The following is a 57,671-nucleotide window of genomic DNA, read 5'->3' on the forward strand; positions in this document are numbered from 1 at the left end:
CCGAAAGCGATGTTCCCGGCAACCGTCATATTCGGGTAGAGCGCATAGGACTGGAAGACCATTGCAATATCGCGCTGCGACGGATGCAGCCCTGCAATAGACTTGCCGTTGATTGAGATGTCCCCGGAAGTGATGGGCTCAAGCCCAGCAATCGTGTTGAGCAGCGTGGACTTGCCGCAGCCGGACGGACCAACGAGAACCAGAAAACCGCCTTCGTCGATCTCGATATTGATATCCTTCAAAACCGAAACATTGCCGTAGGACTTGTAGAGGTCGGATATTTTCAGAAAAGACATTTGCAACTTATCCCTTAACGGCACCGGACATCAGGCCTCGTACAAAATAGCGGCCGGAAACAATGTAGACGATCAGCGTCGGCAGAGCAGCGAGGATGGCTGCTGCAAAATGGACGTTGTACTCCTTGACGCCGGTGGAGGAGGAAACCAGATTGTTGAGTGCTACCGTCATCGGCGTAGAATTCGCACCCGAGAAGGAAGCACCAAACAGGAAGTCATTCCAGATATTGGTGAACTGCCAGATCACGGAAACGACAATGATCGGTCCTGAGGATGGCAGCAAAATCCGCCAGAATATCTGGAAAAAGCTTGCCCCGTCGATCTGGGCTGCGCGAACCAGTTCGGTTGGAAAAGCCTCGTAGTAGTTGCGGAAATAAAGCGTCGTGAACCCGATACCATACACCACGTGCACGAGGATCAGCCCCCAGATCGTACCGGCAATTCCCAGGAAACCAAGAACGCGCGCCATAGGAATGAGCACGATCTGAAATGGGATAAAGCACGACAACAACAGCAGGCCGAAGAAGATATTTGAACCGCGAAACTGCCATTTGGTCAGTACGTAGCCGTTCAACGCGCCAACAATGGTCGAAATAGCAACCGCCGGCACGACCATAAGGATCGAGTTGATGAAGAACGGCTTCAACCCGGTAGGCTGCACCCCGATCTGGGCAGTGGACCAGGCCGATAGCCATGGCTCGATGGTCCACTGTTGCGGCAGGTTCAACATTCCCCCTTGACGGATTTCCTCGAGGGGTTTGAACGAGTTAACCAGCATCACATAGAGCGGCAGCAAATAGTAGAAAGCGAAGATCATCAGCGCGGTATAGAACAGCGCCCGTGTCAGCTTTCCACTGCTGATGGCATTGTCTTGCGATTGGGCGCTCATGACCGCGACCCTCCGCGAATCTCCGAGTAAAGGTAAGGGATGATGATCGAGAAGATCATGACCAGCATGATAATAGCGGACGATGCGCCGATACCCATCTGGTTCCGCGTGAAGGTGTAGGAATACATGAAAGTCGCTGGCAGTTCCGTGGCCTGTCCCGGTCCACCCCCGGTCAACGCGATAACAAGGTCATATGCCTTGATCGCAAGATGAGCGAGAACCACGAAAGCGGATAGAAACACCGGACGCATCAATGGAATGATGATGCGGCGATAGATTGTTCCGGTTGACGCACCGTCGATCTGGGCTGCCTTGATGATTTCGTTGTCTACCCCGCGCAAGCCGGCGAGAAACATCGCCATCACAAATCCGGAGGACTGCCACACCGCAGCAATCACCAGACAGTAGATTGCCATGGTGTTGCTCTTGATCCAGTTGAAGGAGAAACTCTCCCAACCCCATAAATGCATTGTGTTTTCCAGCCCAATGCCGGGGTCGAGAAACCACTTCCATGCCGTTCCGGTAACGATGAAGGACAGGGCCATCGGGTAGAGGTAGATCGGCCTAAGGATGCCTTCGCCGCGAATCTTCTGGTCAAGAAGGATCGCTAGAAATAATCCGATCACCGAACAGATAATGATGTAGAGCGAGGCAAAAATCGCAAGATTGGTGATCGCACGCCACCAATGGGGCAAAGCCCATAATTTGGTATAATTCGCAAGTCCGACGAAACCAAAGGACGGCAGCATTCGGCTATTGGTGAGGGAAAGGATGCCGGTATAGATTATGAAACCGTAGACGAACACGAGCACTATCAAAAAACTCGGTCCCAGAACCAGCTTTGGCACCAGTTCCTGTAATCGGCTGTTACGCTGCATATTTGCGCCACCCTGTTTACGTCGCCCGGTTAGCCCACATCAGCAGGCTGTCCGTCTGGACGTCTGTTTGATCAGCATTCCAACGCGTCTGCATTATGCGCAACAGAATGCACCCGATAAGCTCAGTCTGCCCGCCGTCTCCGATGGAAACATGCAGACGTCCATCATGCAATTATTGTTTTGATTTCCGGTTCTTGCTGCCACCGCTTCCAACATATGGAGCACAGAGATAAGAGCGTCCGGGAACACTCCCGGACGCCCTCGCTGTTATTTCGCAGCTTCAACTGCCGATACGAGTTCCTTGACAGCGTCTTCCGATGAGAGCTGGCCGTTGAACTGACGTGTCACGACGTCATATATGGCATTCTTGACCGCAGCCGGGTTGGCGTAGCCGTGTGCCATGGAACCCAGCATCGTACCCTTTTCGCTCGCTTCCCTCTCGTCAGCGATGGCCTTCTTGCCGCACGCATCGAAGTCGGTATCAGGCACATCGGTACGGGCTGGGGCAGAGCCCTTCACCACGTTAAAGGCCGATTGGAATGTCGGGCTTTCGATCGCAGATGCCATTTCCAGCTGCGCCGGGACCTTGTCATCCGATATCTTGAACATTGCAAACATATCGGAATTGAAGGTGATCGCGCCCTGCGTGCCTGGATAGCGGATGCAGACGAAGTCTTCACCCGGCTTCTTGCCAGCCTTGACAAACTCGCCCTTTGCCCAGTCACCCATGAACTGAAGACCGGCCTTGCCTTCAATAACCATAGCGGAAGCAAGGTTCCAGTCGCGGCCAGAGAAGTTGTCGTCAACATAGGAACGAAGCTTCGTCATACGGTCGAAAGCCTGCTTCATCGTATCGCTGCCGAGCGTTTCGGGATCAAGATCGACGAAAGCTTTCTTGTAGAAGTCCGTACCGAAGGAAAGTACAACGGCATCGAAAATCGTCGCGTCCTGCCACGGCTGACCACCGTGAGCGACAGGCGTGATCCCCTGTTCCTTGAACTTGTCAAGCAGGGCGATCAGTTCGTCCCAGTTTGCAGGCTCCTTGCCGCCAGCCTTGTCGAGCGCGGCCTTGTTGATCCACATCCAGTTGGTTGAGTGGACGTTGACAGGCGCCGCGATCCAGTGGCCATCATACTTTGCGAATTCCTGCAGAGGAGCCGGAATAACTTTTTCCCACCCCTCCTTGGTGGCGATCTCGTCAAGATTGCCAAGAGCACCCTGCTCTGCCCAGTCGCGAATATCGAATCCGAGCATCTGCACAGCCGTCGGCGCATTGCCTGCCGTGACGCGTGCGCGCAATACCGTCATAGCTTCCGTGCCGCCGCCGCCAGCCACAGGCATATCGGTCCAGCTGATGCCCTTCTTTTCAAGATCCTTCTTGAGAACGTCGAGCGCGGCGGCTTCACCGCCGGCGGTCCACCAGTGCAGAACTTCAACATTCTGCTTATCCTGAGCGTTGGCAATCGGCGACATTCCAGCGAGCAAAGCGCAGGCGGCCGTCCCCATCGCAGCGAGCTTCAAAAGTTTATGCATATCTACCTCCCGTAGAAACCAACAAAACTAAACTAAGGGATATCCGGGCAGGCTCTCGCTTCTGCGCGGCGATCCATTGCGTCATTCCCATCCAGGCCTCCTCGGCACGGATCCGAAACCGGATGCTTCGCATATCCGGTTCCTCGCTTTTCACTGCTGCAACAAGATGCGAAAGCTGCCGCTTTCGCCTGCGCCCAGCCACCCTCACGACGTACTAACCGAGATCCTCCATCTTACTCTTACGCCGCTTCGCCCGAATTGACAACGTTGTCTTTATGGGACGCGAAGGTATCCCCAAGACAAGCTGTGAAGCACAGGATAGGCCCAAACCCCATCGGCGTGTCAATATGCTCGAAAGATAAAACGCGAGAAATTCAATCGATTAAACCATGGGTAGCATTCCGGCCTTGGAAACTCCTTAGAAATTCAAGGATTAACTGCTTGAGACACTACAACTTTTCAAGGCGGATTCGGCTATGAAATAACAGCGCGGAAATTTCTCACGCCATACTGGACAAGACCGCGAGGAGATCATAATTTCAGGCCGCTCGCACAATGGTGTGCGGGCTTGTTCTCGGGGCGGGGTGAAACTCCCCACCGGCGGTATGAAGCGAAAGTTTCGAGCCCGCGAGCGCCTGAACACATGCCGATTCGGTTATGGTTCAGGGTCAGCAGATCCGGTGAGATGCCGGAGCCGACGGTTAAAGTCCGGATGGAAGAGAGCGATTGAGCGTCAGGATCGTGTCATTCCGGCACCATCCATGCGTTCTTTTGTGCGCCCTGATTCTAGTTTCGTGAGGAACCTATGAACCAGAGCTATCCGAACAAGACATCATTCAAAATTGCATTTATTCAAGCCCGTTGGCACGCGGATATTGTCGATGAGGCCCGCAAGAGCTTTATTGCCGAACTCTCGGCAAAAGCTGGCGCCAATGTGGAAGTCGAAATTTTCGACGTTCCCGGCGCTTATGAAATCCCCCTTCATGCCAAAACCCTGGCCAAGACTGGAAAATACGCCGCTATCGTCGGTGCGGCTTTCGTGGTGGACGGCGGCATTTACCGGCATGATTTCGTGGCAACTGCCGTCATTAACGGCATGATGCAAGTTGGCCTGGAGACCGAAGTTCCAGTGCTCAGCGTGGTTCTGACGCCGCATCATTTCCATGAAAGCAAGGAGCACCACGATTTCTTCCATGCCCACTTCAAGATCAAGGGCGTGGAAGCAGCGAATGCTGCTTTGCAGCTTGTGAGTGAGCGTAGCCGTATTGCTGCGTTAGCGTAACGTGCACTGACCGGCCTTTAAGAAAAGGCCGGTCCTTCTCCAATGATGCGCTCACGATGCGCATAAAGGTCGAAGTCGTCACCCCGCACCAGTGCAACAAGCGTCAGGTTCGCTTCATCAGCCGTCCGAATGGCCAAAGCGGTTGGCGCAGAAATCGCAGCCAGAACAGGCGCGCCGAACATAACGGCTTTCTGCACCATTTCGACGGAAACGCGACTGGTAATTACAACGATACCGTCTTCTGGCGCGCACCCGATAAGCGAAACGGCCCCCACAAGTTTGTCCAATGCGTTGTGGCGCCCGACATCCTCGCGAACGGCGATAAGCCCATTGCCAGGAACATAAAAGCCCGCCGCATGAACGGCATGGGTCTGAGAGTTCAATCGCTGCTCGTCTGCCAGAGATCCGACAGCTTGCGAAATATCGTGGGGAGAAAATGTTCGACCGCTTTGCTCCAAGGCCTGTAGGGACCGCAACGCATGGTCAATCGAGTCTATCCCGCAAAGACCACAGCCAACGGGGCCAGCCATGAACCTGCGTCGCGCGGCAAGCCTCTGTTCAGGCCGTTCAGACAATTTAACCTGTATGTCGATGCCCTTCTCAAATTCCACGACCTCGACGGTTTCAATCTCGGAAATATCGTCCACAATATTTTCGGTAAGGGTGAAACCGATCGCGAAGTCCCCAAGATTATCGGGAGTAGCCATCATCACGGCCTGGGTAGAACCGTTATAGCTCACCGCCACGGGTACTTCCTCCGGCACCACTCGCTCACCCTCATGGAAGCCCGACGCACGGTGCGCGATACGTGGAGTACTCCGGCTAACTTTGTGGATCGTCATCTCAACCGCTCTCCCGTCACCGCACCGATTTTTCCCGGCAGTTTCATGTGGCATGAAAACAACTTTAATGTAAGTTGCCACCGGACAAGCCGTCGCAAGTTGGGCGGCAAGCGAGGAAAACATGGATATTCGCCAGATAGACGACAATTATTCGGTTTCAGGACAAATCGAACCCGACGATGTACGCGACATCGCTGCAGAGGGATTTCGCACGATCATCTGCAACCGGCCCGATGGCGAGGGAGGCCCCCAGCAGCCCGAATTCAGCGAAATTGCACGCGTGGCAGAAAAAGCCGGACTTGCAACCTATTATATTCCGGTCGTCGGCGGTCAGTTGACGCAAGAAGATGTGGATGCGATGGCAGCAGCACTGGACGAAGCCGAAGGGCCCATTCTTGGCTACTGCCGATCAGGTGCACGCTCTACGAATATTTACGGGATAGTGCAGAGCCAAAAGCGCGGATAAAGAACGAGCGCAGGCTATGTGGGCGGTGGAGCCGCAAAGGCATTTCGAGGGTCTTTGCAAACATGGCGATCACCGTCCCGAAAGCCGCGCGCGACCCGAATGGACGGCGCGCGATGTGTGGGCGCAGTACTGGCGATAATAGCTCATGCCGGTACGTGTGACAGTCGCGACAACGCCGCCGAGAACCAAAAGCCAACCAATTGCCTGCGGCCAGTTGAAGCTTTCAATTCCGCCGCTCAGCGCGACAATGAAGATACCGGCCCAGAGCAACGCTGCCGTCCGGCGCCAGAATACAGGGTTAAGCTCGTCAAACACGGCCTTCCAAAGCGAGTGAACAAGGCAGGCGAAGAAAAGGGCAGCGGCCAGACCGATATTGAGCAACTCGACCGGAAGCCATTGTTGCGAAGTGAGCATCGTTTCCATCATCCACTTGACTAAATTCGTATCCAAGAAATCCGCCAGAGCGTTTCTTGCGATCCGAGTACTATTACTGTTCGTCCTATTCAGCTTTCGCTTTGTGGCCGCAACGTGTTACAAGCATGGAAAGCTCCCCCGGATAAATTCACTTATTATTGCGTTCACGCGAAATATCGTGTTGAAAACATTGCCATATTCTGGGTGCTATGCCGGATCAAGCACTACGCAACCCCTTCCATTGCTTGAAGAATTTGCGGTTCCGAGCCGTCGGCGCTTCGCTGCAATGTTCCGTTCACAATCGCATCAGATAACAGCTTTGTAACAATTCGGCACAGCAAGGCAGCCTTTAGAAATAGCGAAACCTCGCGGTTATTCACAAGGATCGGGCTTATTAGCTGGCTTTTACTTGCCCCACAGCCGTTTTGTTGAGGCAGCGCGGCGGGTCGATTGGAGCGGGCTCATTAGCCGGTCGGCCGAAAAGAAAGCCTTGAACCTGTTCGCAACCCTCTTCGATCACCATGCGGTGCTGGTCAAAGGTTTCGATCCCCTCGGCCACGACCGGCAGATCGAGACTGCGACCCAACCCGACGATGGCTCGTACAATTGCTCTGGCGCTGACATCCGTTTCCATACTGGTGATGAAGCTGCGATCAATCTTGATCTTGTCGAATGGAAAACTTTGAAGATTGCTGAGCGATGAATAGCCGGTTCCGAAATCGTCCATAACAATACGAACTCCCGACTTCTTCATTCGACGCAGCAGTTCAAGGGTCGTTAGTCGATCCTTCATCAAAGCGGATTCGGTTACCTCCAGTTCCAGTCTCGTCGGATCAAGGCCGGTCTCTGCAATAATCGAATTGACGGTATCCGGCAGGCTGACGAGCCGGAACTGGACGGGAGACAGATTTACAGCGATGGACAGATGGCTTTCCCATTCGGCGGCCGTGCGGCAAGCCTCACGCAGAACCCATTCGCCCAGCGCCACGATTGTTCCCGTTTCCTCGGCAATAGGGATGAACACGTCCGGTGGTATCTGCCCGCGTTCCGGATGATTCCAGCGGACCAATGCCTCATAACCCGTACAACGCCCGTCAGACGTCGCAAACAAAGGTTGATAGGCGATACCGATTTGTCCCCGCACCATCGCGTGACGCAAATCCGCTTCCAGCTGGCGCCGCTCTCTTATCTCCTGATCCATTTCCGGGGAATAGAATGCAACTAATCCGCGCCCTTCCGTCTTCGCCCGATAGAGCGCGATATCTGCCGCATGCCGGATGGCTTCCGCATCCTTGCCGTCATTCGGGTATAGGGCAACGCCAATACTGACGCCGACAGCGGTCGGATCGAGCACGGTATTCAGCTCCAAGCGGAAGGCTTCCAGTATCTTCTCGCTCAGCTTCCGGGCACCTCTAGGCTGCGGCACGCCCACTTGCAGAATAATAAACTCGTCACCGCCGATGCGTGCGGCAGTGTCTATGCCGTTTACGCAGCGCTTCAGAATGCTGGAAACCGTCTTCAATACCCGGTCGCCTTCGGCGTGACCGAAAATGTCGTTCACAGCCTTGAACCGGTCCAGATCGAGTGCCAGCACGGCGAAAGGTTCGCGGCTGGGACGCGCAACGGCATTCGCCAACCTTTCCTCAAAAAACATGCGGTTGGGCAGATCGGTGAGCGCGTCATGACGCGCCATGTGCTCAATCTGGCGTTGAGCTGCGCGTTTTTCGGTAAGATCGCGTACGGCGAGCACCTCGCAAGGACGTCCCTGATATTCGATGGCATGGACCGCAAGCTCAAAAATGCGTTCATCATTGGGAAACCTTGGAGCCGCCTCGATAGCCTCAGCACGGCGAGCACAGACCGGCAGCCCGTCGGCCGCCAATAACAAAGTATCGGGTTCGATACTCATCAGCGACTTTTCGCTTCTCCGCATGAGCTCGGAGAACCGGGCATTCATCTCGACTATTCCGCCATCCCGTATAACGGCCAAACCGTCTAATGTGGCGTTTGCAAACCCCTTCAAGTCCGTCATGTAACGGTCTATAAACACGGCAGAAATTGTCGCCAGCGCCACGCTACACACCACTGCCGCGATGGCAACAACGAGCCAGAGGCGTCCGATCCCAAGCGGATCGGCCGCGGGAAGAGTGGGGTTTGGGACCAGTTCAGTCGAGGCAACGGCGGTGAAATGGAGTGTGCAAACAGCGAGTATGCCTCCTACGGTCGGAAGCAGAATACGTGGCCAGCCGGAAGCATTCGTCACAAACCAGAAAGCGGCCAGCAAAATCAGGACCGAGATTGCGCCGCCCACGAAGATCGGTGGAAGATCATAATGTATGTCAGCCGCTGCTTTGATCGCACTCATGCCTGTGAAATGCATTGCGGCTATCGATAGCGTCGCCGAAATGGCCGCCATCAGAGCATATTTCAGCGCAGCACCCTTAAGTAGATGCAGGCTCAACCAAAAACCGAGAACAGCCGTCGCTGCCGAAAGAACGGTGGCCGTAAAATCAAACTCGATTGCTACGGTGCCGCTGTAAGCGAGCATCGCCACGAAGTGGGTTGCCCACACGCCAACTCCACCAGCAAAAGCACTGATTGCGAGCCAGTTGTCACGGCGGCTCTTGGTGCATTCGCGCGCGCGAGCCAGCAACAGGAAAAATGCAAACATGCTTGCAAATGAAATGGATGCAGCCAGAACCACAAAAGGCTGATCGTGCTGTACAGTCACGCATTCCAGAACTTTGAACATGCAGGCCCCCTGCCCCGCCTAAGGTGCAGTTCTTGTTAAATACAACCAGAAGCACTATCCCGACTGTGCTTGGTTCCCCGAATAAAAGTATCGATAACTATTTAAGCAATCCTGAATTATCGATTTTGTCACCTGTTGTTGCTGTTAATGGCAGGAGATTAAACACGCTTACCGAAGCGCCTACCGACACGCGCAAGCAATATCACCGGTAAAATTCCGACCGTCACGATGGCGAGGGCGGCAAGGGAGGCTTCTTCGTATGTTCCGCGTGCGGCCTCGCCATAAAGATGCGTTGCGAAAGTCTCGACGTTGAGGGGGCGCAGCAGAAGTGTTGCAGGCAGTTCTTTCACACAGTCTACGAATACGAGGAGACCCGCCGCCACGATGGCTGTTTTCGATAGTGGCAAATGAACTGCGCAAAACGTTTCGGTAACGCCACGTCCGAGCGTGCGCGAAGCATGATCCAGTGACACGGGTATGCGCTCCAGCCCGGAATCGATACCACCTGCGGAGATGGCCAGAAATCGCACAACATAGGCATAGATGACCGCCGCGCCTGTCCCGATCAGCACCAGCCCTGCCGAATAACCGAAGACATGCGATGTGAACAGATTGATAAGATGATCGAAGCTACCGGCCACCACCAATATGCCGATGGCGATAACGGTCCCCGGAGCCGCATATCCCATCGTGGACACGCGATACGACCAGCGTGAAACGCCCCCCGGGAAAAGCCGGACAGCATATGCAACAAATATTCCGCATATCAGCACCAACGCTGTAGCCACTGACGCGAGCACAACGGTATTGAAAGCTTCGCCAACCAACCGCGGAGAGATACCGGCAAAACGGGCGCGCTTCACCGCTTCCACGACCAGATAAATTGCCGGCAGAACAAATCCAATGACGACTGGAAGGGAGCAGAGACAGAACAACCAGACGCCCCGCCCGTTCCTGACGCTCAATGGTTCGAAGCCACGCGAATGACGGATGTTGGAAGCAAAACGCTGCTTGCGTCGCCCCCAGCGTTCAATCGAAACAAGAGCAACCACCAGAAACAGGAGAGCGAGGGCCAATTGCGCAGCGCCTGGCAAATCCGAGCGCGTAATCCATGTGGTGTAAATCGAAACAGTCAATGTGCGCACGCCCAGGAATTCGGCGGCGCCTACGTCATTCAGCGTTTCCATTAAAGCGAGACTGACCCCAACCGCTACGGCAGGCCGTGCGAGCGGCAATGCAACGCGCCAAAAAATGCCCTTGCGGCTGACGCCCAAAGTTCTTGCCGCTTCGATAAGGCTGGCGGACTGAGTTAGAAACATTGCCCGTGTGGGGATATAAACATAGGGGTAGAGAACAAAGCCGAGAAGAATAATACATCCGGCCATTGAACGAATATCGGGCAAGCGGAACTGGCGCGGACTATCATATCCCAGCATGAATCGCACTGCGCCCTGCACCGGACCAATAGGGTGCAGGATATCGAGATAGGCATAGGCAACGATGTAGGTCGGTACGGCCAAGGGCAGCAAAAGCGCCCATTCAAGCAGGCCCCGCCCGCGAAAATCATATGCCGTCACCAGCCATGCGGTTGACGTTCCTATGAAAGCGGCAATGATGCCGACACCAGTGAGCAGAATTACCGTTTCGAGAAAAGCTGTCGGTAGATTGGTGGCCAGAAGGTGCGCCCAGAGGCCCGCAGATCCTTGTATGGCTTCAAATGCAAGGGCAAGAACTGGAAGTAAAACCAGAATTGCGACCAATGCCGAGAGCCTTAGCCAGTTGCGTCCCGCTTTTGCGGGTCGCAAAACTCGTTTCCGGGTGGCTGCAAAAGCTTCCATTGGTCTCTCTATAGAGCATTTCCTATTAGATCGAATCTTCGGAAATGCTCTATCCATTTGTTTCATGCACGTCTTTGCCCTGAACTGGCATCCGCTCGCGGGAGACACGCTCTAGTACAACGCCGGCGCATGAAATGCACCGGCGCTGGTCTGGTTAGTTCATTCGGCTTTTAGTTATCAAAACCGACTTTGTCGACCAGTTCGCTTGCCTGCTTGCGATGGCTCACAATTTCCGAAAGCGGAACACTGTCGATCTTCAGTTCACCAAACGATTCCACGATTGGATCAAGCGGAGCGCCCGGCTTTACCGGATACTCGAAATTGGCCTTGGCGTAGAGCTGCTGGGCTTCGTCGGACACCAGATATTCGAGCAGCTTGACTGCTGCGTCCTTGTGCGGTGCATTCTTTGCAACGGCTGCGCCACTGATGTTGACCTGGGTTCCGCCATCCTTGAATGTCGGCAGCAGAACCTTGATGCCTTCGCCCCAGGTCTTCTGCTCGTCACCGCCCTTACCCGAACGCATCAGGCCGACATAATAGGAATTGGCAACGGCTATATCGCAAATGCCGCCTACGATATCCTTGGCACCATCACGATCGCCACCGGCAGCCTTGCGCGCAAGATTATCCTTGAGCCCCTTCAACCATTCTTCGGTCTTTTCCGGACCGTAATGCGCGATATAGTCCGCGAAGAGTGCTGTATTGTAAGGGTGCTGGCCCGCACGGATGCAGATTTTGCCCTTCCACTTCGGATCGGACAGGTCCTCATAGTTGATCTTGTCGAGCTCAAGGTCCTTCGCGGCATAGACGATGCGAGCGCGCATGGACAGTGCGAACCAGTTATCCTTGGCATCACGAAGCTGTTCGGGAACAGCTTCTTTCAGCACCTTGGAATCAACAGGCTGGGTGAGTCCCTTGTCGACGAGATCGACCAGGTTCCCGGCGTCGACCGTCATAAGAATGTCGGCGGGCGAATTGGCGCCCTCAGAAGCTACGCGTTCTGCCAGACCGTCCTTCAGGAAAACCGTATTGACGGTAATTCCAGTAGACGATTTGAAAGCATCGAGCAGGGGCTGAATGAGGCCCGGTTCACGCGTCGTGTAAATGTTCACTTCATCTGCGTGGGCAGCTCCTGCAAAGAACGTTACTGCGGCGAGAGCAAGGCCAGAACGCGCGAACTTGGACATTTTACCTCCAGATGGACCTGTTTCATATTAAATTATGAGTTACGCAATCAAGTTATACGGTGCAGCGCACCGACGGTCAATTGCTGCAACACTTCGACAGCGGATATTTTCAGTCACTTGGGGAAAATCAGCGCCTTATCCCAATGCGGGCGTAGCACTATATCGTTGGAAGAAGCCGGAAGCCGCAGTTCGGTGCGTACACGCAGGCGCGGAGCCGCATCTGTTACCCGCACGAGCAGTTCTTCGATTTCACCGAGAAACGTGCGGGATTCAATATGACCACGCAATGAAGCTTCGTCAGTCTCACTATCGGTCACGATCGTAAAGTCACGCGGACGCAGATAAACAAACGCTTCAACGTCGGGTCCAAACTGTGCACTTATGGCAATTTTCCCAAAGGGAGTTACCAGCCCATTACCCTCGACTTTTCCGGGTATCACATTGAAGTCACAGAAAAAATCTGCTGCATACCGGTTCACGGGCCGGTCATGAAGCTCGCGGGCCGGGCCATTCTGAACTACTTCCCCAGATCGCATCAATACCACACGATCGCCGGTCGACAGCGCCTCTTCGGCTTCGTGCGTTACGATAACCGCCGTTGTGCCGAGCTCTCTCAGCAAAGCCACTGTCTCGCGGCGAACCCGGGCGCGCAGTCCTCTATCAAGGTTCGAAAACGGCTCGTCCATCAGCAGAAGCTGTGGTTTCGGAGCAAGGGCCCGGATAAGTGCCACACGTTGCTGCTCGCCACCTGACAGCATGTGCGGATAGCGATCCGCCATGTGCGAGAGCGACACCAATTCGAGAAGCTCCTGTGTCCGCGCATCCGCCTCGTGGCGGGGCATTCTTCGCAATCCGAACAGGATGTTTTCTCTTACCGTCAGGTGCGGAAACAAAGCATAATCCTGGAAGACGACACCCACGTTCCGTTTTTCAGGCTCGATAAAGACGGATGGGCCGACCAGCGTCCGCCCCCCCATGGCGAGTGTTCCACTGTCTGGAACATCAATGCCCGCGATAACGCGCAGCAGGGAAGTCTTGCCGCAGCCGGAATGGCCGACTAGGCAAATTATCTCGCCCTCGTGAACATCGAGAGAGACATTATTGAGCGCACGCACAGCGCCAAACTGGCGGGTAATACCGGACAGAGTCAGTGCTGGGCCGGATTGCCCGAATACCGGTCTTTTATCATGCGGGTTGCGTGCTGCGTCCATAAGCAAGATCGCGTGTCCAGATTGCAGTTCAGGCGGATATAGAGACACATTCTCCAGAAAGCTACAAAAACAGGATGGATTATCTCAGGAATATCGCAACTAAGTATTGTGTAATAGGTTATCCGGTTGATCGTGAACAAAAAGCGAGCCATGTTCACTGTGCTTCCATATGCTCAAATCACCCAATCGCATTGCAGGAGAATACCGAAATGGGGCCGGTCACGGATAAGGTGGCGACAGCTGACAGCTTGCCGCAGGAAACCAAAATTGCCATTATCGGCGGCGGCGTCATCGGTGTTTCCACTGCCCTTTTTCTGGCCGAACGCGGCATTCCTGTCACTCTCCTTGAAAAGGGGGAGATCGCGGGGGAACAATCCAGCCGCAATTGGGGGTGGTGCCGCCGTACCGGGCGCGACAGCCGGGAAATGCCCCTCATCGTCGAAAGCATGCGGCTATGGGAAGGCATGAATGAGCGGACGGGGCGCGAAACCGGTTTCCGTGTGACCGGGATTGCCTACACAGCTGAAAAAGAAGAGCAAATGGCTCTTTATGCGGAGTGGATCAGGATAGCTCGGGAACACGGCATTGAGACGGAACTTCTCAATGCAAATCAGGTCAAAGCATTGGCACCCGGCATCAATCGTCGGCTCGCAGGCGGCATGATAACGCCGCTCGACGGACGGGCCGAACCGCAAAAGGCGGTTCCGGCTTTTGCCGCGAAAGCGCAAGAGAACGGTGCCGTCATTCTACAAAACTGTGCCGTGCGCGGTATTGAGACAACCAATGGCCGGGTCACGGCAGTCCTTACCGAAAAAGGCCGTCTGCGCTGCGAGGCAGTGGTCGTCGCGGGCGGAGCCTGGTCAAGACTTGTCGTTTCGAGCTTCAAGGCCCACCTGCCGCAGTTGAAGGTGCGTTCTTCCGTATTCCGCACGGCTCCCATTGATGCCGGTGTCGAACCTGCAATTGCGTTTTCGGACTTTGCCCTGCGCAAGAGGCTTGATGGCGGATACACGGTTGCAAGCCTCGGTGGCTCTATCGCGGATATCGTGCCCGACAGTTTCCGGTTCTTTCGGGATTTCATACCCTCGCTTTCAACCGAGTGGCGGTCGTTGCGCTTCCGGTTCGGCGAGCGCTTCTTCGAAGAAGCTTTCCAATGGAAACTCCGGCCTGCCGACCAGATATCCATTTTTGAAAAAATTCGCACGCTCGACCCTGCTCCACACAAGGCCGCCAACGCGCAGGTGCTGACGAAGCTCAAACAGGCAATCCCCTCTTTCGCCGCAGCGACGATAGCGCAGGAATGGGCAGGCCTCATCGACACGATGCCGGACGTCATCCCGGTCATTTCACCACTCCCGGGCATTGAAGGCTTGATCGTGGCAACAGGCTTTTCAGGGCATGGCTTCGGGATTGGTCCCGGCGCAGGCAAGCTCGTGGCCGCGATGGTCACAGGTGAAACGCCGGTCGTCGATCCTTCGGCGTTTCACATTTCCCGGTTTTCCGATGGTTCCAAGATCCGCATCGAAAACTGGGATAGCGATTATTGGATGATCCCGCAGGCGAAACGAGCACCCCCACCGCCAAGTGGCTTGGGTTTATCGGAGTAGTTATCTCCTCCCACGTGAACCATCAAGGCTCGACCCTTGATTTCATCCAGCGACTTGAGACGCGGGGCCGTCACGTTTTGGGTCACGTTACCCTGTGCGTCCGCTTTGAGCAGAGGCAAGTCACCTAGATGCCCCTCACCTTCCGGCCCCATGTGGTGCTTGGAATGCGACGGATCGTAATGCCCGCCGGCAGATTGCGCCGGGACAGTTTTTCCATCCTGTTCAGCCGGTGCGCAGCTGCCTTTCTCATGCACATGAAAGCCGTGCTCACCAGCAGGAAGGCCTCTCAAATTGGTCTTGAATAACAATCCCGCATCCGTCTGCGAGATGGTGACGGTGCCAATTTCCTTTCCCTGGCCTGTTGGCAGAGCTTCATAGAGTTTGACACTCATATCCGCGGCAATGGCTGGAACTGTCAGAAGCATCATTGCTGAAGCAATCAAAAACGGCTGCATTGTTTCCTCCTGATCGCGATCCTTCGTGATGAGAGGACAACGCACACCGCTCGAAATTGTTCGAAAATAAAATGCCGGAGCGACCGCGTGACAAACACTGTCACGCGGTCAGAGGCGGATTATACCGTTATGAATTGAGCCATCATGCCCACATCTTCATGTTCCAGCACATGGCAATGAAACATGAATGGATGGCTTTCCGCCGCTTCACGGTCGAAATGAACCAATATTTCAGCCTTCCCATCAATCAAAGCCGTATCCTTCCAGCCCGCTTGATGTGCGGGGGGCGCTTTGCCATTCTGGGAAAGAATGCGAAACGACGCCCCATGGATATGGAATGGATGCGGCATCTCCTTCGTTGTAAGTTCCCAGATTTCCCGGGACCCAAGCTTGGCCTCTACATCGATACGACCCATGTCGAACGGTTTGCCTGCGATAACCATCGTTACACCTGATGACAAAGCGTCAAGCGCCGGACCTGCATGGGCAGAACTTCTGGCCCCGTGCATCTCATGATCCATAGCGCCAGACTGCATGGAGCTCATGTCCATACTGCCCATGTTATGCCCGGCATGAGGATCGGTGGACGGTTTTGCCATCATCAGCTTCATATTTTCCGTCATTCGCTCGTCGAAGAAGAACGAGCGGCGTTTTACGGAAAGGTTTTCGTCCGGGACGCCTGGCCCATCCAGACGATCTGGAAAGGACTTGATTTTCGCTTGCAAGGCGCTGTCCACCTCAAACCGCATCAAATGCAGATCGTCGCCACCGCTGTCATTTTCGTAGGTCAGCAAATCGACTGCCCTGCCTTGGGAAAAATCCACCAGAACCTCGTAGCGCTCACCGGGGCTGATGGACAACCTTTGGACCGGTTCCGGCTTTCCGATGAAACCGCCATCAGAGGCGATGACAAACAAGGGGCGATTATCACCGAGACGAACATGAAAATTTCGCGCATTGGCACCGTTCAGGATGCGCAAACGGACAATGGACTGAGGGACCCGCGCTTCCGGTGAAACTATACCGTTCACGATAAGCTTGTCGCCACGGAAACCATGCATCAAGTCCATAATGTCAGGCTGATAAACCCTGTCCCCCTCGATCACCCGACGATCCTGAAGCACCAGCGGAATATCATCTATACCGTAGTCTTCGGGTAGCCCGCGTGCAGCATCCTTGCCATCAGTCACGACCATGAGGCCAGCAATGCCGAGATGTGCCTGACGGGCGGTATTTCCATGCAGATGCGGATGGAACCAGTTGAACGAGGCTGGCTGATTGACCGTGATTTTCGGTTTCCATTCCGCGCCCGGCGCAATCACATTATGGGGTCCGCCGTCGAGTATGGAGGGGACGAAAAGCCCGTGCCAATGAAGCGTAGTCTCCTCATCCATGCCGTTTTCTACGGAAAGGGTGACTGTTTCACCATTCTTCAAGCGCACGAGCGGACCAAGATAGGCACCGTTGACGCCAGCCGATGCTGCTTCGCTTCCTTCTTCAAAACTGTGCCGCCCTGCCCGCACCTTGAGTTTGACGACACCCGACGCAGCCGGTTCGATCAGAGGCGGTAAGGGCAAAGGCCGTACAGCAGTCACGGTCGACGAGGCCCCCGCGCCGTGGCCCATATGCTGATGAGCGTCTTGAGCAAAGCTGTCAAATGGGCGGATGGCCGTGGCAAAGGCCGCCCCGGTCGCCAGAGCGAACAGGCGGCGGCGTGTAATTCCAGTCATGGTAAGTCTCCAGACAATAATCGTGATAGCCGCCAAACTTCGGCGGCGATTTCCAAGATCAAGCCTGAAGCGATATGGGTGGTCGCAGATCGCTGTTCGGGGATTTGCCGTTCAGCGCTGCAACGAGCGGCGGCAAACCAAAATCCTGTACAGAAACATCCGGGCGCAAATCCGTTGCCAATTGAACAACACAGCCGCACGTCATCATCACACAAGCATTCGGTGTTTTGCTGCCGTGATCCTTCGGCGCAGTTTTGCCCGCATCCGCCGAGACCGATGTGTCGTCCATCTGATGCGAAATGTTCACATGACAATCAGAAACCGTCTGCACAGACGGCGCCTCATGCGCCATGGCGTAACAAAGTTGCGCGGAAACAAGAAACAGGATTGCAAGCAACGTCACGAGCCCACGGGAAGGCAAGCGCAGGACCGCATGGTCCCGGGGTGAACCCCTCAAGCCGATATCGTACTTTGCTCGATACATGTTTACTTTCGTACAGATGACACGGGAAATTTAATCAGCCCTTGCGGCAAATGAAAGACCAGAACGCACGCTGACAGGAATTTTATCCACTTTCGCTTTTGTTTCCAAAACAGCCCATCCGAAATTACAAAATTGCTTAAAAGCCCTTTTCCGCTTGCGATTCTATATTCGCCGGCTTTAAAGAAGCCACATCTTGGGCTCCTTCCCCTAAATAGACGGCCCGCAATATTGGAACTGAAACAATGACAGTCGCTGTAGCGGTTGCTCCGCAGAAAAACTCCGCGCGCCGAGTTCTGGCCGCAAGCATGATCGGCACCACGATCGAATTTTTTGACTTCTATATTTACGCGACCGCCGCGGTGATCGTGTTCCCCCATCTGTTCTTCCCGGCAAGCGACGGCAACTCCGCGCTTCTCCAGTCTTTGGCAACCTTTGCGATTGCATTCTTTGCACGCCCCATCGGCGGAGCATTGTTCGGCCACTTCGGAGATAAGGTCGGACGCAAGGCTACGCTGGTCGCAGCGCTCATGACCATGGGTATTTCCACGGTCGCCATCGGTTTCCTGCCAACCTACGACTCCATCGGCGTCTGGGCAGCTCTTCTGCTGGCTCTGTGCCGTCTGGGCCAGGGGCTTGGTCTCGGTGGCGAGTGGGGCGGCGCGGTGCTGCTTGCAACTGAAAACGCGCCCGAAGGCAAGCGGACATGGTACGGCATGTTCCCGCAGCTCGGCGCACCCGTTGGCTTCATTCTGGCGACGGGCATCTTCCTCGTTCTGGCCGAGGCTCTCACCGAAGAACAATTTTTTGCTTTCGGCTGGCGCATTCCTTTCATAGCCAGCGCTCTTCTGGTCGGTGTGGGTTTGTTCATCCGTCTGAAGATCGCCGAAACGCCTGAATTCCAGAAAGCAATCGACAAGGCTGAACGCGTCGAAGTACCGGTCGCAACCTTGTTCAAGCAGCACAAGATGAGCCTTCTCCTAGGCACCATCGGTGCGGTTGCAACCTTCGTCCTGTTCTATCTGATGACGGTCTTTTCGCTGGGTTGGGGCACGCGCGCCCTTGGCTATAGCCGCGAGGAATTCCTTATTCTTCAGATGATCGGCGTGGTCTTCTTCGGCTTGATGATCCCTGTGGCTGCGCTGCTGTCCGACCGTTTCGGCATGCGCCCGGTCATGATTATCGTCACCGTCCTGATCGGCCTCTACGGCTTCATCATGGCGCCCCTGTTTATGGCGGGCACCGCTGGCGTCCTCGCGTTCCTCATCATCGGCTTCGGTCTGATGGGTCTTACCTATGGCCCGATCGGTGCCGCGCTCGCCGAACCATTCCCAACCTCTGTCCGTTACACCGGCGCCTCGCTGACCTTCAATCTGGCAGGCATTCTGGGTGCCTCGGTCGCACCCTATATCGCGACCTGGCTCGCAACGCACTATAGCTTCGACTATGTCGGTTATTACATGGTCGCAGCCGCCGTGGTTTCGCTGATTGGCTTTACCTTCATTTCGTTCAAGCGCGGCGAATAATAAACCGTACAAAGCAAAAAGCCCGCGTGGAGCGATCCGCGCGGGCTTTTCATTGTGAGGCGCGAGGGCCCTATTCCGTGTCGGCAGCTTCCAATGCGATAGCCACCGACTGGATGATCGATGCAAAGCGGACAGCCGTCTGGATCGCTTCCGACGACATATTTGCCTTGCGCAGAACATCCTCATGCGCATCGATGCACATGCCGCAGCCATTGATGGCAGATACCGCCAGCGACCAGAGCTCGAAGTCAACCTTGTCGACACCCGGATTACCGATCACATTCATGCGCAGCTTTGCCGGCATGGTACGGTAGTCTTTATTGGTCGCGAGATGTACGAAGCGGTAATAGACATTGTTCATGCCCATGATCGAGGCAGCCGACTTCGCGGCCTGAATGACGGAAGCATCAACTTTGGCGGTGGCTTCGCCCACAAGCGCCTTACGCACATCGACGTTGCGAGAGGCAATGCCGCACGCAACGAACAGGCCGTATTTCTGCTGTGGCGTCAGTGTTTCATCGCTTGCCATGGACGAAAGATTGAGACGGACGTCCTTGGCGAAATCCGGGATTTTCGACTTCAGGTCATCAATGGACATGGAACCCTCTTTATCTGCCATTCGGGATATCAGAGCATTTCCAGCAAAAATGCGGTGCGGTTTTGCATGGGAGAATGCGTAAAAACAAAGAAATAGAGCAGTTCCGATGTCCATGTTGGGCTGGAACTGCTTCAGATAAAAGAAAGGCGGGCCTTGACCCGCCTTTCCGCACTCGATCAGGACCTATCAAGCTGCCTTGAGCGTTTCGCCACCGACTTCGCGGTTGCACGGGCAAAGTTCATCGGTCTGCAGCGCATCGAGAACACGCAGCGTATCCTTCGGAGCACGGCCAACATTGAGGTTGGTTGCGTAAACGTGCTGGATTGTGTTGTCCGGATCGACAACAAAGGTATAGCGATACGCGACGCCATCCGGCGAGCGAACACCCAGGCCATCGACCAGCGAGCCGTTGGTGTCGGCAAACGACCAGATCGGCAGCTTGTCGAGATCCTTGTGATCACGACGCCATGCGAGCTTCACGAATTCATTGTCGGTCGAACCGCCCAGAACGACTGCGTCACGGTCTTCGAAATCAGATGCAAGACGCGCAAATTCAGCGATTTCCGTCGGGCAAACGAAGGTGAAATCCTTCGGGTAAAAGAAGATAACCTTCCACTTGCCAGCGAAGCTTGCTTCGGTGATTTCTTCAAACGCCGAAACGCCGTTTTCTTCGTGATGGTTGAAGCCGGGCTTTACGCCGGTGACCTTGAAGGAGGGGAGCTTGTCGCCGATACCGAGCATCTTATACCTGCCTTTAAAATTCGATGGTTATGCGGAATTTTCTGAATTTTCAGAATTTTCCGTTCTGCGAGTCATATATAGGGCTTCTTGCCAAATCGGTCAAAGCGATTATATCGATAAATTCCATCGATTATAACGATGGAACAAGGACTTAAGATTCGATGCTCAACATCAGTGTCCGTCAACTCCACTATTTCATGGCACTCGTCAAAGCGGGCTCCTTTTCACGAGCCGCCGAAGTCGTGGGCGTAACCCAATCAACCTTGAGTGCCGCCATTCAGGCCCTCGAGGCCGAACTTGGCGTAACGCTGATCGATCGCTCGGGCCGACGAATGCAGCTTTTGCCCGCCGGCGAAGATTTTCTGGAGCGAGCCCGCACTATCGTAGCTCTCATCGAAGAACTACCTGAACATGCGCGGCAGGCAGAACGCCCGCTGACGACCAGATTGCGGATGGGTGTCATTCCGTCGATAGCGCCTTTTTTGTTACCCAAAATTCTACCTGCGACCTCCAGGGCTTTTCCCGAACTGCAGCTCACCATTCGCGAAGGCCTCACGCGCTCCCTGCTGGACAGCTTGCGTTCGGGATCCCTCGATGTTGCGCTCGTCGCCCATCCATACGATCTCGATGAATTTGAAGTATCAGAGCTTGGTCACGATATCTTCTATCTGGCGGTGCGGCGCGATCATGCCCTGGCCAATCGCGACCGGGTCGATGCTGACGATTTGCAGGACCAGCCATTTCTCCTGCTGGAAACAGGGCATTGTCTTCGCGAACACGTCATGGCCGCCATAGGTTCCACACCGGCGCAAGCAAGCGGCGATGTTCATGCCACATCGATCACGACACTGGTGCAGCTTGTCGATTTCGGAATGGGCGTCACCCTTCTGCCGGAGGTGGCGGTCAAAGCGGGTGTCACGCGAGGAACGGAACTAAGCGTCGTTCCTTACGAGGGCAAGAACAATTACCGATCGCTGGTTCTGGTCTGGCGCTCCAATGCTGCCCGCCGCAACGAGTTCGAGCTTTTCGCGGATCATCTGCGCCGCAAATGCATGAAGCTGATCTAGAGAACTCCCCAGGCCCGAAACCGCCCGCGTCCGGTGATCTCTCTCAGATTGAGTTCCGAGATCATTTTCAGCGCACCTTGCTGTGTAACCTGCAGTTCCTTTTCCACCATCTGGCTGGAAATGACCGGGCTGCGCAGCACCATTTCCATCAGTTCCGGCAAGCGCGAATTGGACCGGCGCCCTTTGAGCTTACGCTGCATTTGTTCACGCGCCAGAAGCAACCGGTCATGCTCCTTCATGGAGAGGTCGGCAGCTTCTTCAATGCTTTCAAAAAACGTTCTGAGCCTGATCACACGGTTGGACGAGCGACGTTCATCGGGCCGTTTCGCACGCAGGCCGAGACTGATTGCCGGCAGATGGCCCGTTGCAAGACCGCTCTGGCGGAGGAGTGCGGCCGTCAGAAGCCGGCCTATCCACGATGACCGCTGCACAACCTCCAGCGAAAACCAGGCGTCATGGATCAATGCGGCTCGCATCAGCGGTGGCAGATGCCTCGTGCCCGCAAGACAATCGCGCCATTCCTGCAAACGCGCATCTTCATCCCAGTCATCGTCATAAAGCAGCCTGTCACGCGGAATCGTTTCCGGCTTGGGCCTGACGGGAGCCATGCCTTCCAGAAGAGCACCCGTCCGCGCAAGCAGACTGTCAATGTCATTGAGCAACGGATCGAAATCATCATCCGTAGCTTCGCGCGGTTCAACTTCCGAAGGGGCGAGATCGATGGATCGGCCAAGCAATTGCTGGATACCAGCGGGTCCGAGGGCCCAGTCTGCTGATTTTCCGGCAATCTGCCTGCGCATGCGCAAAACCGCATGCGCTATCGTCAAGGCATGGCTTGGCATCCGGTTGTCCATCAAGGCATCATGCAAGACCAGGTCTTCCATATGCACCAGTTCGCCCTCAAGCCACATCGAAGCGACGGCATCGTGCATATGCAACCGTTCGATCATGCCATCGTGAATAGGTGAGCGCGAAAGCCGCTCGTCGAGTCGAACCAAGGCCGCCGTAGCATTGCTCACGGGCACAAAAAACTCTTCGAACGGTAAATCATCGATCTCGTAGGCCATGTCCCGCATATCGCAGCCGATTGCGGTAAAAGGCAAACGAAATTACCGTATTACCCTAGGACCTCCGCAACCTTGACGGTGCGACCTTCCTTGACCGAACGAAGAGCAGCTTCAGCCAATGCCAAGGCCTGCAACCCGTCCTCCGCTGAAGGATAGGGTGCTTTTCCTGTATCAAGTGCGTCGATAAACGAAGCGATTTCCGCTGCATAAGCAGCCGTGTAGCGCGTCATGAAAAAATCGTGCAGAGGCGGACGGTTATAGCCCTCTCTGGAAGCTATTTCTATCGAAACGGGGCGTTGGTTTTCCGCAGAAACCGCCCCGAGTGATCCATGGACTTCAATGCGCTGGTCATAGCCATAGGAAGCGCGTCGCGAATTGGAAATGACGCACTGTCGACCGGAGGCGGTCGTCAGGATAACGCTCGCACTATCGTAATCACCGAGTTCCCCGATTTTTGGATCGACAAGAACCGAGGCCGAGGCCGATACGCTCTCGATTTCCTCCCCAAGCAGAAAACGCGCCATATCGAAATCGTGGATCGTCATGTCGCGAAAAATGCCGCCGGATACCTTGATATATTCCGCCAGTGGCGCGCCGGGATCGCGGCTGGTGATCGTCACCATTTCGACATTACCGATGCGTCCGTCTTCAATGGCTTTGCGTACTGCCGCAAAATGCGGATCGAATCGGCGATTGAAACCAAGCATCACCTTCGCGCCGCTTTCGCGAATAACTGCGAGGCAGGCGCGGACGCGCGCAATATCGAGATCAATGGGCTTTTCACAGAAAACGGCCTTGCCGACGCGCGAAAACCGTTCAATAAGATCGGCGTGGGTATTGGTCGGCGTGCATATCAGCACAGCGTCAATGTCGGCTGCCTTTTCGATAGCGTCGATACTGCGAACTTCGGCCCCGGCAGGGTCGGCAATTGCGCGTGCTGCCGCTTCATTGGCATCCGCAACGGCAACCAGTTTGGCCCGCCTGTCCGCAGCGATAGCGCCCGCATGCACCTTGCCGATACGGCCCGCACCGAGTAGCGCCAGACGTGTCACCATTGCCTCATCCTCCCCAGGAAACAGCCATCTTCATTCACCCGAAGATACACTGTAGAATATTTATTCTATTTTGCTAGAATGTGACATAAAGATTGTCAAGAGACCATATTGAAAGGCCAAGGATGGATTCCCCTGCCCCGTCACCGATGAGCGTTCCGGCAAATATCAAGGAATTCGAAGCGAAGCTGTTGGAGGTCTCCGACCGCTTGCCAAAGAGGCTCAAGCAGTGCGCCGATTTCGTTGCCGCCAATCAGGATCGTATCGCCGTGTCGACTGTTGCAGAGATGGCCGAAGGGGCGGGCGTGCAGAGTTCCGCCTTCATGCGGTTCTGCCAGATCATGGGCTTCTCCGGCTTTTCCGAAATGCAGAAGCTGTTCCGGGATTCCTATGCGGGTGGCTGGCCTGATTACTCGACCCGGTTGCAGCATTTGCGAGAAACCGCGACGGGTAGCGCCCCTGCCCTTCTTGCGGAGTTCGCCGAGGCCGGGCGCACCTCCCTCGAAGGTTTGCTGAAAACCATTGATCCACAAGCACTCGAAAAGGCTGTTCAGCTTTTGGCGAGCGCACACACAATCCATATTGTCGGAATCCGTCGCGCCTTTCCGGTCGCGAGCTATCTGGCTTACGCGCTGGAGAAAATGCACGTTCCGGCCATGCTGCACAGCGCCGTGGGCAAACTGGAAAACCTGCACGCTATTCGCGAAGGCGATGTGCTTCTGGCGATTACATTTTCCCCCTACTCGCCGGAAACGGTCGCCATGGCTGAAACCGTCGCCGCGCGGGGTATTGACGTCGTCGGCATCACGGACACCTTTGTCAGCCCCATGAGCAAATCCGCCAAGCAGACATTGCTGGTTTCCGAAGTAGATTTCGGTGCATTTCGTTCGCTCTCTGCAACGCTTTGCCTGGCTATCGCACTTGCCGTCGCCGTAGGGACACTAAGGCGAAGCGACTGACCTTCCCTGCACATTCCATTTTTCAGTTGAAATAGAATAATAAATCCATTTTAATCAAAAATGGAATAACTGCTATGTGTCATGATTCGTGCACAGCCATGCAGCAATAAGAAAATACCGAGGGAGGATGGAGTGAAGCGGCTCGACTTGATCACGATTGGCCGATCTTCGGTGGACCTGTATGGTGCGCAAGTGGGCGGCCTTCTGGAAGACATGGCCTCCTTCAACAAGTATGTCGGCGGCTCCCCCACCAATATTGCAACCGGAACTGCGCGGCTTGGCCTCAAATCGGCGTTGATCACGCGTGTCGGCGATGAGCATATGGGGCGTTTTCTACTGCGGGAACTGGAGCGGGAGGGCGTGGACACTCGGGGCATCGTTACCGACCCAGAGCGCCTGACCGCCCTGGTTATTCTCGGCATTCGCGACCAGCAGCATTTTCCCCTGATCTTCTATCGCGAAAATTGTGCCGACATGGCTTTGTGCGAGGACGATATCGATCCAGATTTCATCGTCGAAGCTGGCTGTGTATTGGCAACCGGCACACATTTATCCCATCCGAAGACGGAAGCGGCGGTCCTGAAGGCAATTCGCCTCGCCCGGGGCAATGGCAGTCGCACGGCGCTCGATATCGACTATCGCCCCAATCTCTGGGGACTTTCCGGCCACGGTGACGGCGAAAACCGTTTCATCGAATCCGCAGCCGTCACAGCCAAGCTGCAATCGACGCTTCATCTGTTTGATCTTGTCGTTGGAACAGAAGAGGAGTTCCATATCGCAGGGGGTTCGACTGATACGCTACAGGCACTGAAGGCGGTGCGTGATGTAACGAACGCAGCACTGGTCTGCAAACGCGGTCCGATGGGAGCCGTGGTTTTCGAAGGCGCGATTCCCGACAGTCTCGACGAGGGGCAGAGCGGCGAAGGTTTTCCGATTGATGTCTTCAATGTGCTGGGCGCGGGTGACGGGTTCATGTCCGGCCTTTTGCGTGGCTGGCTGAAGGACGAGGACTGGCCTACCAGCCTCAAATTCGCCAATGCCTGCGGCGCCTTTGCAGTTTCGCGGCACGGATGCACGCCAGCCTATCCGAGCTGGGAAGAGCTTCAGTATTTTTTCCGCACTGGCATTCGCAACAAGGCTTTGCGCAAGGATGCGGCCCTGGAGCAGATACATTGGTCCACCAACCGGAGCGGCGATTGGCCTCACATGCGCGTCTTCGCGTTCGACCACCGGATCCAGCTTGAAGAGATGGCCGCCGAAGCGGGTGTTTCAAACGAAAAGATCGGAGAATTCAAACAGCTGTGCTTGGATGCCGCCTTGCAGGTGGCTGACGGGGCCAAGGGCTACGGCATATTGTGCGATGGGCGGCTGGGCCGCGATGCTCTTTACAGGGCAGCAGGCACGGGCTTGTGGATCGGGCGCCCGACTGAATGGCCCGGTTCGCGTCCACTTAAACTGGAGCCGGAACTCGGACCGGACTGCGGCGGACTTGTGGAGTGGCCTGTCGAGAATGTCGTAAAATTGCTATGCTTCTATCATCCGGATGACACGGCTGAGTTCAAGGCGCAGCAGGAAGAAACTGTTTCACGTCTTTTCGCAGCCGCCCGGCGTAACCGTCTGGAATCCCTGCTCGAAATCATCCCGTCAAAAGCAGGAGCAGTCGATGACGATACGACAGCTCGTGTGATCGAGCGGTTCTACGAAATCGGGGTTTATCCCGACTGGTGGAAGCTCGAGCCTATGAAAACCAAAGCAGCCTGGGCCAATGCCTGTAACGCAATCACACGCAACGACTCCCACACACGCGGCATCGTCGTCCTGGGACTGGATGCACCCGCCGAAGAACTGGAAGCCAGCCTTGCTATCGCTGCCGACTTCGACCTTGTCAAAGGTTTTGCGGTGGGGCGCACCATCTTTGGTGACGCGGCACGCAAATGGCTGAATGGTTCGATCGGCGACGATGAAGCAATTGCCGACATGGCTACGCGCTATCGCAGCCTTTGCAACGTTTGGGACAGCGTGCGCAAATATTGAGTTCGTTCTGCCGGGAGGACGCTGGAGGAGCTATGAAAACTATTCGATTGACCGCCGCACAAGCACTGGTACGCTATCTCGCAAACCAACTGACGCCGGAAGGGGAAACTTTTATCGCGGGTGTCTGGGCTATTTTCGGCCATGGGAATGTGGCCGGGCTTGGAGAAGCGCTCCATGGCATTCGCGAAGAATTACCCACGTGGCGAGGCCACAATGAACAGACCATGGCCCATGCAGCCATTGCCTATACCAAGCAGCTTGGCCGCAAACGCGCTTGCGCTGTCACCTCCTCCATCGGCCCCGGAGCGACGAATATGGTCACGGCAGCTGCCCTTGCCCATGTAAATCGCCTGCCCGTCCTTCTCATTCCCGGTGATGTCTTTGCCAATCACGGCCCTGATCCCGTCTTGCAGCAGATCGAAGATTTCAACGACGGCACCATGACCGTGAATGACTGTTTTCGTCCGATCAGCCGCTATTTCGACAGGATCACCCGGCCGGAACAGCTTCTCACAGCCCTGCCTCGTGCCTTCCGCACAATGACCGATCCTGCCGATTGCGGGCCGGTGACGCTCGCCTTTTGTCAGGATGTACAGACGGAGGCCTATGACTGGCCGGAAGAATTCTTTGAACAAAAAGTCTGGCACTGGCGTCGTCCGCCACCGGACGAAAACGAACTGAACAGCGCAGCCACAGCGATCCAGGGAGCGCTTAAACCTGTTATCGTCGCAGGCGGTGGTGTGCATTATTCAGGCGCCCACGAAGCGTTGCGCAATTTTGCCGAAGCGCACGGCGTTCCGGTCATCGAAACGCAGGCTGGCAAATCGGCCCTGCCATGGGATCACCCACTCAATTTCGGTCCCGTGGGTGTAACCGGGGCAGACAGCGCCAATGCGATCGCCGCGGAAGCCGATCTCGTGATCGGTGTCGGCACGCGCTTTCAGGACTTCACAACCGGATCATGGGCGCTGTTCAAGCAACCCGGTCGCAAGCTCCTCTCGCTCAATGTCCAGTCCTATGACGGCTCCAAGCACGGTTCCATTCCATTGGTTGCCGACGCAAGGATCGGCCTTGAAACGCTCTCGAAAGCAATCGGCAGCTATAAGCGCCAACCCGTCAATATCGCATTGAAAGAGAAATGGTTTGCCGCAGCAGACAGTTTCACTGCTGCCCCCAGCGACGGCAACGCCTTGCCGACGGATATGCAAGTGATTGGCGCGGTACAGCGTCAGGCACGGGAAAACACTGTCGTCATGTGCGCGGCAGGCACGATGCCCGGAGAGCTCCATCAACTCTGGAAAGCTGGTCGCCCCATGTCCTATCATATGGAATATGGCTTCTCCTGCATGGGTTATGAAATTGCTGGCGGCCTTGGCATCAAGATGGCCGAACCGGACCGCGACGTCATCGTGATGGTTGGCGACGGCTCCTACATGATGGCCAATTCCGAACTCGCCACCGCCGTCATGATGGGGCAGAAGATCACTGTCGTGATCACAGACAATCGCGGTTTCGGCTGCATCAACCGGCTTCAGATGGCGACCGGCGGCGCCGAGTTCAACAACCTGCTCGACCATGCCGCCCATGTGAATCCATCGAAGATCGATTTCGCCGCCCACGCCGGAGCGATGGGCGCGGATACGAAGAAAGCAGGATCGATCCGCGAGCTGGAACATGCCCTTGCCGAAGCCCGCAACAGTCCCCGCACGACAGTCGTCATTATCGATACCGACCCCTACCCGACGCCTGAAACCGGTGGATGGTGGTGGGATGTGGCCGTGCCGGAAGTCTCGGAGCGCGAACAGGTGCGCGCTGCCCGTAAAGATTATGAAGCCAAGCTCAAAGAAAGAAACTGACCGATGATCCTCTATGGCACCAATCCAATTGCCTGGTCGAACGACGATGATCGCAGCCTCGGCGCGCACATCACCTTGGATCAATGCCTTGATGAAACCGCCGAAATCGGCTTCGACGGGATCGAGAAAGGTCATAAGTTTCCGCAGGAAGCCGACGCTCTTAAAGCCGTGCTCGAGCCGCGCAGGCTTCGCTACGTATCGGGCTGGCATTCACTCAATCTGTTAGTGAATTCCGTCGAAGAAGAAAAGAAGGCCATGCAGCCTGCGCTCGATCTTCTGAAGGCGATGGGGTCGAAGGTCATCATCGTTTGCGAAACCTCGAACGCCATTCATGGTGACAACGACAAGCCTCTATCCGAGCGTCCGGTGCTGGAAGAAGCGCGCTGGGAAGAATTTGGGGCGGGCGTCGAAGCACTGGCAGAATTTGCCGCGGCCCAAGGTATCGCGCTTGTCTACCATCATCACATGGGAACCGTGGTGCAGAGTGAAGACGAGATTGATCTTCTGATGCAGCATACCGGGCCGCACACGAAGCTTCTTCTCGATACCGGCCATTGCCTGTTCGGCGGTGGTGATCCGGAGCGGGTTGCCAAAAAGCATATGGGCCGCGTCGGTCATATTCACGCCAAGAACGTTCGCCCAGCGATAGCTACCGAGGTACGGGACCAGAGCTTGTCTTTTCTGGAGGGAGTTCGTCGCGGTGTATTCACTGTTCCCGGTGATGCAGAGGGCGGCGTCGACTTCACGCCTGTGCTGAAAGTCGCGGCTGACAAAGCCTATCAGGGCTGGCTGGTGATCGAAGCCGAACAGGACCCGGAAGTTCGCAGTCCGTACCAGTATCAGTCACTCGGGTTGAAATCACTGAAATCATTCGCACGTGAAGCAGGGCTCGACAAAGGAGACTGAGACATGGCCAATTTGTTGCGCAAGCCCAAGGGCACGCATGGAAAGGTCCACGACATCACCCCTGAAAGTGCCGAATGGGGGTATGTCGGATTCGGACTCTATCGTCTCAAGCCCGGTGAGAGCGTATCCGAAAAGACTGGATCGACCGAAGTGATCCTGGTCCTTGTGGAAGGCAAAGCCAAGATTTCCGCCTCCGGCGAGGATTTCGGTGAGATAGGCGAACGCATGAATGTGTTCGAGAAACTGCCGCCGCATTGCCTCTATGTGCCTTTTGAAAGCGACTGGCACGCGACTGCCACGACAGACTGCGTTCTGGGCGTCTGTACCGCGCCGGGCAAACCCGGCCGGAAGGCACAGAAGCTTGGGCCGGAAAATCTGACACTGGAGCAGCGCGGAAAAGGCGCCAACTCCCGTTTCATCCACAATATTGCAATGGAAGGCCGGGATGTTGCCGACAGCCTTCTTGTTACCGAGGTCTTCACACCACAGGGAAACTGGTCATCCTATCCTCCCCACAGACATGACGAAGACAATTTTCCCGATATGACCTATCTGGAAGAGACCTATTATCACCGTCTCAATCCGGCGCAGGGTTTTGGCTTCCAGCGTGTCTTCACCGAAGACGGAAGCCTTGATGAAACCATGGCGGTCGCGGATGGAGATGTCGTGCTTGTTCCAAAAGGCCATCACCCATGTGGCGCACCCTACGGCTATGAGATGTATTATCTCAATGTGATGGCCGGTCCCTTGCGCAAATGGCGGTTCAAGAACCACCCCGATCATGACTGGATTTTCCAACGGGACAACTCCTGATCCTCCTTAGGAAACCGACCGACTCGTGTAAGCTTTCGGCAAGTCCGTAGAAGACTTGCCGATTTGTTTTTGGAGGAGATCCCATTGAGTGGGCGTGTCCGTTTTCAGCTTTCGTCCGCTGTCTTTGTTATTCTGGCGCGCGGAGCAGAAATCTGCATGTTGCAGCGGAAAGAGACCGGATGGATGGATGGTTCATTCAGCCTTCCTGCAGGGGGACTTGATGGGGGCGAAACAATCCGCGCCGCAGCCATTCGCGAAGCGTTTGAGGAGACGGGCGTGGTCATCGCGCCGGAATCTCTGAAATCAGTCCACACCTTGCATAGCCTGACGGCTGGCAGCCCGTGGATAGGCCATTTCTTCCGCACCGAGGAATGGGCAGGCACCCCCACGCTATGCGAGCCGGACAAGCACGCCAATCTGCAATGGAGACACCTGGACAACCTCCCGGAAAACACCATTCCTTATGTCCGGCAGGCGCTTCTCTGCGCCGCCGGAGGCGAACTCTATTCAGAATATGGCTGGGAATAAGCGCCGAAACGCCGGGACTATCAGTCAGAGACCGGCCACTTTCTTGAGATCATCAACCGCACCGGGTGCAGCCACGAAAACCTTGTTGCCCTTGGTAAGCTTTTCTCCATCGACTGGGAAAGGATGCGCATAACCGCCGGCCTCACGCACGAGGCAAAACCCAGCCATGCAATCCCAGGCATGCATGTAGGGTTCATAATAGCCCACCAACCGGCCAGCCGCGACATAGGCTATCATCAGCGCGCCCGAACCATTGCGGATAAAGGTCCCACCCGCCTCCAGCAGATCTTCCACGATTTTGGCCACGACTTGCGGCGTCACATAGTTGTTGGCACCAATACCCGTCACCGAATTTCGGATCGTGCGGCTTGGATCGAGAACCAGCTTCTTGCCATCAAGTGTTGCGCCCAAGCCTTTTGCCGAGGCATAGAGTTCGTCAAAGCACGGGGCCTGGATTACGCCGATGACGGGCTCTCCGTCTTTCAGAACGGCAATGGAAACGCACCAGTTCGGCATGCCGTTGACAAAAGGGCTGGTGCCATCAATCGGGTCGACGACCCAGGCGTAACCTGACGTACCCTCGTTCAGCCCGTATTCCTCTCCGAGAAAGCCATCTTGCGGAAAGATTTCCGACACACGGGTGCGAATGAGCTTTTCGACGTCCCTGTCAGCAATCGATACCACATCCTGCGGGTCGCGCTTGGTTTCGATAACCAGCGTTTCACGTCGTTTGAAATAGTCGAGAGCCTTGGCGCCCGCTTCGCGCGCGATCTTTTCGGCAAGCGCCAGCCGCGCTTTTAGTTCCGGTCCGGGATGGGAAGTCATGATGGTTTTCCGATGAGAGATAAGGAGAGGCGTGACGTTTCTGCGCCTATTGATTGATAATGGCAAGCCCGCGCGTTTTGAACTCGATAGAGACATCGGTTTGTGGCGGCAGAGCCTCTTCGACCGCCGGATCGACAATGAAAAGCTTGCCGTGCTCGGTCTCGATTTCATATTCAATATGATCGCCAAGATAGGCTGAATGCGCGACACGTCCCGGGAAGCCTCCGCCGGCCCGCGGCTGTAAGCTCACGGCATTGGGACGGATTGCGAGCTGCGCCGGCCCCGGCCGGGCGTTGGGGGCAGCGACGCGGTGGATCAGTCCGCCCACACGAATGACAGCTTCGCCTCCATCCGCCGTCACTACCTCACATGGCACAACATTCGCCTCCCCCATGAAGTCCGCGATGAAAGCGGAGGCCGGTGTTTCATAGAGATCACGCGGGCTTCCCTTCTGTGCGACGTTGCCTTCCTTCATGACGATGATCGTGTCGGAAACGGCCAGCGCCTCGTCCTGATCGTGTGTCACATAGACGGCAGTAAAGCCGAGCCGCTGCTGCAACTCCCGAATTTCGGTGCGTACCCGGCGCCGCAAACGGGCGTCGAGATTTGAAAGCGGTTCATCCAGAAGCAGAACCTGTGGTTCCAGCACGAGAGCGCGGGCCACGGCCACGCGCTGCTGCTGCCCACCCGAGAGTTCGGCAGGCAGGCGATGCCCCATTCCTGCAAGACCGACGAGCTTGAGCCCCTCTTCCGCACGTTCGCGCGCTTCGGCCTTTTTCAAGCCCGAGGACTCCAGGCCGTAGGCCACATTGTCGAGCGAACTCATATGCGGGAAGAGTGCATAGGATTGGAAGACCATCGAGACGTCGCGCTCATTGGCCGGCAGATTGGTCACGTCCTTGCCACCGATCAGGATACGGCCGGACGTTGGATGTTCAAGCCCGGCCAGCAGCCGCAATGTCGTCGTCTTGCCGCAACCGGACGGGCCCAGGAGCGTCACCAACGTTCCCGGCTCCACAGTCAGGGACAAATCGGGCAAGGCAGTAAAATTACCGAATTTCTTGGTGACATTTTCAAATGTAACGGAGCCGGGACGGATCGCAGTCATGCGGCTTTCTCCTGACGAATAGTTTTGACGGGGGTGACGGCTGCAACGCGGTTCTCGCGCCTGAGCTTGCGTTCACCCACGAGAAGCTGAAAGCTGGTGATGATGACGATCATGACCACGATCAGCATCGATGAATATGCGATGGCCACACCGAACTGGCCGTTCTCGACCAGACCGACGATATAGGACGTCGCCATATTGTACTCTGCCGATACAAGGAAGATGACCGCGCTGATGGAAGTGATTGCGCGTACGAAGGAATAGACCAACGCCGCAGTGATCGCCGGGCGCAGCAGCGGCAGAATGACCTTGCGGATCGTGCGGAAGCTGTTTGCCCGCAGCGTCAGGGAGGCTTCATCAAGGCTCTTGTCGAGCTGGCTCATGGCTGCGATCCCACCACGCACGCCCACCGGCATGTTGCGGAACACGAAACATGCAATCAGGATCAGCGCTGTGCCGGTCATCTCAAGCGGCGGCAAGTTGAAGGCCATCACATAGCTGACGCCGATTACCGTTCCGGGGATGGCAAAACTCAGCATCAGGGCAAATTCGAAGACATTGCGTCCGACAAAACGCTGGCGAACGATCAGATAGGCCGTCAGCAGACCGACTGCCGCAGTGAGTGGTGCCGATAGCAGTGAAATTTCCATGGTCGTCCAGAACGAGTTCCACGCCACGCCGGTCCATGCAATGCCGTTCTCGGTCCAATTGATGGAGAAGGCCCGTGCGTAATGTTCGACCGTCAGCGTATTATCGAGTCCCCACTGTCGCACGAAGCCTCCGATGAGGATCATCGCATACACAACGACAGTGAAAACCATCCAGGGGATGACAAGGGCATAAACGCCGATTTTTAGCCCGCGCGGCAAGCCGGCATGCATTCCAGAATCACCCTTGCCGGTCACCGTGGCGAAGTTCTTGCCGGAAAGCCATACGCGTTGAAGGAGAAACGCGGTTAATGTAAAGCACAGCAGCACGATAGCGAGCACTGCAGCGCGCGACGGATCGTTTTGCGCGCCCACCACGGCAAAGAATATTTCTGTCGAGAGCACGCCATTGCTGCCGCCGAGCACCATCGGATTGCCGAAATCCGCCATGCTTTCGATGAAGGCGATGAGAAACGCATTGGCAAGGCCCGGCGCCATCAGAGGCAATGAAACCTTGCGGAACGTCCGCCAACGATCGGCGCGCAGGGTTTGCGATGCCTCTTCCATCGACGGGGACACACCTTCGACAACGCCGATCAGGACGAGGAAGGAAATGGGCGTAAACGACAGAACCTGAGCGATCCATATGCCAATGAGGCCGTAAAGCCACCGTCCGGGCTCGATACCGAACATGCTGGATAACTGCTCCGTCACGACCCCTGCGCGGCCAAAAAGCAGCGTCAGAGCAAGCCCGACGACGAAAGGCGGCGTGATGATCGGCAATATGGTGAGAAGCCGCAGTCCCTTCTTGAAAGGAAAACCCGTGCGGGTAGCGACCAGTGCAAAGGCGAGGCCCAGCACTGTGGACCCCGTCGCCGTCATCAGCGCCAGCCACAATGTGCGCCATGCAACGCCACACCGTCCTTCCCCGACAAGACAGGCCAAGCTCCAGATCGAGGAATCCTGAATATTGCCAATGAACCCCTCAGGCTTGAACGAGCCGTCGAAATCCTGCACCGACCCGGCAAACATGCTGATGACAGGATAGAAGACAAATACAGCCACCAGCGCGACAAGCAGGGTAATGGAAGAGACGACGAAAGCGTCCCCCTTCATCACGCCGCGTTCCGCCAGACCAAACGAAAAAATGAGCACAAAGCATAGGCCTGTCAGGATCGCTCCTGCGCCGAAGGCTGGCTGACCGTCTGCGAGCGTGCCGAACAGATTTTCGCTGATCGTCCAGTTCCAGCCGGAAAAGCCGATAGCCAGCCCTTGCAGCGCCAGAAATATCACACCAAGGAGGCTTGCCCAGACCAAAACGCCGCTACGACGCTCAAGAGGCAATATGAAACGGGCAGAAGCGCAGAGAAGCATGAACAGGGCGATAGCGCCAAGCCACGGACGCCCGAAGAAGGCCATTTGCCAGAAGCCCGGCGCCGTTGCACCATCGCCATACATTCCGTCCAGCCAACCGAAACTCAGAAAGCCGTCTTCAATGCGGTACCAAGGCAGCAAGACAAATGCTGCCAACGCCAGCATCAGAACAATATCCAGTCTGCGATTATGCTGTTTCATGAATGTCCGCGTCCTCCCCATGGAGATTCCAAGGAATGACCAGCGCTCCGGCTCCTGCACTATTCAGGAATACCGCTGGCAGCTCCGCCATTTGGAAATGGTGCGTCGCACAACAGGAGCGGCGCACCCGGATTTCAAGCCAACGAAAGATCAGTTGGCGTGCGCACCGATTTCCTTATCCCAGCGCTCGAGCAATTCCTTGCGCTTGGCCGGTTCGCCATACGTCTTGAAGTCATAATCAATCAGCTTGATGTCCTCGAAGCGCGGCGATTCCTTTGGCACTTCAGCCGACTTGTTCGATGGCAACTGGAAGGACTTCGCATCCTTCATGTGCGACTGCACTTCGGCGGTCAGCGCCCAGTCATACCACTTCTTGGCGTTCTCAAGATTCTTGGCACCCTTTATGATGGACATCGAGCCAATTTCATAACCGGTGCCTTCGCACGGTGCGACTGACTTGACCGGGAAGCCTTCCGCGGTCATCGAAACTGCATCGTGCATGAAGACGATGCCGATGCCTGTCTCCCCTCGCGCCGCCGACTTGACCGGGGCCGATCCGGATTTGGTGTACTGCGATACGTTCTCGTTGAGCTTCTTCAAATATTCATAAGCCTTGTCTTCGCCCATGATCTGTACGAGCGTAGCCAGCGCCGTATAGGCCGTGCCGGAAGAGTTCGGGTTGGCCATCTGGATTTCGCCCTTGTAGGATGCGTCGAGCAAATCAGCCCAGCATTTCGGCTCTTTCAGGTTTTTCTTGGCCAGAATATCAGTGTTGTAACCCCATCCGAGCGCACCGGCATAAACCCCGACCGTGCGGAATCCCGAGCTTTCGGCCTGCTTCTTGGCCCAATCATTCAGTTGCTCGAGCATCGGCGATTTATACTCAAGCGTCAGCCCTTCGGAAGCTGCCTGCAGGTGCGGATCGCCCGTGCCGGCCCACCAGATGTCTGTTTTCGGATTGCGCGCTTCGGCCCGTACCTTGGCATAGGTTTCACCGGAAGAAAGCCGGACCATGTTGACCTTGATGCCGGTATCCTTCTCGAACATGTTCTTCATCTGCTCGCAGATGACCACATCCGCCGAGCAAATGAGATTGAGATTGCCTGCGGCCTGCGCAGAAAAAGCAAATGAAGATACGCCCGCAGCGAGCGCAGCAACGAAAAATGCCGAACGCATTGTTTTCCTCCCTTTATGCGGCGCCTCCACGCCGACGCTTTTGCAAGCGTGTGCATAGTCTTTGCCTTTTATAAAAGTCTGTCAATGCCTTTGTAAATTTTATTCTGAAACCATAAAAAATAATCCAATAATTCTGTTTTAGAGCATTTCCAGCAAAAGTGTGAGACGGTTTTGTGTTGGATAATGCGCTAAAACAAACAGTTAGAGCGGTTCCGGCGATTCTGTTAGAACAGGAACCGCTCTAGGTTATCCGGTGCACAGCCATGCAAGACCGACCGAAAAAGAAAAAGGCGGCCGCAGCCGCCTTTTTTGTTCTTCCTGTCCGGCAGGGGTCAGCCGATTGCCATCAGGCTGGCATTGCCACCCGCAGCCGTGGTGTTGATCGAGGTCGAAACTTCTTCCAGAAGCCAATTGAGGCAATAGGCATCCGGGTTGTTTGCCAGTTCTTCCGAGGAAGCCGCCTGCGTCAGAACCAAAGGCCCGGGGAGCGTCGCGATCTTCTTGTTGATCTCCACGATGCGTTCGGCGTCGCCTTCAATCAGAGCACCGGCAAACGGCGCATCGGATTCCCAGTTATTGGTCCAGATCGTACGCGCTGCCACGGAAGCCGGAATATCTTTCAGAACATTCCGCAAGCCCGAAGTCTCGTCAATATAGACGGTATTACCCGTGGCAAGGGCAGCAGTCATCTGGCGATAAAGGCCCGTTTCCGTCTGCGGAACCAGCAGGATATTTCCACGCGCATGCAACGCATAAAGATTGCGCTCACCGACCGGGCCCGGCAATTCCAGATCAAGGCCGAGCGCCGAGGCGCTGCCGGTATCGCGGGCAGCCTGTGCCAGATCATTCATGCCACGATTGCCAAGCCACTTGGCAAAGTCCTTAAGCGCCGGATCGGTGTGAACCGAGCTGTGGCGCGGCGGGATCGGTGCCGTTTCCACCAAACGTCCAAGATAGAGTGGGCCACCAGCCTTGGGTCCGGTGCCGGACAGGCCGCGCCCGCCGAAAGGCTGCACACCGACAATGGCGCCAATAACATTGCGATTGATATAGATATTGCCGACACGGATACGATCCGCAACATTGGCGATGGTTTCGTCAAGACGTGTATGCAGGCCGAAAGTAAGCCCGTACCCCGTCGCGTTGATGTCGTCGATCAGACGCTCCATATCATCGCGCTTGTAGCGCACGACATGCAATACCGGGCCGAAGACTTCCCGTTTCAGATCGCGAAGCGAATTGATCTCGATGATGGTCGGCGCAACGAAAGTGCCCTTCTCGGTTTGAGCCCCAAGCGGCAGCTGTTCGACCTTGCGGCCGAGATCGCGCATAGCCTGAACGTGCTTTTCGATTATGGTCTTGGCTTCATCGGTGATGACCGGGCCAATATCGACGTTCAGCCGGTCGGTACGACCGATCGAAAGTTCCTTCAGTGCGCCCTTGAGCATGGTCAGGATGCGGTCAGCGACGTCTTCCTGGAGGCAGAGAACGCGCAGCGCCGAACAACGCTGACCGGCGCTATCAAATGCCGATGCAATCACGTCGAAAACGACCTGCTCGGCAAGCGCTGACGAATCCACGATCATTGCATTCTGACCGCCGGTTTCAGCAATGAGCGGAATAGGCTTGCCATTTGGCAACAGACGTGAGGCAAGCTGCGCCTGAATGAGACGCGCCACTTCAGTCGAACCCGTGAACATCACGCCGCATGTTTCTTCGGCAGCAACCAACGCGGCCCCAATGCGGCCATCGCCCGGCAGAAGCTGCAGCGCATCAGCCGGAATGCCAGCCTCATGCAGAATACGAACGCCCTGCGCTGCAATAAGCGGGGTTTCTTCGGCAGGCTTTGCCAGCACCGGATTGCCAGCAACAAGCGCTGCCGCAATCTGGCCTGTGAAGATCGCGAGAGGGAAATTCCATGGGCTGATGCAGACGATAGGCCCCAGCGCCTTATGGCCGACGCCCAGCGTACGCCGGGTCTGTTCCGCATAATAGCGCAGGAAGTCGATGGCTTCGCGCACTTCAGCAATCGCGTTTGGCATGGATTTGCCGGCTTCGCGCATGATGAGGCCCAGCAGAACCGGCATATCTCGCTGCATGATGTCGGCGGCACGTTCCAGACAGGCTGCACGCTCAGTAGGCGCGACCACCGACCAGCTCGCCGTTGCCTTCTTTGCTGCCTTCATGGCCTTGGCTACGTCTGCTTCGGCAATCTCCGTCACCTGGCCTACAACATCCCTGTGATCGCCGGGATTGAGCACCGGACGGCTGGTTCCCTTCACCTTGGCGCCAGCAACCTGCGGTTCCGATGTCCATGCACGATCGGCGCTGTCTTTCAGAATTTTACTCAGTTCAGCAAGCGTAGTCTCGTTCGACAGGTCGAAACCATCGGAATTCTTGCGAGCGCCATAGAGATTTTCTGGCAGGGCAATCTGATCGTGGCGTGCCCCGACAACAGCCATGGAGCGAACAACCTCAACCGGATCGGCGATCAGCTCATCAACGGAAACATTTTCATCACCAATACGGTTGACGAAGGAGGAATTCGCACCGTTTTCAAGAAGGCGGCGGACGAGATAAGCCAGCAGTGTTTCATGTGTACCGACCGGCGCATAAATGCGGGCCGGACGGCCAAGCTTGTCAGCGCCGACAACTTCATCATAAAGCGGCTCGCCCATGCCGTGCAGGCACTGGAACTCAAACTTGCCGGTTTTGAAATCCGGCCCAGCCAAATGATAGATGGTGGCCAGCGTCTGCGCATTGTGGGTCGCAAACTGCGGGAAAACGGCATCGGTCGCAGCCAGAAGCTTGCGGGCGCAGGCGATGTAGGAAACATCGGTATGTACCTTGCGCGTATAAACCGGGAAATCTTCCAGTCCGTCCACCTGCGCACGCTTGATTTCGGCATCCCAGTAAGCGCCCTTGACCAGACGAACCATGACGCGGCGTTTGTTCTGCCGCGCCAGATCAATGATGAAATCGAGCACGAACGGACAACGCTTGCCATAGGCCTGCACCACAAAGCCGATGCCTTCCCAATCTGCCAGCTCCGGATCTTGGATGAGGCTCTGCAACAGATCGAGCGACAGTTCCAGACGGTCAGCTTCTTCGGCATCGATATTGAGGCCGATATTATAAGACTTAGCGATGACAGCGAGCGCCTTCACCTTGGGCAGAAGCTCTCCCATCACGCGGTCGCTCTGTGAGCGGACGTAACGCGGATGCAGAGCAGACAGCTTGATGGAAATGCCGGGGCCATCATAAATGCCCCGACCAGCCGATGCGCGACCAATGGCGTGGATCGCGGTCTCATAATCCTTGTAATAGCGCTCAGCGTCGGCAGCAGTCGTCGCGGCTTCACCCAGCATGTCGTAGGAATAGCGGAAACCGCGTTCTTCCAACGGCCTGGCGCGTTTCAACGCTTCTTCAATGGTTTCGCCAGTGACGAACTGTTCACCCATCATGCGCATGGCCATGTCAACGCCGCGGCGAATGACAGGCTCGCCGCAACGGGCGATCAGGCGCGTCAGAGCCGCCGACAGGCCGCGATCATTAACCGTATTCGTCAGCTTGCCGGTGACGACAAGGCCCCAAGTTGCCGCGTTGACGAAGAGCGAACGCCCGCCGCCAATATGGGACTTCCAGTCGCCATTAGAAATCTTGTCGCGGATCAGCGCGTCGCGCGTCGCCATGTCGGGGATACGCAGCAGCGCTTCGGCAAGGCACATCAGCGCCACGCCTTCCTGGCTCGACAGCGAATATTCATGCACCAGACCTTCGACGCCGGTGCCCCTGTGCTTGGCGCGCAGCGCTTCAATCAGCTTGCGGGCCGTGGCACGGATCTGCTTGGCGGTTTCTTCCGGCAAAGCGGCCTGCGCAGCCAATGCGGAAACGCATTCGGCTTCAGGACGACGATAAGCGGCGGTGATCGCCTGCCTCATCGCGTTTTGCTCGCGGATCGGCGGCGCAAAATTCTGGAAAACCGGATTGGTGGGGACGGGTATGGTGTCGGTCATGGTGCAATGCTCGCAAATGAAAACAGCCCCGAGCGTCTCTGCCCAGTTTAGCTCTGCTTTATGTGGGCGCACACTAACATTTGTCCAAATTGCATTCTGCCTTCATTTGCTTCATATGAAGGACTATCGATCTTATTATTGGCTCGAAGGAAGGCAAAAAGAATGCGAAAGATAGATTCTTTAGACGATCTGGATCAGTTTGATCGACGCATTCTGGAAGTCCTGAGCGAAGATGGGCGCATTCCGGTCACCGAACTCTCGAAAAAGGTCGGCCTATCCAAGACCCCTTGCCAGGCGAGGCTGAAAAGACTGGTCGATGAAGGTTATATTGTCGGCTTCCGTGCTGCAATCGATCCCGAAAAACTTGGTCTCGATCATATCGCCTTCACGACAGTTAAATTGTCCGACACCCGCGAAGCCGCACTTGAAGCATTCAACACGGCGGTGCGCAAAATACGCGAAGTCGAAGAATGCCACATGATTGCCAGCTCTTTCGACTATCTTCTGAAAGTGCGAACGCCCAACATCCGGCGTTACCGCGAGGTGCTGGGCGAAAAGATTTCGAGCTTGCCCAATGTGGCGAGCACATCCACTTTTGTGGTCATGGAGTCGGTCAAGGACAATCGCCCGGTCAGGGTCTATCCGGGCGCGATCTGACAATGAGAAAATGGCGGGTTACCCCGCCATTTCAATTCTCTTTTCTCAATTCAGGCCGAGCGTGCCGCGCAGGGTGGAGAGATCTTCGGCAAGCGTGGTTACCGGACCGGCCAGCGCCTTGCGATCATCTTCCGACAGCTTGTCGTAGGACTCGTAGCCATCGCCCTTCTTGTACTTGGCGAGAATGTCGTCGACCGTCTTGAAGTTGGCTTCCACCTTCTTCACGAGGTCCGGATTTTCCTTTTCCAGCAATGGCTTGAAAAGCTCGACAATCTTTTGGGCACCGTCGACATTGGCCTTGAAATCCCAAAGGTCGGTATGGCTGTAACGATCCTCCTCACCGGAGATCTTGGTTGCCGCCACTTCTTCGAGCAAGGCAGCAGCACCGCCAACCACCTTCTCTGGCGGCACGGTGAGGTCTTTCACCCGCTTCTGGAGCTCCAGCACATCTGCATAGAGCTTGTCTGCAATGGGAGCGAGATCTTCGGTCGAATTCTGCGCGAACAGGCCGTATTCGATACGGTGGAATCCGGTGAAGTCTTCCGACTTCTCACCATTTTCATGGTCATCCGCACGACTGTCGATCGAAGCGTCGAGATCAGCGAAGAGTTCGGCAATCGGTTCGATCTTTTCGTAGGAGACACGGGTAGAGGGATAAAGCGCCTTAGCCTTTTCCAGATCGCCTGCCTTGACCGCATCGGTAAACGCCTTGGTGTCCTTGACCAGAACGTCGAGGTTTTCCTGCACATAGACCTTGTAATCAGCGATCGGCTGAACGAGGTCCAGCGGTGAAACTTCGGCCTTCGCAGCGCCGAAGCTGAGCGTAAGGGCAACGGCACATGCCGATGCAAGCAATGGCAGACGATACTTCATATTTTGCCTCTCCACGTGGGACGCATTTCAAAAAATGCGCGTAAAATCAAAATGTTCTGGTAGTTTCCTTACCCGCGGGCATTTTGCGGACCGCTGGCCTCCAAAAGTGCGCGCGCGTAGTAGTCCTTGTGATCCTCAACACCTGGCAGCGCGAAGAAATACCCACCCCCGATCGGCTTCAGATATTCTTCCAGCGGCTCACCGTTGAGCCGGTTCTGAACCGTGATGAAGCCCTTTTCCAGATCGGCCTGATAGGCGATGAAGAGCAGGCCCATATCAAGCTGGCCCGATTTGCTGACGCCGTTGGAATAGTTGAACGGACGACGCAGAATGAGGTGCTGCTCCGCATTTGCATCGCGCGGATTTGCCAGACGGATATGCGAGTCGAGCGGTGTGATTTTGCCGTCAGCGTCCTTCGCATAATTGGGAACATCGGTTTCGGTTTTTCCGTCGAATGGCGCTCCGCTATCCTTGCGCCGTCCGAAAATGGCTTCCTGTTCCTGTAGCGGCGTACGATCCCAGCGTTCGACAAAATTACGGATGATGCGCACGGCCATATAGCTGCCATTGGTTGCCCAATCAGGCTCCGCATTTTTTTCACCCACCCAGACGATGCGGTTCATCAACGCTGCATCGGATGAATCAGGATTGGCAGACCCGTCGCGGAAACCCAGGAAATTCCGCGCACTTTCTTTCGCCTTAGGCGAATGCGGCGGCTGCACAGGAACCGTCCCTTCCTGTTTCCAGCGCACCATCAAAAGGTCGGGCATGTTCTTCATGATGTCGCGCAGGGCGTGAATGTTCGTGTCCGGCGTATTTGAACAGAACTGAATTACGAGGTCCCCATGGCAGATGTCCTTTTGCAAGGCATCGTTGGGAAAACTCGTCATGCGCTGCAGAAGTTTCGGCTTCAACGGTTTCAGACCAAAACGGTCATCGAACAGAGACGAACCAAGCGCAACCGTAACGGTGAGATTGTCGGGTGTGACGACCGGACCAAGAATGCCGGAATCCGAGGGCGGAAATTTTGCATCGAGTTCCGGCGGCGTCCCGCCTTTCATCAGAAATTCGGTCCTCTCGGTGAGCAGTCGGAACATGCGCTCGAGTTCGGAGCGGTCCCGCGCCAAAACGTCGAAAGAAGCAACGAGCCCAGCGGCGGGACGCGGCGTGACGATACCTGGCTGGTGCTTTCCGTAAAAAGCCTGGCTTTCGTGAAGCTTCTCGCTTTCCGGCGCGTTGGTCACATTCTCAGAAGAAAGCGCTTGTGCTGCCTGAGGTGCAAGCACGCTTCCAACAGTTCCGGCAACACCCGCGGCTCCCGCACCCAGCAGCAATGCGCGCCGAGCGGACGAAACAGGTTCTTCAGAGGTTATCTTATCGTTTTTAAAAAATTTTCTGATCATCAATCTACTCCCAGCTGATCGCGGAGTTTCGTAAATTGCGCAGCAAGTTGTGCCGCGCCGTCCTTGAATTTCGCCTTTTCATCAGGCGACAGTGCGTCATACGCCTTGAAACCATTGCCCTGAGCGTCCGCACCGAGCAGCGACTTGATCGAAGCAGCGTCCTTGTCGATGTCTTCGAATGCCTTTTGATCAACCTTTTCGACAATGGGGCGCAGGACATCGGCAGTCTTGATGGCGCCTTCCAGAAGGCCCGACAAAGCCTGCAGATCAGTATGTGCATAGCGGTCCTCACCTTCATCCGACGCTGTTGAAGCGAAACGGTTCAGGGCGGAAGCAGTGCCCGCCATCATGCGGTCCGGTGAAATGCGAAGCCCGCGAATGCGTTCTTTCAAGACAGTGGCATCCTGCTCAAGCTTGCCAGCCACAGCTGCCAGTCCATCGACGGATTTCTGTTCGAACAGACCATATTCGATACGGTGCAAACCACCGAAGCCTGCGTCCTTCTCGCGCTTTTCGAAATAATCGGCACGGGCATTAATGGCCGTATCGAGATCGGAAAATGCTTCCGAGACGGGCGAAATGCGCGCATAGGCGGCACGCGCCGGACCATAGGCGGCGTGTGCGGCTTCCAGATTACCGCTCGCTATTGCGGCGGAAAGCGCCGCAACAGCTTTCTGGAATTCAGCAACCTCGGTCGTGAGATAAATCTGATATTCAGCCAGTGCTCCGATAAAAGCTGTAAGGGGCAGTTTGCCCTTTTCCGCTTCGCTGGCAGCGGTCGCAGTTACGGTCAGCTTGCCCCGAGGATTGGAAAGAAGCCCGCAGGTAATCTGGTATTCGCCAGGCGCCAGCTTTGCTGTGATTGTCTGCTTGAAGCCCGGCGCAATATTCTCGCGCTCTTCGAGAACCATCACACCATCGAGGATTTCCCACTCGACCGTGCGATCCGACTTGTTGATGATTTCAAAAACCGAGCGCCCGGCCGGGACGGTCAATTCGTTCGGTTCGCAGCTTTTCGCGTTGATTGCGACTTGTATCTTGTCTCCACCTTCTGCATGCCGCGCTTTGTCCGATACACGGGATGCATAATAGAATGCAGCGCCGGCAGCGAGCAGCAGCAGCACGGCGAGGGCCAGTCCTAGGCGGACCAGATTGCGCGACATCGGTTCTGTAGGCCTCGGGTTCGTCATGAAAATCTCTTTTATTGTGCGCTTGTCTTGATCTGGCTTGCGGTCGCTGATCCGCTCGCTGGCATGAGAAACAGGATGAGTGCCGGAACGAGGAAAGCCACATAGGCGACCACTTCGCTGACAGTCGGGGTTGCGATATATCCGAAAACGCCAGCCAGAACCGAGCCGAGCGTACTGTCTAGCGGGAGAATGTCGCTCGCGTCGAAAACGACTGCCTGGAAGTGGTTCCAGATACCTGCCTCATGCAGTGCCATGACAGAATTGGCCAGAATGCCCGCCGCGATGATCAGGATGAAAACGCCCGTCCAGCGAAAGAAGCGGCGGAGGTTCAACTTCAAGCCGCCTTTAAAGATGCCGTATCCAACCGCCGCTGCAAGCAAAACGCCGAGCAGCGCGCCCACAGGCGCCGCCGGACCTTCGCTCTGCTGGAAAGCAGCCAGCAAAAAGAAAACGGATTCAAGCCCTTCACGCGCCACCGCAAAGAAAACCATGAGAATAAGACCAAAGCCCTTGTGCGTTGGTGTCTGGAACGCCGCATCGATGGAATGATGCAATTCCGCCTTGATGGAGCGCGCCGCCTTGCGCATCCAGAACACCATTGAAGTGAGGACGAAAACCGCAATCAGACCAATAATGGCCTCGAAAAGCTCCTGCGCTTTCTGAGGAAATTCCGCGCTCAGAAGCTGCAGGATCGCGCCAACAGTCAGCGACATGGCCAGAGCCAGCAGAATGCCAATCCAGACCACAGGCATCCAGGCGCTACGCCCGGTTTGATGGAGATAAGTGGCAATAATCCCCACGATCAGCGCAGCTTCCACGCCTTCGCGGAACATGATGAGAAAAGGTACAAGCATTCCGACTATCCAAAAGACAGAGAAATCGGCCTGTCCCATGGTCGCTTCTCTTCAAACCCGGCATGAAGCCTTCGTCATTTGGTCATCTTTTATATCCGCACTGCCAGCCCTGCAAGTTAAATGAAGTTGACCGGGGCAGGAATGTTTTAGAATTATTCTAACCATTTCATAAGCTTATAACCGGGGTTGGAGGAGATCGTAGTCCAACAAGTTCGGATATAATTGTATAAGGCATTGAAAATGCACCTAAGTCATCTCCGCGTAACCGGTTAGCAGATGGCAGTGGGCAGAGATGAACTGGCCTCGATCCGGAGCAGGCCGCGGATCAGGACTTCCTCTCTCCCTTTCGCCCAACCTTTATCTCTTCGAGATTGGGATTGGTATCGTCGTCGCTTTTGCGATCCCGGTGGTAATTCGCGTCGAGATGAAGCGATGCTATCGTTTGTTGTGTGATCGCTGCCAAGAAGCTTCGAGCCTCGGAATCGATCTTGGAGTCGAGTACGCCCCTACAACGAAAGATTGTTTCGATTTGAAGCACGACTTTTCCGTTGAGGAACACAAATATTGACCAATGACCCGCTGGGAACAGTCAAAATGGGAAAAGTTTCAGAATTTTCCGAAATGGTCAAAAATTTCGTGTTTCAGGGGTTGAAGATTGGAGCAAGGTGATACATATCACAGTCACTTACCGCTGTGCCTCCTCCCATTGCGCGCGGTAAGTGTTCCCCTCTGGAGGTTTGCCTATAAGGCACCTTCATAACTTAGCCGGACTTCCCAGTCCGGCTCTTTTTTTTGCCTGGAATCCGACTAGCGTCTCGTTTGACCGCATAGATGCAACCAGCACATCTTTCTGTTTTAAAAGAACAATCCGGGAGAGACGCCTCGACCAGAGTCGCCTTTTACGCAGATTAACTTAAATCTAGTTAATCAATAAATCCTGCCTGTCCATGCGCAAAAAAAGCGCCGCGTTTCCGCGGCGCTTCTTGTCGACAAAACTGCGTATCAACTCATCCGTAGGCAGCTACAGGCGGGCATGAGCAGATGAGATTTCTGTCACCGCCCACATTATCCACGCGGCTGACCGGTGGCCAATATTTTGCTGTCGCGTCAAAATCGCCATTGATAGCGCTTGCCGGGAACACCGCTTCCTCACGGGTATAAGGATGTGTCCATTCGCTCGCCAGCGTATCGCCTGCCGTGTGCGGCGCATTGGCAAGCGGATTGTCGTCCGCAGGCCAGACACCATCCGCAACCTTTTTCGCTTCAGTTGCAATGGCAATCATCGCATCGCAAAGACGGTCGATTTCCGACTTCGGTTCAGACTCGGTCGGCTCGATCATCAGCGTACCGGCAACCGGCCAGGACATGGTCGGCGCATGGAAACCGTAGTCGATGAGGCGCTTGGCCACGTCTTCCACGGTCACGCCAGCGCTGTCCTTCAGAACGCGCGTATCGACAATGCACTCATGCGCCACACGATCATGTGCGCCGGTATAAAGGATCGGATAAGCGTCCTTCAAACGATGCGCAATGTAGTTGGCATTGAGGATCGCAGCCTCGGTCGCCTTCTTGAGACCAGCGCCGCCCATCATACGGATATACATCCACGTGATGACCAGAATGGATGCGCTACCGAACGGCGCCGCCGAAACAGCGTGCTTGGAACCGATATCCACATGGCCCGGCAAATACGGCACCAGATGCTTGGCAACACCAATCGGGCCTACGCCCGGACCGCCGCCGCCATGCGGGATACAGAAGGTCTTGTGCAGGTTCATGTGGCAGACGTCAGCGCCAATGTCGCAAGGACGGGCGAGCCCGACCAGCGCATTGAGGTTCGCACCGTCGAAATAGACCTGACCGCCATTTTCATGGACGATTTCGCAGAACGCCTTGATGCCTTCTTCGAACACGCCATAGGTCGAAGGATAGGTGATCATGAAGGCAGCGAGATTATCACGATGCTTCTCGGCCTTGGCTTTCAGATCGTCGATGTCGATATCGCCATCCGGACGGCAATTGACCACGACAACGCTCATGCCAGCCATCGAGGCGCTGGCCGGATTGGTGCCATGTGCAGACGATGGAATAAGGCAGATGTTGCGATGGCCTTCGCCCCGCGACTGGTGATAGTGGCGAATGGCCAGCAGACCGGCATATTCGCCCTGGCTACCTGCATTTGGCTGTAGCGAAACGCCAGCAAAGCCGGTGACTTCACAAAGCCAGGCTTCGACATCCGCCGTCATCCTGGCATAGCCTTCGGTCTGTGCCGCAGGCGCAAACGGATGCAGATTAGCAACCGTGTTCCAGCTCACCGGCATCATTTCTGCTGCCGCATTGAGCTTCATGGTGCAGGAGCCAAGCGGGATCATTGCGCGGTCAAGCGCCAGATCCTTGTCGGCCAGACGACGCAGAAAACGCATCATCTCGGTTTCGGAACGATGCGAATGGAATACTTCCTGCGTGAGGAAGCCTTCACCGCGTCCCTTGCCGGGCACGAGAACCTTGTCACCGTCGACCAGCTTGGCACCAAACAGAACGGCAAGCGCTGCAAGATCTTCCTCGGTCGAGGTTTCATCGAAGGTTACGCCGACCGTGTCCGCATCGATGACACGAAGCAGACGACCGCCCTTGTCAGCTTCGTCAGCAATGGCCTTCGCCTTTCCGGCAACCTTGATGCTGACCGTATCGAACAGGCTATCGCCTGCGATTTCGACACCCGCGGCCTTGAGGCCGGAAGCAAAGCGGGCAGCAAGACCGGCAACGCGGGTGGCAATCGCCTGCAAGCCTGCCGGGCCATGCCAGATCGCGAAGGATGCGGCCATATTGGCAAGCAGGGCCTGCGCAGTGCAGATGTTGGAGGTCGCCTTGTCACGACGGATATGCTGCTCACGGGTCTGGAGCGCCAGACGATAGGCCGCACGGCCATGCGCATCGACCGACTGGCCGACGATGCGGCCGGGAATGATGCGGGTCAGAGGTTCCGACACAGCCAGATATGCGGCATGTGGGCCGCCGAAGCCCATCGGTACGCCGTAACGCTGCATGGAGCCAACGGCCATGTCCGCGCCCCACGTCGCAGGCGCTTCCATGATCGTCAGCGCCAGCGGATCGGCAACGGCAATAACGAGTGCGCCCTTGGCCTTCGCATCGGCAATCACCTTGCTGAAGTCGCCGTAGACGCCGCGTGTATCCGGCCACGGCACGACGATGGCAGCAGTATTGTCATCGACAGTGCTGTCGGTTTCGATCTGCCAGCCGAGTGGTTCAGCGCGGGTGTTCACCACATCAACCGTCTGCGCATGCAGTTCGCCTGCAAGCAGGATACGGCTGCGCTTGTCGCGGTGATGACGGCAGGCAACGCCAATGGCTTCAGCAACCGCAGTCGCTTCATCGAGAAGCGAGGCGCAGGCGACCGGCAGGCCGGTCAGTTCTGCAACCAGCGTCTGGAAGTGGAACAAAAGCTCAAGACGACCCTGGCTGATTTCCGACTGGTACGGCGTATAGGCGGTGTACCAGGCAGGATTTTCAAACAGATTGCGCTGGATGACCGGCGGCGTATGCACACCATGATAGCCCGCGCCGATGAAGCTCTTCTTCACCACGTTGCGGCCCATGATGGCGTTCAGCTCTGCAAGCGCATCGGATTCACTGAGCGGCGCCGGCAGATCAAGCGCACGGTTCAGACGGATAGACGCCGGAACCGCCTGGGTGATGAGGGTTTCCATGGAAGGAAGGCCGAGCGCCGCAAGCATTGCGCGCTCGTCTTCCAGTCTCGGCCCGATATGGCGGGCAACAAAGGGAAGAACCTGCTGGGTCATCACGTTATCCTACCAGTTTGTCGTAACCGGCCTTGTCGAGGAGACCGGAAAGCTGGCTTTCATCGGAAAGCTTCAGCTTGAACAGCCAGCCCTCGCCTTCCGCAGCCTGATTGATAAGAGCCGGATCGCTTGCAACGGCTTCGTTGACTTCGACCACTTCGCCATCGACCGGCGCATAAACGTCGGAAGCGGCCTTGACCGATTCCACAACCACGATGCCTTCGCCCTTGGCCGCCGTGCGGCCGACGTCCGGCAGCTCGACGAAAACGAGGTCACCCAGTTGTTCCTGTGCGTGGATCGTAATGCCGACAGTGGCAACGCCGTTTTCGACGCTGATCCACTCGTGATCTTCGGTGAACAGGATATTGGCCATGGAAATCATCCTTTGCGATAGCGATGCGGAGTAAAGGGAAGTGCTGAAACGTCAACGGGCACCTTGTTGCCGCGAACGTCAGCGAAGACACGTGTGCCGGGGGTAGCGAGGCTTGCCTCTACATAACCCATAGCGACCGGGAAACCTGCTGATGGGCCAAACCCACCGGAAGTAACGGTGCCAATCTGGCGACCGGATTCATCAAAAAGATCGGCGCCAGCGCGGACCGGCTGACGGCCTTCAGGCTTCAAGCCGACACGCTTGGCCGACGCGCCCTTGGCAATGGCGTCCAAAACGGCCTTTGCGCCGTTGAACGCAGCTTTTTCGCGCACAGGCTTGGTGATCGCCCAGGTGAGACCGGCCGAAACCGGATCGGTTTCCGGCGTGATATCCTGACCGTGCAGGCAGAGACCGGCTTCAAGTCGAAGGCTGTCGCGTGCGGCAAGACCGATCCATTCGACGCGTTCGTCGGCAAGCAGCTTTTCAGCAAGCGCGCGGGCCTCATCGGCTGGCAGGCCGATCTCGAAACCATCTTCGCCGGTATAGCCCGAACGGGTCATGAACCAGCCCTGCTTCGGCTCGAAACCGCTCATGAAGGCAAGCTCCGCACCTTTGAGACCGGAATCATTGATGACGCTTTCAGCTTCGGGCCCCTGAAGGGCGAGAAATACACGGTCGAGCGGATTGACGGTTACGTTCTTGCCGGAAGCAGCTTCGTTCAGATGTTCGATATCGGCATCGGCATTGCCAGCATTGGCAACGACCATGAAACGGTCTTCACCAAGGCGCGTGACGATCAGGTCATCCAGCACGCCGCCATTTTCGTTGAGGAAGAACGTATATTTAGACTGGCCTTTCTTCAGCACTGTCGGATCAAGCGGACAGGTTTCAGCAAGAACTGCGGCAGCCTCCGCGCCCGAAACCTCGATCAGCTTCATATGAGAAATATCGAAAAGGCCCGCATGTTCACGCGTGTGAAGATGTTCCTTCATGACGCCCAGCGGATAGGTTATCGGCATGTTCCAGCCGGCAAATCCGCCGAAGCGTGCGCCAGCCTGTTCATGCAGATCCTGCAAAGGCAGGGTATTCAAATGTGCGGTATCGCCCATAACAACTCCAGAGTCGCACGTGTGCCTCCGCAAAATGCGGTTGCTTCGTGCCCCTCTGTCTCAGGCCTGAGAGACTCGCATGGCTAAAGCCATACTTACACCTTCGGCGCAGGGTTACCCCTGACTTTCCAGAGTTGTCTTACCGGTCTGCGGTTCCTTGTACCTGAGAGATTTCGGGCGATTTCCCCTTCGGCGGCCAATTGGCGCTCTCCCGCAGACAGACAGTGCAAGAACGTCATATGATATGGCGTCCCGACACCCGACGAAACTCCCTTAACCCAATCCGGCGCGCAAGTCATGTGGAATTGTTGTCTCTAACCGACGATTTCCCGGACTTTTGCGACAAAATTTGAAGCCTACGGGATACCCGGATCTATACTTCATTATACAAGGCTGTCTCGATACGAAGGACATCGCGCAATTACGCGCGCGAGGCGTCTTAACAGGCAGTTGCGCCAGTACAATTTGTGGGAGCAACTTTCTGGACGGCAAATTTTTAAAGAAGTTTTAACCGGTTAGCCGCCGAAGCAGCCTGAATCGAGCCGATTTCCCCAATTCGGCATGAGATTGTGATCGCATGATGACCGAGCTGCGCAAAAGACGTGCAACTGACAAGCTTAAACGCATTGCAGCTATGCAAATCTGTCTCTCCAATTCGAAATGCTTCGAGCCTATATGCTGGTTGCAACAAAGAGATAAGATTTTTACTAGGTGAGAGAAATGAACCTGATCCGCTCGTACAACAACTGGCGCCGTTACCGTAACACCGTAAACGAACTGAGCCGCCTGAGCCCACGTGAACTGAACGACCTCGGCATCCTGCCTTCGGAAATCCCGTTCGTCGCACGCAAGGCCGCTGCTCGCTAATAGCGCACCGGAAGGCATTGGCCTTCTTCGAGGATCGCGAGTCCCCATAATTGCGCGGTCCTACAGTTTCCAGAATATCGCCGGGGTGTTTTCTCCTCCTCCCATTCCCTCGGTGATACAAGACCGGATATCCTCCTCCCAAGTCCGGTCTTCCCCATAAAACACCCGTCGCTTCCTCCCGCGACGGGTGTTTTCGTTTGGAGATTACCGCGCCGCGACCACCTCTATCTCGACCTTGAACTCCTCACGCGTGAAACCGGAAACGATCATCAGTGTCGAGGCTGGCGCGGGCTGCGGGAACAGCCGGTCGCGAACATCCATATATGGGCGCATATAGGCTCGGTCGGTGACATAGGCATTGATACGCACCACATCGGATAGGTCCATGCCTCCATCGCGCAGGATGCGGCTAATGTTTTCAAAGCAGAGTTCCGCCTGAGCGCCGACGTCTGCCGGGACATTTCCGTCCGGCGCGATGCCGAGCTGACCGGAACAGAAAATCATTTCTGCACCGGCTTTCACTTTCACGCCATGGCTGTAGGCGGCAAAGGGTGCGGCCATGTCGGCGGGCAGCAGATGTTTCAAAGTGCTCATCGTATATCCTCAAGCTTTCGGCGCAGCGGCCAGCATTTCTTTCAACCTTGCCGCCCCGGCGGCAATATCTGCTTCGCTCGGACTAATGCCCGCCGCCAGGAGCCGACGCGCAATCATATGATCTGCCGGGCGGTTGATGGAATCGACAGCCACAAGCCTGTCACCGGCAAAGTGAAAGATGGAGAATGCGTTTTCTTCCGGGTTTCCCGAGAGGATATGCCGGTCGGCATCGAATGACAGTCCTGCCGTCTGCAACTTCATATCGCCCTGATCCGACCAGAACCATGCAATTTCCCTAAACGGCGCCTCGCGCCCCACAATGGTACGAGCGACATGCTTTGCCTGATCTGTCGCATTTTGCACCGATTCAAGCCGCACCCGACGACCGGCCTGAAAATGATCGTAGCTTACGCAATCGCCGATAGCGTAGACGTGGCTCGCAGACGTGCGCAGGTTCTCATCCACAACAATGCCGTTGTCGATCGCAAGCCCAGCCATAACAGCAAGCTCCACGTTTGGCACCGCACCCGTACCGATCACAACCATATCGGCCGGGAATATGGTTCCGTCTGCAGCTTCCACGCCTGTCACACTACCCTTTTCACCCTCAATGGCCGTCACGCCGAGACCCGTCAAAACTGTGATACTGGCGGCGCGGCTGCGCGCTTCCACATGGGCGGAGATGTGCGTTGCAACCGAACGCCCCAGCACACGAGGTGCTGCCTCGATCAGAACCGTCTTTTTGCCAAGCGCGATTGCGCTATGAGCCATTTCCAGGCCAATAAAGCCGCCGCCAATAATGACCACATTCTCAACATTGGGCATTGCTGCCGCGATGCGGCGGGCATCCTCCATCCGGCGAAGTGTGAAAACACCGTCAAGCTCGACACCTGACAAATTGGGAATGCGGGCACGCGCACCGGTCGCGAAAATCAGTTCGGACCAGCTCAGGACTCGCCCGTCATCAAGTGTGACCGTCTTGTCTGCAATAGATACGGCATCGACGCGATGACCAAACATCATCTCGATATTATTGTCGCGATATGCCGATTCCGGGCGCAGAACCAGACCGCCCCCCTCCGGCGCTTTCAGATAGGATTTCGACAGTGGGGGCTTATGATAGGGAATATCGGTTTCGTCATTGATGAGAATGATTTCGCCTGCATAGCCTTCCTGCCGAAGACTGATCGCGGCCTGCGAGCCAGCATGGCCAGCCCCAATGATAATGCATCTTTCGTCCATAGGACCTCCGGAACTTTCCGCACATCATAAACCTGTCGCGGCCCGTCACGTGACCAAATAGCCACGGATTCACACCTTAATTGCACGCAATCCGTATATTTAAAACATTTAGTTTGACCGATCGGTCAGATTGTTTAGTAGGATGCACTCAAATCTGGTTTGACGCGCATCTTGTTCCGAAAAACCGTTTCACACTTTTCGGGATGCGCTCTAACGCCCTTGGCCCGAGCGTGTAGGAGTTGCAGTCTTGAAACGATATTGGTCCGATTATACGAGCGAGGCGTTCTCCCGCCTCGAGCGTGAGAAGCTCGTGGCGGTTCTGCCGGTTGGTGCAATCGAGCAGCATGGACCGCACCTTCCGCTGGCCGTCGACGCTGCCATCGTTGACGGCATTGTCAAGGAAACCATCGCCCGCCTGCCTGAAACGAGCCATGCGCTTTTCCTGCCGACGCAAGCCATCGGCAAGAGCAATGAGCACAGCCGTTACCCTGGCACATTGACGTTTTCAGCAGAGACCATCATTCGCATGTGGTGCGAGATCGGCGCTTGCGTGGCAGCAAGCGGTGTCCGCAAGATGGCGCTGCTCAATAGCCATGGCGGCCAGATCAGTGTCATGGATATCGTAGCGCGGGAGCTTCGCATCCGACACAACATGCTTGTTGTAAGCATCAACTGGTTCGGCCTTGGAATGCCGGAAGGTGTATACACCGATCACGACCTGAAGCACGGCATTCATGCTGGCGACATGGAAACCTCGGTGATGTTGGAGATGCATCCCGATCTCGTCGATATGTCGAAAGCACAGGATTTCCGGACGCTTACGGAAACTTTTGCAAGTGATTTCCAACATCTTTCGCTGAGCGGCGGCGCCAAGCCTGCCTGGCAGATTCAGGATATCAATCCTTATGGCGCTGCTGGTGATGCGACGCTCGCGACCGCGGAGAAAGGTCGAGCGACGATCGATTTTGCCGCCGAGCGCCTGGTAGAGGTTCTGGCGGAAATTGAACGAGCGCCGCTTTCCTGGCTCGACAACAAAACAGCCTGGTAAGGACAATGAGCGTGGCCCCCAACTCGCAAGCTCCATCCTCCCTGATTGAGATAGACGGCGTCTACAAGCAATATGGTACGGGCGTGATGGCCGTGAGCGACATGTCGCTCAGGATCGAACAAGGCCAGTTCGTCAGCTTTCTCGGCCCCTCTGGCTGCGGCAAGAGCACGGCGTTGCGCATGATCGCCGGCCTGGAATCGATTTCAGCCGGAAATATCCGTATCAACGGTCGCGCCCCCGGCAAGGGACCCATCGGCGCGCAGGATATCGGTTTCGTATTTCAGGAGCCGACGCTGATGCCGTGGGCCAGCGTCTTCGACAATGTTTATTTGCCGTTGCGTCTGTCCGGCATTGCCCGCAAGGAAGCAACCCCGCGCGTCGAAGAAGTGCTGGCACAAGTGGGCCTGTCCCGCTTTGCCACGGCATTTCCGAGGGAGCTGTCCGGCGGAATGAAAATGCGCGTTTCCATCGCTCGTGCTCTGGTTACGCGTCCGCGTCTTCTGTTGATGGACGAGCCATTTGCGGCGCTGGATGAGATGACGCGCTTCAAGCTCAACAATGACGTTCTGCGACTTTGGCAGGAACACGGTCTGACCGTGATTTTCGTAACCCACAGCGTTTATGAGTCTGTTTATCTGTCCAACCGGGTAGTGGTGATGGCTGCCCGACCGGGCCGCGTTGTGGCCGACATACCGATCATCGGCCCCTACCCGCGTGCCGAAAACTACCGCACAACCGATGCCTACGCGAGATATTGCGCCAAGGTGTCCGACGCGCTGACCGCGACACTTTCCTCCGAAGATATCGATCATTGAGGACAGGACGATGAATCCGATACAAACCGAACTGCCTGTCCTGAATGTCGAACAGGATCGCCTCGCCCGGCGCGAGCGCGCCTTGCGTATTGTCATGCCGACGCTGGCGATCATAATCGCCCTTGGCATATGGGAAGGTCTCGTCCGTTATTATCAGGTGCCGCATTACCTGATCCCTGCGCCTTCGCTGGTTGCTCAGACGCTTATAAAGGACGGGCCATCGCTGATGGCCTCCATGTGGTTTACGGTCAAGTTGACCCTGATCTCGCTCGGCTGTGCAATTATCGGCGGCATTCTGCTCGGCATGATTTTCGCCCTCTCCCGCCCCATAGAAATGGCGTTCTTTCCATTCGCCGTTATCCTTCAGGTAACGCCGGTCATCGCTATCGCTCCGCTGATCCTCATCTATGTGCGTGATACTTTTTCAGCCCTGCTGATCTGTGCATGGATCGTGGCGTTCTTCCCGATCCTGTCCAACACGGTGATTGGATTGCGCAGCGCCGACCACAACCTGCGCGATCTTTTCCGGCTCTACCGTGCTTCGCCATGGCAGCGCCTGCGCTATCTGCTGGCGCCAAGCGCATTGCCTTATTTCATGGCCGCGCTGAAAATCGCCGGTGGACTGTCGCTGATCGGCGCAGTTGTCGCTGAGTTTGTTGCCGGTACGGCAGGTCAGAGCACAGGGCTCGCCTCACGCATTCTGGAATCGAGCTTCCGCAACGAAATTCCGCGCATGTTTGCGGCACTTTTCCTCGTATCGCTGCTCGGCATCGTGATCTTCCTCGTGACAAGCTGGCTGTCGCGCCTTGTCCTCGGACGCTGGCATGAAAGCGAGATCCGTCGTGAGCGCTAGAATGTTGCAAGGGGTAGCCATAGCCGGTCGCACCGGGCACTACGACATCCAGATCGAAGGCACTCGTATCGCCTCGCTTGTGCCTTCGCAGGCAAGGGCTGGTGGCTTCGTCACACCGCTTTTCGCAGATGTCCATGTCCATCTGGACAAGACATTTACGATCCGGCGCATTACTGAAAATGGCGACGCCAAGGTGGATTGCCTGTTCGATGCAATCGACCTGATGAACACAGACCGGAAGAACTGGAGTGAGGCGGATATTCGCGCCCGCGCGACCCGAGGCCTTGAAGCCGCGTTTGAACAAGGCGTCGCTGCGATGCGCAGCCATGTTGACTGGACGACACCGGAAGTGCCCACTGCCTGGCCGGTTCTCAACGAACTGCGTCAGGAATGGAAAGACCGTCTCGACCTTCAGCTTGCAGCGCTCGTCCATGGCGATCTTGTGCTTGATGCGGGTTCGCAAATCGCGGCCCGCGTCGCAAAAGACGGCGGCGTGTTTGGCGCTTTCTTCTATCGCAATGCCGATCTTGAAGCCAAAATCGAAGAGATGTTCCGTGTTGCCGTGCAGCACGACCTCAACCTCGACTTTCATGTCGATGAGGGGCTGGAGGTAGAAGCGGACGGGTTTTCGCTGATCGTATCCGCCACCGCACGCCATGGCATGGCTGGTCGGGTGTTGTGCGGCCACGCCTGTTCACTATCGCTGCGCGGGCCGGACGAACTGCAGCGGATTCTTGATGCCGCCGCCAATGCAGGCACCGGGCTCGTGTCGCTGCCAACATCCAATCTCTATCTACAGGATCGGATTGGGGGGAAATCTCCGCGCCTGCGCGGTGTCGCGCCTCTCAAGGAAGCTCGAGCAGCGGGCATGGATGTCATGCTCGGCTCCGACAATGTTGGCGATGCATTCTACCCTTATGGCAATTATGACCCACTCGCCATACTGCGTCTTGCAGTGCCGGTCTGCCATGTCGAACCCCAGGAATGGCTCGACAGCATCACTACCCTGCCCTCCCGACTTATTGGCAGCGAGCGCATACAACCCCTTCAGGTGGGCGGCTTGGCCAGCTTCATATGGCACGATGCCGAAAACCTTACCGATCTCATCAGCCGTCCGCAGGCCCGCCGCGTTGTCTGGCGCGACGGTACAAAAATTTAATCGGAGAACCCCATGAATTCTGCCGCACCACAGCGCATCTATGACTGGGCCGCATTCCGCGCCGAAATCGACGGAATCCGCATCTACGATGACCCGAAGCAGGTCGAACTGCGCTCTCGGGATTATTTCTGGTACAGCCCCATCCTGACCGAGGATATCGGCCATTATGTCGGCGATCTCGTCGTCATTCCGAAGGATCAGGACGAAGTACGCCGCGTTGCTGCTGCTGCCGCGAAACTTCGCATCCCGATCACCGTTCGCGGCGGCGGTACCGGCAATTACGGCCAGTGCGTTCCGCTTGAAGGCGGCATCATCCTGGACATGACCAAGATCGACCGCATCATTTCCATCGAACCCGGTAAGGTTCGTGTCGAAGGCGGGGCTCGCATTTCGCGTCTTGACGATGCCGTGCGCGAGACCGGACAGGAATTGCTGATGTATCCGTCCACCCGTCGCAT

Annotated in this window: 48 protein-coding genes, 1 pseudogene and 2 riboswitches (2 of these 51 running past the window's edge); of the genes and pseudogenes, 18 read left to right on the forward strand and 31 right to left on the reverse strand. The window is 56.0% G+C overall.

The annotated features are described in order from the left end of the window. The 4 genes from ABWW28_RS10310 to ABWW28_RS10325 all read right to left on the reverse strand — a co-directional run. Positions 1 to 296, reverse strand: partial view of an ABC transporter ATP-binding protein gene (locus ABWW28_RS10310; protein WP_176587623.1) — the 5' end (the start) only. 820 nt of this gene lie to the left of the window's left edge; the window shows 296 of its 1,116 coding nt (coding positions 1–296); the start codon lies at positions 294 to 296; its stop codon lies off the left edge, out of view. A 7-nt stretch (positions 297 to 303) separates the two neighbouring features. Beyond that, the gene (locus ABWW28_RS10315; protein ID WP_176587622.1) at positions 304 to 1,185 is read right to left on the reverse strand and encodes a carbohydrate ABC transporter permease; all 882 of its coding nucleotides are present in this window, start codon (positions 1,183 to 1,185) and stop codon (positions 304 to 306) included. Beyond that, positions 1,182 to 2,063, reverse strand: coding sequence for a carbohydrate ABC transporter permease (locus ABWW28_RS10320; RefSeq protein ID WP_006469069.1), 882 nt, complete (start codon positions 2,061 to 2,063; stop codon positions 1,182 to 1,184). The genes ABWW28_RS10315 and ABWW28_RS10320 overlap by 4 nt, the downstream gene beginning before the upstream one ends. A gap of 267 nt (positions 2,064 to 2,330) precedes the next feature. Then, positions 2,331 to 3,596, reverse strand: coding sequence for an ABC transporter substrate-binding protein (locus ABWW28_RS10325; RefSeq protein ID WP_151660952.1), 1,266 nt, complete (start codon positions 3,594 to 3,596; stop codon positions 2,331 to 2,333). A 566-nt stretch (positions 3,597 to 4,162) separates the two neighbouring features. Continuing rightward, a riboswitch (FMN riboswitch) is annotated at positions 4,163 to 4,324 on the forward strand. 77 nt (positions 4,325 to 4,401) lie between these two features. Between ABWW28_RS10325 and ABWW28_RS10330 the strand changes: the two genes are divergently transcribed. Then, entirely contained in the window at positions 4,402 to 4,878 is a 477-nt protein-coding gene (locus tag ABWW28_RS10330; RefSeq protein ID WP_114214782.1) for a 6,7-dimethyl-8-ribityllumazine synthase, read from the forward strand. A 17-nt stretch (positions 4,879 to 4,895) separates the two neighbouring features. On the opposite strand, the gene fdhD is transcribed toward ABWW28_RS10330, so the two are convergent. Then, a complete protein-coding gene (fdhD, locus tag ABWW28_RS10335) occupies positions 4,896 to 5,720 on the reverse strand; it encodes a formate dehydrogenase accessory sulfurtransferase FdhD (RefSeq protein WP_176588012.1) in 825 nt (274 codons plus the stop codon). 121 nt (positions 5,721 to 5,841) lie between these two features. Between fdhD and ABWW28_RS10340 the strand changes: the two genes are divergently transcribed. Then, a complete protein-coding gene (locus tag ABWW28_RS10340; RefSeq protein WP_025090060.1) occupies positions 5,842 to 6,186 on the forward strand; it encodes a protein tyrosine phosphatase family protein in 345 nt (114 codons plus the stop codon). A 69-nt stretch (positions 6,187 to 6,255) separates the two neighbouring features. Here the strand turns inward: ABWW28_RS10340 and ABWW28_RS10345 are convergent, their stop codons facing one another. The 5 genes from ABWW28_RS10345 to ABWW28_RS10365 all read right to left on the reverse strand — a co-directional run bounded on the left by ABWW28_RS10345 (position 6,256) and on the right by ABWW28_RS10365 (position 13,588). After that, a complete protein-coding gene (locus tag ABWW28_RS10345) occupies positions 6,256 to 6,612 on the reverse strand; it encodes a hypothetical protein (protein WP_021587277.1) in 357 nt (118 codons plus the stop codon). A gap of 382 nt (positions 6,613 to 6,994) precedes the next feature. After that, positions 6,995 to 9,352, reverse strand: coding sequence for a bifunctional diguanylate cyclase/phosphodiesterase (locus ABWW28_RS10350; protein ID WP_353390932.1), 2,358 nt, complete (start codon positions 9,350 to 9,352; stop codon positions 6,995 to 6,997). Between the two features lie 158 nt (positions 9,353 to 9,510). After that, positions 9,511 to 11,190, reverse strand: coding sequence for an ABC transporter permease (locus ABWW28_RS10355; protein ID WP_176587620.1), 1,680 nt, complete (start codon positions 11,188 to 11,190; stop codon positions 9,511 to 9,513). A gap of 170 nt (positions 11,191 to 11,360) precedes the next feature. Beyond that, a complete protein-coding gene (locus ABWW28_RS10360; protein ID WP_006469080.1) occupies positions 11,361 to 12,377 on the reverse strand; it encodes a Fe(3+) ABC transporter substrate-binding protein in 1,017 nt (338 codons plus the stop codon). Positions 12,378 to 12,490: 113 nt separating this feature from the next. Further along, positions 12,491 to 13,588: an ABC transporter ATP-binding protein gene (locus ABWW28_RS10365; protein ID WP_176587619.1), complete on the reverse strand. Its 1,098-nt coding sequence runs from the start codon at positions 13,586 to 13,588 to the stop codon at positions 12,491 to 12,493. 209 nt (positions 13,589 to 13,797) lie between these two features. On the opposite strand from ABWW28_RS10365, the pseudogene ABWW28_RS10370 reads away from it, so the two are divergent. Beyond that, positions 13,798 to 15,123: pseudogene (locus tag ABWW28_RS10370) on the forward strand (NAD(P)/FAD-dependent oxidoreductase); the annotation flags it as partial. A 5-nt stretch (positions 15,124 to 15,128) separates the two neighbouring features. Here ABWW28_RS10370 and sodC read toward each other — a convergent pair. From sodC to ABWW28_RS10385, 3 genes are all read right to left on the reverse strand, one after another. After that, on the reverse strand, positions 15,129 to 15,650 hold the full coding sequence (sodC, locus tag ABWW28_RS10375; RefSeq protein WP_176587618.1) for a superoxide dismutase family protein: 522 nt from the start codon (positions 15,648 to 15,650) through the stop codon (positions 15,129 to 15,131). Between the two features lie 119 nt (positions 15,651 to 15,769). Next, on the reverse strand, positions 15,770 to 17,380 hold the full coding sequence (cueO, locus tag ABWW28_RS10380) for a multicopper oxidase CueO (RefSeq protein WP_353390935.1): 1,611 nt from the start codon (positions 17,378 to 17,380) through the stop codon (positions 15,770 to 15,772). Positions 17,381 to 17,438: 58 nt separating this feature from the next. Continuing rightward, positions 17,439 to 17,864: a hypothetical protein gene (locus ABWW28_RS10385; protein WP_176587616.1), complete on the reverse strand. Its 426-nt coding sequence runs from the start codon at positions 17,862 to 17,864 to the stop codon at positions 17,439 to 17,441. Between the two features lie 242 nt (positions 17,865 to 18,106). Here ABWW28_RS10385 and ABWW28_RS10390 point away from each other — a divergent pair, with 242 nt between their 5' ends. Next, the gene (locus tag ABWW28_RS10390; protein ID WP_025090050.1) at positions 18,107 to 19,387 is read left to right on the forward strand and encodes an MFS transporter; all 1,281 of its coding nucleotides are present in this window, start codon (positions 18,107 to 18,109) and stop codon (positions 19,385 to 19,387) included. 70 nt (positions 19,388 to 19,457) lie between these two features. Here the strand turns inward: ABWW28_RS10390 and ahpD are convergent, their stop codons facing one another. Together ahpD and ABWW28_RS10400 are read right to left on the reverse strand one after the other, a co-directional pair. Further along, positions 19,458 to 19,985, reverse strand: coding sequence for an alkylhydroperoxidase, AhpD family (ahpD, locus tag ABWW28_RS10395; protein ID WP_176587615.1), 528 nt, complete (start codon positions 19,983 to 19,985; stop codon positions 19,458 to 19,460). Between the two features lie 186 nt (positions 19,986 to 20,171). Continuing rightward, positions 20,172 to 20,726 (reverse strand): peroxiredoxin, encoded by a 555-nt coding sequence (locus tag ABWW28_RS10400; protein ID WP_006469087.1) that lies wholly within the window; start codon positions 20,724 to 20,726, stop codon positions 20,172 to 20,174. 161 nt (positions 20,727 to 20,887) lie between these two features. On the opposite strand from ABWW28_RS10400, the gene ABWW28_RS10405 reads away from it, so the two are divergent. After that, entirely contained in the window at positions 20,888 to 21,793 is a 906-nt protein-coding gene (locus ABWW28_RS10405) for a hydrogen peroxide-inducible genes activator (protein WP_176587614.1), read from the forward strand. Here the strand turns inward: ABWW28_RS10405 and ABWW28_RS10410 are convergent. Together ABWW28_RS10410 and iolG are read right to left on the reverse strand one after the other, a co-directional pair. After that, entirely contained in the window at positions 21,790 to 22,869 is a 1,080-nt protein-coding gene (locus ABWW28_RS10410; RefSeq protein ID WP_376780755.1) for an RHE_PE00001 family protein, read from the reverse strand. The genes ABWW28_RS10405 and ABWW28_RS10410 overlap by 4 nt on opposite strands. A gap of 41 nt (positions 22,870 to 22,910) precedes the next feature. Continuing rightward, positions 22,911 to 23,915, reverse strand: coding sequence for an inositol 2-dehydrogenase (gene iolG, locus ABWW28_RS10415; protein ID WP_176587613.1), 1,005 nt, complete (start codon positions 23,913 to 23,915; stop codon positions 22,911 to 22,913). Positions 23,916 to 24,037: 122 nt separating this feature from the next. Here iolG and ABWW28_RS10420 point away from each other — a divergent pair, with 122 nt between their 5' ends. From ABWW28_RS10420 to ABWW28_RS10445, 6 genes are all read left to right on the forward strand, one after another. Further along, complete coding sequence (locus tag ABWW28_RS10420) at positions 24,038 to 24,871, forward strand: MurR/RpiR family transcriptional regulator (protein WP_176587612.1); 834 nt, start codon at positions 24,038 to 24,040, stop codon at positions 24,869 to 24,871. An 81-nt stretch (positions 24,872 to 24,952) separates the two neighbouring features. Beyond that, positions 24,953 to 26,905 carry a bifunctional 5-dehydro-2-deoxygluconokinase/5-dehydro-2-deoxyphosphogluconate aldolase gene (locus ABWW28_RS10425; protein WP_176587611.1) on the forward strand — a complete coding sequence of 651 codons (1,953 nt, stop codon included), beginning with the start codon at positions 24,953 to 24,955 and terminating at the stop codon, positions 26,903 to 26,905. Between the two features lie 32 nt (positions 26,906 to 26,937). Next, positions 26,938 to 28,761: a 3D-(3,5/4)-trihydroxycyclohexane-1,2-dione acylhydrolase (decyclizing) gene (gene iolD / locus ABWW28_RS10430; protein ID WP_176587610.1), complete on the forward strand. Its 1,824-nt coding sequence runs from the start codon at positions 26,938 to 26,940 to the stop codon at positions 28,759 to 28,761. Between the two features lie 3 nt (positions 28,762 to 28,764). Then, the gene (gene iolE, locus ABWW28_RS10435; protein WP_176587609.1) at positions 28,765 to 29,667 is read left to right on the forward strand and encodes a myo-inosose-2 dehydratase; all 903 of its coding nucleotides are present in this window, start codon (positions 28,765 to 28,767) and stop codon (positions 29,665 to 29,667) included. 3 nt (positions 29,668 to 29,670) lie between these two features. Beyond that, entirely contained in the window at positions 29,671 to 30,480 is an 810-nt protein-coding gene (gene iolB / locus ABWW28_RS10440; RefSeq protein ID WP_176587608.1) for a 5-deoxy-glucuronate isomerase, read from the forward strand. Positions 30,481 to 30,564: 84 nt separating this feature from the next. After that, positions 30,565 to 31,008, forward strand: a complete 444-nt coding sequence (locus tag ABWW28_RS10445) for an NUDIX hydrolase (protein ID WP_176587607.1) — start codon at positions 30,565 to 30,567, stop codon at positions 31,006 to 31,008. Between the two features lie 24 nt (positions 31,009 to 31,032). Here the strand turns inward: ABWW28_RS10445 and ABWW28_RS10450 are convergent, their stop codons facing one another. The 5 genes from ABWW28_RS10450 to putA form a co-directional block, all read right to left on the reverse strand. Next, positions 31,033 to 31,833, reverse strand: a complete 801-nt coding sequence (locus ABWW28_RS10450; RefSeq protein ID WP_176587606.1) for an inositol monophosphatase family protein — start codon at positions 31,831 to 31,833, stop codon at positions 31,033 to 31,035. A gap of 46 nt (positions 31,834 to 31,879) precedes the next feature. Then, a complete protein-coding gene (locus ABWW28_RS10455) occupies positions 31,880 to 32,941 on the reverse strand; it encodes an ABC transporter ATP-binding protein (RefSeq protein ID WP_176587605.1) in 1,062 nt (353 codons plus the stop codon). Continuing rightward, positions 32,938 to 35,163 (reverse strand): ABC transporter permease, encoded by a 2,226-nt coding sequence (locus tag ABWW28_RS10460; RefSeq protein WP_176587604.1) that lies wholly within the window; start codon positions 35,161 to 35,163, stop codon positions 32,938 to 32,940. Before ABWW28_RS10460 ends, ABWW28_RS10455 begins: the two co-directional genes overlap by 4 nt. 150 nt (positions 35,164 to 35,313) lie before the next feature. After that, entirely contained in the window at positions 35,314 to 36,339 is a 1,026-nt protein-coding gene (locus ABWW28_RS10465; protein ID WP_176587603.1) for an ABC transporter substrate-binding protein, read from the reverse strand. 332 nt (positions 36,340 to 36,671) lie between these two features. Next, on the reverse strand, positions 36,672 to 40,355 hold the full coding sequence (gene putA / locus ABWW28_RS10470) for a trifunctional transcriptional regulator/proline dehydrogenase/L-glutamate gamma-semialdehyde dehydrogenase (protein ID WP_176587602.1): 3,684 nt from the start codon (positions 40,353 to 40,355) through the stop codon (positions 36,672 to 36,674). Between the two features lie 162 nt (positions 40,356 to 40,517). Between putA and ABWW28_RS10475 the strand changes: the two genes are divergently transcribed. Continuing rightward, the gene (locus ABWW28_RS10475) at positions 40,518 to 41,012 is read left to right on the forward strand and encodes an Lrp/AsnC family transcriptional regulator (RefSeq protein ID WP_113476787.1); all 495 of its coding nucleotides are present in this window, start codon (positions 40,518 to 40,520) and stop codon (positions 41,010 to 41,012) included. A 45-nt stretch (positions 41,013 to 41,057) separates the two neighbouring features. Here the strand turns inward: ABWW28_RS10475 and efeO (ABWW28_RS10480) are convergent, their stop codons facing one another. From efeO (ABWW28_RS10480) to gcvT, 7 genes are all read right to left on the reverse strand, one after another. Beyond that, complete coding sequence (gene efeO, locus ABWW28_RS10480) at positions 41,058 to 41,885, reverse strand: iron uptake system protein EfeO (protein WP_025090025.1); 828 nt, start codon at positions 41,883 to 41,885, stop codon at positions 41,058 to 41,060. 68 nt (positions 41,886 to 41,953) lie between these two features. Further along, a complete protein-coding gene (efeB, locus tag ABWW28_RS10485) occupies positions 41,954 to 43,288 on the reverse strand; it encodes an iron uptake transporter deferrochelatase/peroxidase subunit (protein WP_176587601.1) in 1,335 nt (444 codons plus the stop codon). Then, positions 43,288 to 44,478: an iron uptake system protein EfeO gene (gene efeO, locus ABWW28_RS10490; protein ID WP_176587600.1), complete on the reverse strand. Its 1,191-nt coding sequence runs from the start codon at positions 44,476 to 44,478 to the stop codon at positions 43,288 to 43,290. Before efeO (ABWW28_RS10490) ends, efeB begins: the two co-directional genes overlap by 1 nt. An 11-nt stretch (positions 44,479 to 44,489) precedes the next feature. After that, a complete protein-coding gene (gene efeU / locus ABWW28_RS10495) occupies positions 44,490 to 45,332 on the reverse strand; it encodes an iron uptake transporter permease EfeU (protein ID WP_176587599.1) in 843 nt (280 codons plus the stop codon). 1,007 nt (positions 45,333 to 46,339) lie between these two features. After that, positions 46,340 to 49,153 carry an aminomethyl-transferring glycine dehydrogenase gene (gene gcvP, locus ABWW28_RS10500; protein WP_176587598.1) on the reverse strand — a complete coding sequence of 938 codons (2,814 nt, stop codon included), beginning with the start codon at positions 49,151 to 49,153 and terminating at the stop codon, positions 46,340 to 46,342. A gap of 4 nt (positions 49,154 to 49,157) precedes the next feature. Then, positions 49,158 to 49,526, reverse strand: coding sequence for a glycine cleavage system protein GcvH (gene gcvH, locus ABWW28_RS10505; protein WP_176587597.1), 369 nt, complete (start codon positions 49,524 to 49,526; stop codon positions 49,158 to 49,160). Between the two features lie 5 nt (positions 49,527 to 49,531). Then, the gene (gene gcvT, locus ABWW28_RS10510) at positions 49,532 to 50,635 is read right to left on the reverse strand and encodes a glycine cleavage system aminomethyltransferase GcvT (RefSeq protein ID WP_176587596.1); all 1,104 of its coding nucleotides are present in this window, start codon (positions 50,633 to 50,635) and stop codon (positions 49,532 to 49,534) included. Positions 50,636 to 50,775: 140 nt separating this feature from the next. Further along, positions 50,776 to 50,859, reverse strand: a riboswitch (glycine riboswitch). Positions 50,860 to 51,355: 496 nt separating this feature from the next. Between gcvT and ABWW28_RS10515 the strand changes: the two genes are divergently transcribed. Beyond that, complete coding sequence (locus ABWW28_RS10515; protein WP_002965914.1) at positions 51,356 to 51,502, forward strand: DUF1127 domain-containing protein; 147 nt, start codon at positions 51,356 to 51,358, stop codon at positions 51,500 to 51,502. A 204-nt stretch (positions 51,503 to 51,706) separates the two neighbouring features. Here the strand turns inward: ABWW28_RS10515 and ABWW28_RS10520 are convergent, their stop codons facing one another. Further along, positions 51,707 to 52,096 carry a RidA family protein gene (locus ABWW28_RS10520; RefSeq protein ID WP_176587595.1) on the reverse strand — a complete coding sequence of 130 codons (390 nt, stop codon included), beginning with the start codon at positions 52,094 to 52,096 and terminating at the stop codon, positions 51,707 to 51,709. A 9-nt stretch (positions 52,097 to 52,105) separates the two neighbouring features. Next, entirely contained in the window at positions 52,106 to 53,338 is a 1,233-nt protein-coding gene (locus ABWW28_RS10525; RefSeq protein ID WP_176587594.1) for an NAD(P)/FAD-dependent oxidoreductase, read from the reverse strand. Between the two features lie 247 nt (positions 53,339 to 53,585). Here ABWW28_RS10525 and ABWW28_RS10530 point away from each other — a divergent pair, with 247 nt between their 5' ends. The 5 genes in view from ABWW28_RS10530 to ABWW28_RS10550 are tightly spaced (at most 12 nt apart) and all read left to right on the forward strand, a layout consistent with a single transcriptional unit that may run on beyond the window. Continuing rightward, a complete protein-coding gene (locus tag ABWW28_RS10530; protein ID WP_176587593.1) occupies positions 53,586 to 54,386 on the forward strand; it encodes a creatininase family protein in 801 nt (266 codons plus the stop codon). Between the two features lie 5 nt (positions 54,387 to 54,391). Further along, the gene (locus ABWW28_RS10535) at positions 54,392 to 55,201 is read left to right on the forward strand and encodes an ABC transporter ATP-binding protein (RefSeq protein ID WP_176587592.1); all 810 of its coding nucleotides are present in this window, start codon (positions 54,392 to 54,394) and stop codon (positions 55,199 to 55,201) included. A gap of 10 nt (positions 55,202 to 55,211) precedes the next feature. Beyond that, positions 55,212 to 56,054, forward strand: coding sequence for an ABC transporter permease (locus ABWW28_RS10540; RefSeq protein WP_006469133.1), 843 nt, complete (start codon positions 55,212 to 55,214; stop codon positions 56,052 to 56,054). Between the two features lies 1 nt (position 56,055). Beyond that, complete coding sequence (locus ABWW28_RS10545; RefSeq protein WP_353390945.1) at positions 56,056 to 57,213, forward strand: amidohydrolase family protein; 1,158 nt, start codon at positions 56,056 to 56,058, stop codon at positions 57,211 to 57,213. Positions 57,214 to 57,225: 12 nt separating this feature from the next. Further along, a protein-coding gene (locus ABWW28_RS10550) for an FAD-binding oxidoreductase (RefSeq protein WP_176587590.1) crosses the window boundary here: on the forward strand, positions 57,226 to 57,671 show its beginning. Its footprint extends 934 nt past the window's final position; 446 of the gene's 1,380 nt are visible here — the first part of the coding sequence; its start codon is at positions 57,226 to 57,228; its stop codon lies off the right edge, out of view.

Origin of the sequence: Brucella sp. NBRC 14130, from assembly GCF_040371715.1 — a bacterium.
Lineage (GTDB): Bacteria > Pseudomonadota > Alphaproteobacteria > Rhizobiales > Rhizobiaceae > Brucella > Brucella intermedia.

What these genes read in the sequence shown, in the direction of transcription:
- ABWW28_RS10315 (WP_176587622.1), bottom strand. Translation starts at nt 1,185, where the DNA reads ATGAGCGCCCAATCGCAAGACAATGCCATCAGCAGTGGAAAGCTGACA.
- ABWW28_RS10320 (WP_006469069.1), bottom strand. Translation starts at nt 2,063, where the DNA reads ATGCAGCGTAACAGCCGATTACAGGAACTGGTGCCAAAGCTGGTTCTG.
- ABWW28_RS10325 (WP_151660952.1), bottom strand. Translation starts at nt 3,596, where the DNA reads ATGCATAAACTTTTGAAGCTCGCTGCGATGGGGACGGCCGCCTGCGCT.
- ABWW28_RS10330 (WP_114214782.1), top strand. Translation starts at nt 4,402, where the DNA reads ATGAACCAGAGCTATCCGAACAAGACATCATTCAAAATTGCATTTATT.
- fdhD (WP_176588012.1), bottom strand. Translation starts at nt 5,720, where the DNA reads ATGACGATCCACAAAGTTAGCCGGAGTACTCCACGTATCGCGCACCGT.
- ABWW28_RS10340 (WP_025090060.1), top strand. Translation starts at nt 5,842, where the DNA reads ATGGATATTCGCCAGATAGACGACAATTATTCGGTTTCAGGACAAATC.
- ABWW28_RS10345 (WP_021587277.1), bottom strand. Translation starts at nt 6,612, where the DNA reads ATGATGGAAACGATGCTCACTTCGCAACAATGGCTTCCGGTCGAGTTG.
- ABWW28_RS10350 (WP_353390932.1), bottom strand. Translation starts at nt 9,352, where the DNA reads ATGTTCAAAGTTCTGGAATGCGTGACTGTACAGCACGATCAGCCTTTT.
- ABWW28_RS10355 (WP_176587620.1), bottom strand. Translation starts at nt 11,190, where the DNA reads ATGGAAGCTTTTGCAGCCACCCGGAAACGAGTTTTGCGACCCGCAAAA.
- ABWW28_RS10360 (WP_006469080.1), bottom strand. Translation starts at nt 12,377, where the DNA reads ATGTCCAAGTTCGCGCGTTCTGGCCTTGCTCTCGCCGCAGTAACGTTC.
- ABWW28_RS10365 (WP_176587619.1), bottom strand. Translation starts at nt 13,588, where the DNA reads ATGGACGCAGCACGCAACCCGCATGATAAAAGACCGGTATTCGGGCAA.
- sodC (WP_176587618.1), bottom strand. Translation starts at nt 15,650, where the DNA reads ATGCAGCCGTTTTTGATTGCTTCAGCAATGATGCTTCTGACAGTTCCA.
- cueO (WP_353390935.1), bottom strand. Translation starts at nt 17,380, where the DNA reads ATGACTGGAATTACACGCCGCCGCCTGTTCGCTCTGGCGACCGGGGCG.
- ABWW28_RS10385 (WP_176587616.1), bottom strand. Translation starts at nt 17,864, where the DNA reads ATGTATCGAGCAAAGTACGATATCGGCTTGAGGGGTTCACCCCGGGAC.
- ABWW28_RS10390 (WP_025090050.1), top strand. Translation starts at nt 18,107, where the DNA reads ATGACAGTCGCTGTAGCGGTTGCTCCGCAGAAAAACTCCGCGCGCCGA.
- ahpD (WP_176587615.1), bottom strand. Translation starts at nt 19,985, where the DNA reads ATGTCCATTGATGACCTGAAGTCGAAAATCCCGGATTTCGCCAAGGAC.
- ABWW28_RS10400 (WP_006469087.1), bottom strand. Translation starts at nt 20,726, where the DNA reads ATGCTCGGTATCGGCGACAAGCTCCCCTCCTTCAAGGTCACCGGCGTA.
- ABWW28_RS10405 (WP_176587614.1), top strand. Translation starts at nt 20,888, where the DNA reads ATGCTCAACATCAGTGTCCGTCAACTCCACTATTTCATGGCACTCGTC.
- ABWW28_RS10410 (WP_376780755.1), bottom strand. Translation starts at nt 22,869, where the DNA reads ATGCGGGACATGGCCTACGAGATCGATGATTTACCGTTCGAAGAGTTT.
- iolG (WP_176587613.1), bottom strand. Translation starts at nt 23,915, where the DNA reads ATGGTGACACGTCTGGCGCTACTCGGTGCGGGCCGTATCGGCAAGGTG.
- ABWW28_RS10420 (WP_176587612.1), top strand. Translation starts at nt 24,038, where the DNA reads ATGGATTCCCCTGCCCCGTCACCGATGAGCGTTCCGGCAAATATCAAG.
- ABWW28_RS10425 (WP_176587611.1), top strand. Translation starts at nt 24,953, where the DNA reads ATGATTCGTGCACAGCCATGCAGCAATAAGAAAATACCGAGGGAGGAT.
- iolD (WP_176587610.1), top strand. Translation starts at nt 26,938, where the DNA reads ATGAAAACTATTCGATTGACCGCCGCACAAGCACTGGTACGCTATCTC.
- iolE (WP_176587609.1), top strand. Translation starts at nt 28,765, where the DNA reads ATGATCCTCTATGGCACCAATCCAATTGCCTGGTCGAACGACGATGAT.
- iolB (WP_176587608.1), top strand. Translation starts at nt 29,671, where the DNA reads ATGGCCAATTTGTTGCGCAAGCCCAAGGGCACGCATGGAAAGGTCCAC.
- ABWW28_RS10450 (WP_176587606.1), bottom strand. Translation starts at nt 31,833, where the DNA reads ATGACTTCCCATCCCGGACCGGAACTAAAAGCGCGGCTGGCGCTTGCC.
- ABWW28_RS10455 (WP_176587605.1), bottom strand. Translation starts at nt 32,941, where the DNA reads ATGACTGCGATCCGTCCCGGCTCCGTTACATTTGAAAATGTCACCAAG.
- ABWW28_RS10460 (WP_176587604.1), bottom strand. Translation starts at nt 35,163, where the DNA reads ATGAAACAGCATAATCGCAGACTGGATATTGTTCTGATGCTGGCGTTG.
- ABWW28_RS10465 (WP_176587603.1), bottom strand. Translation starts at nt 36,339, where the DNA reads ATGCGTTCGGCATTTTTCGTTGCTGCGCTCGCTGCGGGCGTATCTTCA.
- putA (WP_176587602.1), bottom strand. Translation starts at nt 40,355, where the DNA reads ATGACCGACACCATACCCGTCCCCACCAATCCGGTTTTCCAGAATTTT.
- ABWW28_RS10475 (WP_113476787.1), top strand. Translation starts at nt 40,518, where the DNA reads ATGCGAAAGATAGATTCTTTAGACGATCTGGATCAGTTTGATCGACGC.
- efeO (WP_025090025.1), bottom strand. Translation starts at nt 41,885, where the DNA reads ATGAAGTATCGTCTGCCATTGCTTGCATCGGCATGTGCCGTTGCCCTT.
- efeB (WP_176587601.1), bottom strand. Translation starts at nt 43,288, where the DNA reads ATGATCAGAAAATTTTTTAAAAACGATAAGATAACCTCTGAAGAACCT.
- efeO (WP_176587600.1), bottom strand. Translation starts at nt 44,478, where the DNA reads ATGACGAACCCGAGGCCTACAGAACCGATGTCGCGCAATCTGGTCCGC.
- efeU (WP_176587599.1), bottom strand. Translation starts at nt 45,332, where the DNA reads ATGCTTGTACCTTTTCTCATCATGTTCCGCGAAGGCGTGGAAGCTGCG.
- gcvP (WP_176587598.1), bottom strand. Translation starts at nt 49,153, where the DNA reads ATGACCCAGCAGGTTCTTCCCTTTGTTGCCCGCCATATCGGGCCGAGA.
- gcvH (WP_176587597.1), bottom strand. Translation starts at nt 49,526, where the DNA reads ATGGCCAATATCCTGTTCACCGAAGATCACGAGTGGATCAGCGTCGAA.
- gcvT (WP_176587596.1), bottom strand. Translation starts at nt 50,635, where the DNA reads ATGGGCGATACCGCACATTTGAATACCCTGCCTTTGCAGGATCTGCAT.
- ABWW28_RS10515 (WP_002965914.1), top strand. Translation starts at nt 51,356, where the DNA reads ATGAACCTGATCCGCTCGTACAACAACTGGCGCCGTTACCGTAACACC.
- ABWW28_RS10520 (WP_176587595.1), bottom strand. Translation starts at nt 52,096, where the DNA reads ATGAGCACTTTGAAACATCTGCTGCCCGCCGACATGGCCGCACCCTTT.
- ABWW28_RS10525 (WP_176587594.1), bottom strand. Translation starts at nt 53,338, where the DNA reads ATGGACGAAAGATGCATTATCATTGGGGCTGGCCATGCTGGCTCGCAG.
- ABWW28_RS10535 (WP_176587592.1), top strand. Translation starts at nt 54,392, where the DNA reads ATGAGCGTGGCCCCCAACTCGCAAGCTCCATCCTCCCTGATTGAGATA.
- ABWW28_RS10540 (WP_006469133.1), top strand. Translation starts at nt 55,212, where the DNA reads ATGAATCCGATACAAACCGAACTGCCTGTCCTGAATGTCGAACAGGAT.
- ABWW28_RS10545 (WP_353390945.1), top strand. Translation starts at nt 56,056, where the DNA reads ATGTTGCAAGGGGTAGCCATAGCCGGTCGCACCGGGCACTACGACATC.